This window comes from Streptomyces sp. NBC_00223 (assembly GCF_036199905.1).
Classification (GTDB): domain Bacteria; phylum Actinomycetota; class Actinomycetes; order Streptomycetales; family Streptomycetaceae; genus Actinacidiphila.
This window is the reverse complement of the sequence record NZ_CP108109.1, coordinates 1,891,633-1,949,303: the sequence shown is the minus strand read 5'-3', so window position 1 is coordinate 1,949,303 and position 57,671 is coordinate 1,891,633. Positions and strand designations below refer to the sequence as shown.

Sequence of the window (57,671 nt, the reverse complement as noted above, 5' to 3'; positions counted from 1 at the left end):
CAGGGTCGGACGCTGACCGACGGCCGGATCGGCTTCCTGCTCGATCAGTTCGAGTCGATCGGGCTCCCGTCGATCGCGATCACCGGCGGTGAGCCGTTCACCGCGTGGCGGGCGCTGCTGCGGATGGTGGCCTCGGCGCGGGGCCGGATCGATATCTCGAAGCTCACGACGAACGGGAGCTGGGGCACCGAGAGGCGGTGCGCGCCGGTGTTCGGGCGGCTGGAGCGGGCCGGTTGGCTGGACTCGCGCCTGTTCGTGCCGCTGTTGATGCTGTCGATCGGCGAGCAGACGACACCGCTGGAATACGTGGCTCGGATTCTGCACCACGCGGTGACGCACTACACCGAACACCAACTGAACGTGGCCGTGTCGTCGTTGGCCGATCCGGCGACGCGCGAGCACAGGCTCGACGCCCTGGTCCGTGTCTACGAGGCCGCGTACGGGAACTTCCCACACGACCGGGTGCACTCCACGATGCGGGTCTACCTGGTCAACGAACGCCTCGACGAGCAGGCGCCGGTGCACCGGCCGGGACACACCACGATCGAGCGGTGGATGGACAACTGCTTCGACTGCTTCGCGCCGACCGTCGGTGCGTACGTGTTACCGACGTCGTTGCTCAAGCAGAACGGCGACTGGTACTCCTGCGCCGCGTTCAACGTGCCGGAAAGGTTGGCCTTCGGGAATCTGCTGCGCGAGCCGGCGCGGCGGGTCCTGGAGCGGGTGAACTCCTCGGCGTACGTCAAGCGGGTCCGGGACGGTGGCGGTCTGGCCGGTCTGCACGACATCGTGCCGAGGGACTTCACCTCGGGCACGACGTGCACCAGCTTCTGTGACTCCTGTTCCCTGCTGATCGACCAGCACGACAGGGCCACGGGCGAGACGACCGGGCACCGGGCCGTGCCGGTCGTTCCGGCCGCCGCGCTGTTCGCCCGCCCGGCCGCCGGGCGGGGTGTGCGGTGAGCGAACCGGACGCGGAGCGGGAGGTTCTGCGGGCGCTGGTCGAGGTGACCGGGGAGCCGGTACGGGCCTTCCTGCGAAAGGCGACTCCGCTGGAGGACGCCTGTGTGGACAGCCTCGCGCTGCTGGAGATCGTGAACATCCTCCAAGGCCGGCTCGGGATCGTTGTGCCGGACGAAGTCACTGCGCGTATCCGTACCGTCGCAGACTTGCACCAGGCGGTAGCCGATCTGGTGACCGCCGGCTCCCTGTCGACAAGGACCCGGTCATGACCGTACGCGCGATCACCCCCCGCAGCCGCGGGTTTCTCTTCCTCGACTCGCACCCGGACGGCTGCCGCCGCCTGGTCGAGGACATGTGGGCGGCCGTGCCGCCGTCGCGGCTCTCCCCGGCCCCCGGTCGCCGGCCGGTGGCGTTGGTCATCGGCTCGTCGGCCGGGTACGGCCTGGCGGCCACCGTCGCTGGTCTGGCCCGGCACGGCATCCGTGGCATCGGCGTATGCCTCGAGAAGGGCCCCACCGCGCGGCGGACCGCGACTGCGGGCTGGTACCGCACCGCGGCCACCGCGGAGCTGGCGGCCAAGGCCGGCCGGGACATGGTGTTCCTCAACGGCGATGCCTTCTCCCACGAGATGAAGCGGCAGGTCGCCGATGTCCTCCGGGAACGGTTCGGCGGCAAGCTCGACTACCTCGTCTACTCGGTGGCCGCGCCGCGCCGCACGGACCCCGACACCGACATCACGTACTCGTCGGTCCTGAAGCCCATCGGCGACGCGTACCGGACGAAGACCCTCGTGTTCGACGCGGACGGCGCTCCGGAGGTCAAGGACGTCGAGACGCAGCCGGCGGAGGGCGACGACATCGAGCAGACCGTCGCGGTGATGGGCGGCGCCGACTGGGAAGCGTGGGTGGACCACCTCGGCGGCAGCGGACTGCTCGCCGACGGGTTCGCCACGGCGGCGCTGTCCTACATCGGATCGCCGCTGACGGCGGCGATCTACCGCGAGGGTACGATCGGCGCGGCGAAGGCTCACCTGGAGAGCACCGCGCGCAGGCTGAACGACCGGCTCGGCGACCTGGTTCACGGGCGGGCCGTGACGTCGGTCAACGGTGCGGCCGTCACCCAGTCCTCGACGGCGATCCCCGGCATCGCCCTGTACGTGGGGCTGCTGCGCGGCCATCTCGGCGGCGGCATGGTGCCACCGGTCGGCCAGCTCGTCAGCCTGTGGGACCAGCTCACCGGATCCCAGCCGCTCACCGTGGACGACGCCGGCCGTGTCCGGCTGGACCTGTGGGAGCTGGACGACGACGTCCAGGCCGAGGTCGCCGAGCGGTGGGCGGCTGCCACCACCGACAGCATCGGCGACCTCGCCGACCTGCCGTGGTTCACCGCAGAAGTACGACGGTTGTACGGCTTCGACGTGCCCGGCGTCGACTACAGCGCGCCGGTGGAGACCGACGTGCCTTGGCCCACCCTGACCTGATGGATGGAGAGCGCCATGCCCCGGCTCGATGACGACACCCTCGTCGACTTACAGCAGCTCGTGGAGACGTGCCTCGCCGATTTCGTGGATCGTGATCTCGCGGAGGCGACTGCCCGGATCAGCATCCCGCGGGTCCGCGAGGCGGCCGGGGTGTACGTGACCCGGCCGAGTCGCCGCCTGCTGGGCATGGCGTTCCTCTACGCCGCGCTCGCCCTCGACCGGTCCGGGGACTACGACCTGGGCGACCTGGTGCGGGTCGCGGCGGCGCTGGAGATCCGGCACGGGGCCGTGCTGTTGCACGACGACATCGTGGACGGCGACACGATCCGCGGAGGCCGGCCCACCGCGCACCACGCCCTTGCCGACCCGTTCGGGCCTGTGGAAGGCGTGAGCGCGGCTCTGTTCGCCGGTGACGTCCTGGCGGCTCTGGCGCCACTGCCGATCCTGCGGTCGGGCCTGCCCGACGCGGTGCGGGTGCGGGTGGCCGAGGTGTTCCAGGACCGTACGGCGCTGGTCGCCGCCGGGCAGGTCGAGCAGCTTCACCTGGATGTGCTGCGTGATCCGCTGGAGGTGACCGAGCAGGGCATCCTGGCCGTCCACGCCCGCCAGTTCGTGCCGTACGCGCTGCTGTCGGTGGAGCTGGCCGGGGTGCTGTGCGGCCTGGAGGACGCAGGGCTCGCCGCGGTGCGCGAGGCCGGCACTCCGCTGTGCGGGGCGTTCCAGGTGCAGAACGACCTCCACGGGTACACCGAGCTGGTGCGGGTGATGAGCGAAGGCGCGGACGCGGGCGACGTGCTGACGCTGGCGAACACCTCGGACCTGGCGAGGCGGCGCCGCACAGTGCTGGTGCGGGCCGCGCTCGACCGCCTCGCCCCGGCCGGCCGCGGGACGCTGGCGGCGTATCTGGCGGGTGAGCGGGTGGACCTGCGGACGGTCGTGGAACTGATCGAGTCCACGAACGCCGCCGACCATTGCCGGACGCTGATCGGCGATTTGCAGGCGCAGGCCATCCGGCGGATCACCGCCGCGCAGGCCCTTCCGGCCGTGGCCAGGATCGCCCTCGGTGACACCTTCGAGTACATGCGGGCGCTGTACGACCCGCTGTCCACCACCAGCAGCCTGTACTTGCGTGCCCGGCCTGATCTGGCCGCGTGATCCCGGACTCCCGCTTCCGCGAACGCCCGCCGCGTCTGTCACAGGTCAGGTGCGGCGGTCTCGCAGGGCGCCCCCGGCCCCCGCGACCCCGGCCGCGCAGCCGGACGCCTCCTGACCGTGGCCACACAGTCCATCGCGTGCTCGCCCGGCTCAGCCCGTCTCCTCCAGAAAGTCGGCCACCAGCGGCAGGCGCCGATGACGGCCCAGCTCCGAGTGCAGGCCGGCCAGTGTGCTCGACGCGCGCGGAACTACCCCGCCCATCAGCTCGACGGCCTGTCTGGCGGTCCAAGAGCGGTGGGCCCATGGCCGTGCCTCCCGAGGTGGGGTGCGGGGCTACTTGTCGTCGAGGTCTTCGCCGAAGGTGACGTCCAGCTCCGCCGTGAGAGCTTCGGCCAGCTGGAGCTTCTGGGCCTGGTCGATGACGATCTGCTTGAGGGAGGCCAGGCCGCGGAGCTGGGAGAGGTCGTTGTCCCGAAGGTCGAGACCGCGGTACTTTCCGCCGTCGAACTCGGTCAGCCGCAGGTCACACTGGTTGATCAGGGCGGCGCCCAGGTCGGCGGCGGTGAAGGTGGTCTCGCGCAGCGTGCACTTCGAGAAGATCACAGGGCCGGCGGCCCGGAGCCGAGTGAAGGTGCTGTAGTCGATCTTGCAGTTCTCGAAGAGCACGTTGTCGAGCGTGACGTCCTCAAGCGTGGCGCCCATGAACTTGCAGTCACGGAAGACGGCCCGGGAGATCCTGCTGTCGGTCCACCGCAGGGAGGCCAGGTCGCAGCCGGTGAACTCCACGGAGTCGACACGTAGCTTCTCCAGTCGCGTGCGCTGGGCCTTCAGGCCGGTGATCCGCCCGTCGAGCAGGTGGGTTTCGGCGAGGTCGAGGTCGCGCAGATCGGCGTCGGCGTAGTGGAACTCCGCCAGCCGTCCTCGGCCTCCCTCCAACGAGGTGACGTGGGAAAGGTAGAGGCTGGGCTCGGTCAGGGCGGGGAGGGTGACGCTCGTGCGGCGGATCGTGCGGGTGTCCATCAACAGCCTTTCAGCACGGTGACTCGGTCGCTGGTGCTGCCGGCCCCGAAGCCCGGCAGCACCAGCGGCTACTTCTTGTTCCAGTTGTCCCAGGTCGGGCGGTTGTCGAAGGGGGCCGGGTTCTTCGCCCGGTTGTCCCATGTGGGCCGGTTGTCCCACATCGCTTCAACGATCACCGGGGCCGGGGCGTCGTGCGTGGTGAACGCGTGCCGAAGTCGCCTGATCTGCACAGCAGTTCGGGCGCTGCGCGGTGGGCTGTCGTGGCGGATGTGCCTCGCTCGATTGGACGCTGACCGACGGCCGGATCGGCTTCCTGCTCGATCAGTTCGAGTCGATCGGGCTCCCGTCGATCGCGATCACCGGCGGTGAGCCGTTCACCGCGTGGCGGGCGCTGCTGCGGATGGTGGCCTCGGCGCGGGGCCGGATCGATATCTCGAAGCTCACGACGAACGGGAGCTGGGGCACCGAGAGCGCGAACGCCCGCCGCGTCTGCCACAGGTCTGGTCCGGCGGCCTCGCGTGCGTGGCGTCGGTGGCCCTGCTCGCCGCGGCCCTCCCCAAGCTGCTCGCTTACGACGCGGCCCCCGTCGCCGCGCACCCGGCCCCCGGGGCGCCGGCCGCGCAGCCGGACGCCTCCTGAGCGGCGGGGGCGCGGCGGGTGTCAGTCCTGGGCGTCCCACTCGTCGTTACGGCTGGCCACGCGGTCCATCGCGTGCTCCGCCTCGGCGCGGGTGGCGTAGGGCCCGAAGCGGTTCTTGCCGGGACAGTCGGGGCCCTCCTCGACCTTCTTGTGCTTGAGGCAGTAGTACCACTCACCCGGCTTGCCCGCGGGCTTGCTCGCCTTGAAGAACGGCATGCCGTGCCTCCTCTCGATGTACCCCCAGCCTGCCCGATCCCGCGCCGATACACTCGTCGGCATGTCTGGTCAGTCGCTCCTCGTCCCCGGCACGCTCTCTCCCACCCGCCATGTGCCGCCGTCCATCCCGCGCCCCGAGTACGTGGGCAAGCCGGGCCCGACCCCGTACACCGGGCCGGAGGTGCAGGACGAGGAGACCGTGGAGAAGATGCGGATCGCCTCGCGCATCGCGGCCCGGGCGATGGAGGCCGCGGCCGCGGCCGTCGCGCCCGGGGTGACCACCGACGAACTGGACCGGATCGCCCACGAGTACATGGTCGACCACCGGGCCTACCCCTCCGACCTGGGCTACCGCGGCTTCCCCAAGTCGCTGTGCACCTCGGTCAACGAGGTGATCTGCCACGGCATTCCCGACTCGACCGTGCTGCGCGACGGCGACATCGTGAACCTCGACGTGACCGCGTACATCCACGGTGTGCACGGCGACTGCAACGCCACCTACTTCGTCGGCGAGGTCGCCGAGGAGTCGCGGCTGCTGGTCGAGCGCACCCGGGAGTCGCTGGAGCGGGCGATCAAGGCGGTACGTCCCGGGCGGCAGATCAATGTGATCGGCCGGGTCATCGAGTCGTACGCCAAGCGCTTCGGATACGGCGTGGTACGGGACTTCACCGGGCACGGCATCAACACCTCTTTCCACTCGGGGCTGGTGATCCCGCACTACGACGACCCGCGGGCGACCACGGTGATGCGGCCCGGGATGACCTTCACCATCGAGCCGATGCTGACGCTGGGCACGCACGAGTACGACGTGTGGGACGACGGCTGGACGGTCGTGACCAAGGACCGCAAGCGGACTGCCCAGTTCGAGCACACGCTGGTGGTCACCCCGAACGGCGCCGAGGTCCTCACGCTCCCGTGATCGGCGCCCGGCGGACGGCTCCCGCCCGGTAGGGTTGCGGCGTTTCCACCGGGTACGAAGGCCCGCCGGGCCGGGTACGAAGGAGCCGACGCGCCATGATCCGCCGCGCCATGACCCGCCGCAGGTGGTGCCTCGGGGGCGCCGCTCTCGCGCTGACCGTGCCGCTGGCCGGCTGCGTGACCGTGCACGGCGAGCGCGCGAAGATACCCTCGCTGCGGCCGGCCGAGGCCGCACAGGTGCTGGCGCACTTCGCGAGCGTCAACAACGCGGCCGCCAAGGCGTACGACGAGCAGCTGATCGGCTCGATCGAGGCCGGGCCGCTGGGCGAGATCGACCGGGCCGGGGTGCGCGCGAGGCACGCCAACAACCCCAAGGGGAACCCGTCGTTCAAGCCGCTGGTGCTCTCGGACGCGCGGTTCCTGATTCCCGAGCAGCGCGGTTGGCCGAAGTTCTTCGTGGCGGACACGGCGACCAACCGCGGGGATTCGCGCTGGCTGCTGGTCTTCCGCCGGGGCGCCGCGGGGCAGCCGTGGAAGGCGGACTTCCTGGCGATGGCCCAGCCCGGCCAACTGCCCGACTTCGCGGTGGACAAGGACGGCCACGCGGCGGCCGTACCGCTCGCGGGAACCGAACTGCTCGTGCAGCCGGGGCAGTTGAGCGCCGAGTACATCGCGTATCTGCGGGACGGCAAGGGCTCGGTCTTCGCCCCCGGCGCCGCGACCACGGAGCTGATCGACTCCCGCAAGGACCATATGAAGACCGCCGACTCCGTGACGCAGTACGCCGATCAGCCGGCCGACGGCGACGACTTCACGCCGGTCGCGCTGCGTACGAAGGACGGTGGCGCGGTGGTGTTCTTCAGCACCCGCCACCAGGCCAGGTCCACCTACCGGGAGGGCTACCGGCTGACGATCGACGCCGACACCAAGGCGCTGATGGCCGGCGACCCCAAGACCTCGGTGACGCTGGCCCGGGTGGGGCAGGAGACGGTGACGGTGCCTCCGGCCGGGGGCTCGGCGAAGGTGGCCTTCGTCAGCCGGCTGGTGGGGCTGGTCTCGGCGAAGGGCGAGTAGCCGCCCGTACGGGCGCCGGGGGAGTCGACGCCCCTCGACGCTCCTCGTTGTCCTCGCGACCCCGGCGGCTCCGGAGCCCCCTACGGTCTCAGCGGCTCCAGGCGATCGGCTCGGGCTCCGGCTCGTAGGCGAACTGCGCGCAGGCGTCCGAGAGGATGTCCAGCACCGGCAGCGGGTCGGGCAGCGGCAGGTCGGGGCCGTGGCCGGGCAGCCAGTCGACCGTGAGGCCCGAGGGCAGCCGGGCGGGCGGCAGCAGGATGTAGCTGCCGCGGCAGTGCCAGCGGATGCCGGGGTGCTCGTCGGCGGTCTCGGGGTGGCAGTCCAGTACGCAGGGCCACCACTCCTCCTCGTCCACGGGGGTGCCGCGGGTCTCGGTGAAGAACAGCAGCCGGTCCTCGCGGGCGGCGACCGGGCCGAGGGTGGCGGCGTCGACGGTGAGCCGTTCCAGCGCGAGCCGGCCGGCCTCGGCGGGGACGTCGAGCACGTCGTGGTCCATGCCGGTGGCGGTGACGAAGTTGGCCAGCGGGTGGGTGCGCAGCCAGTGGGCGACCCGCTCGGGGTCGGTGTTGGCCTGGGTCTGCCAGGCGAGCGAGACCGGGTGCACCCCCGGCAGTGGACAGCCGATCCGTTCACAGGAACAGCCGAAGCCCTCGGGGTGGGCGGCGGGCGCCACGGGGAGGCCGGCCGCGATGGCGGCCATGATCATCTCGTCGCGGCGCGGATCGGGCGCGGCGGCCCGGTCGGCGGCGCGCTCGGCCCGGGTGGAGCGCGGGGCCCTGGCGGGGCGGGCAGAACCGGACGCACTGTCCGTACGGCGTCGCAGCCAGCCGGACAACCTGTTCTTGCCTGCCATCGAGCTCCTTCCCTCGCCCCCGGCCCGTTGCCGTACACGGTACGCGGCTGGTGGAGGACATCCTGCCTCTTGGGCGGATTGAACACCCACCCGGGGTGGAAGTGTTCCCCAGGGGATTCCGACAGCTTGTCGGCAAGCTGTTGACTTAGGTATACCTAACTTGCCAGGATCGTTTCGGCGGCACCGAACGGTCCGCCGCCTGACCCGGGAGGTTTCCCTTGACGCAGCCCTTCTCCACCGTGATCCGTACCGCCAGCCACGACCAGCACACCGAGGCGGAGAACTCCACCTTCATGAGCGATCTGCTCGGCGGGCGGCACGGCGTGGAGGCGTACGCCCGCTACACCGAACAACTCTGGTTCGTCTACCGGGCGTTGGAGGACGGCGCGCGCCTGCTGGCCGACGACCCCGTCGCCGGTCCCTTCCTCAGACCTGAACTGATGCGGCTCGCCGCGCTGGAGCGCGACCTCGACCATCTGCTCGGCCCCGGCTGGCAGGACACCGCCACCGCGCTGCCCGCCACCGTCCGCTACGCCGAACGCGTGAGCGAGGTGGCCGCGACCTGGCCGGCCGGCTACGTCGCCCACCACTACACCCGCTACCTCGGCGACCTCTCCGGCGGTCAGGTGATCCGCGGCATCGCCGAGAAGACGTGGGGTTTCTCACGTAAGGGGGACGGGGTGCGGTTCTACGTCTTCGAGGAGATCGGCAATCCGGCGGCCTTCAAGCGGGAGTACCGGGAGCTGCTGGACGGGCTGGCGGTGGACGAGCTGGAGAAGGCGAGGGTGGTGGAGGAGTGCCGGCTCGCTTTCGCTTTGAACACTCGCGTGTTCGGGGCGCTGGGCGAGGTGTTCCCCCTCTCGGCGTAGGCGCCTCCGGCGCGGGGTTGTTTCACCCACCCCGCCCGCCCGTGCGGTTACGACTCCGTCCGCGGGTCTTCTTGTGGGGCCGCGCCACCGTCGGCGTCTGCGGGCCGGTGGTCGGCCCCTCCCCGTGACGGTGAGCCGCCGGCCGGCCTGGCGGCCCACGGCGGCACCCGTAGACAGAGTCGCACCCGCATGGGCGAGCGAAGCGAGATGGGGGTACCCACAGGCGAAGCCCCGGGGGAGGGGCGGGGTAACAAAGCCCCCACGGCACTGGGCGCGCCCCGCGCAGGGGTTAAGGGGGTGGAAGGATCGGGCGTATGACTAAAGACGATGCACAGACGCCGCCGGTCAAGTCCCCCTGGGACCTGGCCGACGTCTCGGGACTGACCGTCGGCGTCCTGGGCGGCACCGGCGACCAGGGCCGGGGCCTCGCCTACCGCCTCGCCCGCTCCGGCCAGAAAGTGATCATCGGCTCGCGCCGCGCGGACCGCGCCCGGGCCGCGGCGGCCGAACTCGGCCTCGGCATCGAAGGCGCCGAGAACCCCGACTGCGCCCGCCGCAGCGACATCGTGATCGTGGCCGTCCCCTGGGAGGGCCACGCCAAGACCCTGGAAGCGCTCCGCGCCGACCTCGCGGGCAAACTCGTCGTCGACTGTGTCAACCCGCTCGGTTTCGACAAGCAGGGCGCGTACGCCCTCACCCCCGACGAGGGCAGCGCCGCCCAGCAGGCCGCCGCCCTGCTGCCGGAGTCCCGGGTCACCGCCGCCTTCCACCATCTGTCCGCCGTGCTGCTGCAGAACCCGGAGATCGACGAGATCGACACGGACGTGATGGTCCTCGGCGACTCCCGCGCGGACACCGACCTGGTCCAGGCGCTCGCCGCCCGTATCCCCGGGATGCGCGGTGTCTTCGCGGGACGGCTGCGCAACGCCCACCAGGTCGAGTCGCTGGTCGCCAATCTGATCTCGGTCAACCGCCGCTACAAGGCGCACGCGGGCCTGCGCGTCACCGACATCTGAGCGCGTACCGGGCGCGGCGGGCGGGCGCGAGCCCGGGGAGCCGCGCCCCCGCCGCGCGCGGGGCATGGGGGACAATGACCGTACGACCCGCCGTACGCGCCCGACAGGAGCCACCCCGCCCATGCCCCGCCTCGCCCGCTACTCCCTCATCGTGTGCCTGCTGGCCGTCGCCGCCGCGGTGGTGTCCTTCGTGTACGGCCACTGGGTGGGCGTGGTCTGGCTGCTGCTGGCCGGTCTGACGAGCAACATGTGGTGGTACTACAGCCGCAAGGCCAGGCTCGACGCTAAGAGCGGGAGCGAGACGGCGGCCGCCGCCGGAAACGGCTCCTGAGCGGCCTCGATCGGTCCCGGACCGCCTCGACCGGTCCCGGACCCGCCCCGATCAGGTCTGCCAGAACCGGAAGAGCGTGTAGCCGAAGTCCGCGTACATGCCCGGGACGTGGAACCAGCCCATCACCCGGTAGATCGCGTCGAAGAACTTCACGTTGACCGAGTGGATCCAGAGCACGCCGTAGACGGCCATCAGACCGAAGGGCGCGATGGGCTCCACCTGGCGCCGCACCCCGTGCGACAGCCAGGGCCCGAGGACGCCGTAGCCGTCCAGGCCCGGCACCGGCAGCAGGTTCAGCACCGCCGCCGTGACCTGGAGCATCGCCAGGAACGCCAGCGCGGACAGGAACTCCGTCGGCCAGGTGTCCGCCGCGCCCAGCGTGAACGGCAGCATCAGCAGGACCGCGAGGACGACATTGGTCAGCGGACCCGCCGCCGAGATCAGACTGTGCCGCAGCCGCCCCTTGATCCGGCCGCGTTCGATGAAGACCGCGCCGCCGGGCAGTCCGATGCCGCCCATGATCAAGAACACCACCGGCAGCACGATGGACAGCAGCGCGTGGGTGTACTTGAGCGGGTTGAGGGTCAGATAGCCCTTGGCGCCGATGCTGATGTCACCGCTGTGCAGGGCGGTACGGGCGTGCGCGTACTCGTGCAGGCACAGCGAGACGACCCAGCCGGACAGGACGAAGAGGAAGACCGCGAAGCCGTGGTCGGAGGCGTACTGCGACCACACCCCCCAGCCGGACACCACCGTCACCGCGGCGATGGCGAGGAAGATCGGGCTGATCCTGCGGTCCCCGCCGCGCACGGCACGGCGGATCGGGGTGACGCTCATGGGACGGGCTCCTGGCGGACGGCGGACGCGGGTGCTGCGGCGGGGCGGGCAGGGTGCTCGGTCAGGCGGATGCCGCCGCCGGGCCGGAACCCCGGTGGTCGACGCGGCCCGATCATGCCATCCCGTCGGCGGCGACGGAACAGACCGTGGCGGCGACGCGACGGTTCGTGCCCCCTCGCGGGCCCCGCGCGCCCGCCGTACGACGGACCGTGCCCCGCACAGCACACTCCGTGCCCGCACAACGCCCGGCCGGCCCCCCGCGTTCCCCCGGCCCGGACCCGGCCCGGACCCGCCCGCACCCGCCCGCGCTCCACGCGCGGAGACCGCGCCGGGAACCCGGGCGCGGCGAGGCCGCCGACTCCGTAACAATGGGGCCGTGCGATACGTGATCCTCGGCACCACCCAGGCCCTGCGCGACGACGGCACGCCCGCTTCGCTGGCGGGTGGACGGCTGCGCGCGCTGCTGACAGCGCTCGCGCTGCGGCCCGGCCGGGTGATCGGCGCCGACGCGCTCATCGACGAGGTGTGGGGCGGCGAGCCGCCGGCCGGGGCGACCGGCGCGCTCCAGGCGCTGGTGGGACGGCTGCGGCGGGCGCTCGGGCACGACGCGGTCGCCTCCGTCGAGGGCGGCTACCGGCTGGAGGCCACCCGCGAGGACATCGACCTCTACCGCTTCGAGCGGCTGGCCGAGGAGGGCGCGCGGGCGCTGGCCGACGGCGACCCGATCAAGGCGTCCGGGCTGCTCGGCGACGCGCTCGCCCTGTGGCGCGGCCCCGCGCTGGCCGACCTGCCCGACCGCGCGACGGCCGCCGTACGCAGCGAGGCCCTGCGCCTGGACGTCCGCCGGCAGCGCCTGACCGCCGAACTCGCCCTCGGCCGGGCCGACCAGATACTTCCCGAGCTGGCCGAACTCGCCGCCGAGAACCCCCTGTACGAGCCGCTGCGGGCCCTGCACATCCGCGCGCTGCGGGCGGCCGGCCGTACCGCGGACGCGCTGGCCGCGTACGAGGAGGTCCGCCGCGATCTCGCCGACCGGCTCGGCGCCGACCCCAGTGGTGAACTGCGCACGCTGCACGCGGAGTTGCTGCACCCCGACCCGCTGCCCGCAGCGCGGGCCGTGACGCCCGCCGAGGCGCCGGCCCCGCGCCCGCCCGCCCCGGCGCCCGTACGGCCGCCGGGCAACGCCCGCGCGCGGCTGACCAGTTTCGTCGGCCGCGAGTCCGATCTCGCCGCCGTGCGGGGGGACTTGGAGCGCGCCCGGCTGGTCACGCTGACCGGCCCCGGCGGCACCGGCAAGACCCGGCTCTCCCAGGAAACGGGCGATCTGCTGGCCGCGCGCTGGCCGGACGGCGTCTGGTACGCCGAACTGGCCCCGGTCAGCGACCCCCGTACGGTCCCGGAGGCCGTGATCAGCTCGCTCGGCCTGCGCGACACCCTGCTGCACTCCGTCGGCGCGGCGGAGGCCGCGATCGCCGCCGAAGCCAAGGCCAGGGACCCGCTGCGGCAGCTCGCCGACTACTGCGCGAGCCGCGATCTGCTGCTCGTACTGGACAACTGCGAGCATGTGATCGACGCGGCGGCCACCCTCGCCGAGCAGTTGCTCGCCGACTGCCCCGGCGTGACCGTCCTGGCCACGAGCCGTGAACCGCTGGGCGTACCGGGGGAGTTGGTCCGGCCATTGGACCCGCTGCCGGACCCGCCCGCGCTGCGGCTGCTCGCCGACCGGGGGGCCGCCGCGCGCCCGGGCTTCTCCGTCGAGGAGGACCCGACCGCCTGCGCCGAGCTGTGCCGCCGGCTGGACGGGCTGCCGCTGGCCATCGAACTCGCTGCCGCGCGGCTGCGCAGCCTGTCCCCGCGCCAGCTCGCCGACCGCCTCGACGACCGCTTCCGGCTGCTGACCGGCGGCAGCCGTACGCTGCTGCCCCGCCAGCAGACCCTGCGGGCCGTCGTGGACTGGTCCTGGGACCTGCTGGAGCTCCCCGAGCGCGTCCTGCTGCGCCGCCTGGCCGTCTTCCGCGGCGGCTGGACCCTGGAGGCCGCCGAGGCCATCTGCGCGGACCCGACCCCGGCGGGAGGCCCGCGGCACGCCGCCGCGGGGGCCGAGCGGATCGATGCGGGCGACACGGCCGCGCTGCTCGCCTCCCTGGTGGACAAGTCGCTCGTGCTGGCCGACCTCACCGAGGACGGCGCCCGTTACCGGATGCTGGAGACCATCTCCGAGTACGCCGCCGAGCGCCTGGACGAGTCCGCCGAACGGCCCGTCGTCGAGCGCCGCCACCTCACGTACTTCCGTGAATACGCCCGCACCGCCGACCCGTTGCTGCGCGGCCGCGGCCAACTCGTCTGGTTCGAGCGGCTGGAGCGCGAGCACGAGAATCTGCGGGCCGCCCTGCGCCGGGCGGTCGAGGCCGGCGACGAACAGGAGGCGCTGATACTCGTACTGGGCTGCGCCTGGTTCTGGGAGGTGCGCAACTACATCTCGGAGCGCCGCCGTTGGCCCGACGCCGTGGCCGCGATGGGCCCCGACCCGTTCGCCGACCCGCCGGCCCTCGTACCGCTGGAGCGCGGCCCGCTGGACGACCCGCCGCCGCTGGAGGGCGAGCGGCTGTTCGAAGCCCGCCGCTACGTCCGGATCGTCGGCATGTCCGCGCGCGAGGGCGAGGTCGAGTGGTGGACCGACCCGGACACCGCCCGGATGGGCCGCGCACTGCTCACGACCTACCCGCCGCACCTGCCGCAGTCGGCCCGTTTCCCCGGCCTGCTGCGCCCGTACGGCGCCTTCTTCTCCGGCGATTTCGAACGGCTCCACGATCTGATGGACGAGACCGTGGGGGTGTGCCGCCAGTACGGCAGGACCTGGGAGCTGGCCTTCGCCCTGCAACTGCGCGCGAAGATCAACAACGATGTGAAGGAGCGGCTGTCCGACTCGCTGCGGGACATCGCCGAGAGCCGCAGGCTGTTCGAACGGCTCGGCGACGAATGGGGCATGGCCGAGACGCTTTCCGGGGAGGCCGAGGCGGCGGGCCACGGCGGTGACTGGCGGCGCGCGGCCGTCTGCTGCCGCGAGGCCATCGAGCTGGCCCGCAAGATCGGCTCGCACCAGCACATCCCCGTGCTCACCGTCCGGCTCGGCGAGGCGCTGTCCAACGCGGGCGAGCCCGAGGAGGGCGAGCGGCTGGTGCGCGAGGGCATCGCGGACGCCGAGCGGTTCGGCGCGGCCAGCGACGGAGCCGCGTTCTTCGGCAAGGTCCTGCTCGCGTCGATGCTCAGCCGCCGCGACGACATCGCCGAGGCCCTGGAGCTGATCGAGTCCACCATCGTCGAGGGCACCCAGTCCGGCGGGGCGCCCGGCTTTGTGATCGGCATGCTCAACGGGGTGAAGGGCCATCTGATCGGCCGCCTGGGCGACCCCGACGCCGGCCTGTCCATGGTGGCCGACGGCATCGACGAGCTGAACCGCCACCCGCTGGCGAACGTCATCACCCCGAGGGTGGGCATCCTGCTCGCCCCGGGCGCGGTGGACCTCCTCACCATGCTCGCCGAGGCGGACGCCGAGCCGCCCGGGTCCGGGCCCGCGACCGGCCTCGGCACCCGCCGTGCCCTCCGTGCGGCCGTGCTGCTCAACGCGCACGACCGGCTGCGCCCCTCCGTGATGCCGCCCGGCGAGGCCGAGCAGCTGGACCGCTCCCGGACCCGGCTGCGCACCCTGCTCGGCGACGAGGACTACGCGGCGGCGTACGCCGAGGGCGACGGCCTCACCGTGGAGGGGGCCATCGCCCTGATGCGCGACGTGGACTGAGCCGCGCGGACCCAAGGACGCGGACCGACTGGACAACGCGGACCCACGGACCGACGGACCGACGCGGACCGGTTGGACAGCGCGGACCGGCTGAACGACGCGGACCGTACGGCACCGGACCGGCATCGCGGTCCGGCACCGTACGGTCCGGGGGTGCGGCGCCCTCTCGGGACCGCGGGGCCGTCAGGTCTTCTTGCGGAAGCGCGCCACCGCCAGCGGCATCGTCACCGCGGTGATGCCGACCGACCAGGCCAGCGTCATCCACACCGAGTGGGCCACCGCGCCGCCGTTGACCAGCGCGCGGGAGGCGTCCGCCAGGTTGGACAGCGGGTTGACCTTCGTGAAGGACTCCAGCCAGCCCGGCATCGTGGTCGGCTTGGCGAAGATCGAGCTGCCGAACTGCAGCGGCATCAGCACGAGCATGGCCACCCCCTGGACGGACTGCGGCGTCTTCATGGTCAGGCCCAGCAGGATGAAGATCCACATCAGCGAGGCGCCGAAGGCCGTGGACAGCACGATGGCCGCGAACAGATGCAGCACATCGGTGTGGATGGTCAGACCGAGCGCGAAGCCCATGCCCAGCAGGATCGCCGTGGCGATCAGCATCCGGCCGACCTCGACGACGATCTTGGCGATCAGAACCGAGGACCGCGCGATCGGCATCGTACGGAACCGGTCCATGACCCCCTTCTTGAAGTCGTCGTTGATCCCGGTACCGACCGCCATGGCGATGTTCATGCCCATCATCGCCATCAGGCCGGGGATCACGTAGTTCACGTACTCCTGCTGGTGGCCCTTGCCGGAGACCGCGCCGCCGAAGACGTACACGAAGAGCAGGGTGAAGATCACCGGCATCAGGACCGCGTCGAACATCGACTCGGGGTCCTGCTTGATCTGGAGCATGTTGCGGCGCGCGAGGGCGCCGATGTGCCGCAGATTGCCCCGCAGACCGATCCTGGTCTCGTCGGACGCGACCGTCTTCCCGGGCGCGAATGCGGTCGTCGTGGCCGCGCTCATACCGAGACCTCCATTTCTCGCTTCTTCTCCATGACAGGGGTGTTGTCGTCGCCCTCGGGGCCGGGCGCGCTCGCCTTCTGGCCGGTGATCGCCAGGAACACCTCGTCCAGACTGGGCAGATGGGTGCCGATGCCCGCGATGCCGAAGCCGCGCGCGCCCAACAAGCCGACCACAGACGTCAGTTGCTCGTCGCTGAGGATCGGCACACTCACCGTGCCCGCCTCCTGGTCCGCCACCGCGCCGGCCACCCCGTCAAGCCCGGCCTCGGTGATCGCGGCGGCCATCGCCGCCACCCGCGCCGGCTCGGACGGCCGGATCTCCAGCGTGCGCCCGCCGACCCTGGCCTTGAGCTCCTCGACCTTGCCGTTGGCGATCACCCGGCCGCGGTCGATGACCGTCAGCTCGCTCGCCAGCTGCTCGGCCTCCTCCATGTACTGGGTGGTGAGCAGCACGGTCGCGCCCTCGGCGACCATCCGCTGCACCTCCTCCCAGACCTCGTTGCGGGTCCGGGGGTCGAGGCCGGTGGTCGGCTCGTCCAGGTAGAGCACCGACGGGTGGCCGATCATGCTCGCCGCCAGGTCGAGGCGGCGGCGCATCCCGCCGGAGTAGTTCATCGCGGGCCGCTTGGCCGCCTCGGTCAGCGAGAAACGTTCCAGCAGCTCGTCGGCCCGGGTCCGGGCGTCCTTGCGGGACAGGTCGAGCAGCCGGCCGATCATGTAGAGGTTCTCCCGGCCGGACAGCTTCTCGTCCACCGAGGCGTACTGCCCGGTCAGTCCGATCACCCGGCGCAGCTGCCGGGGCTGCTTGAGTACGTCGTATCCGGCCACCCGGGCGGTGCCCGCGTCCGGCTGGATCAGGGTGGAGAGCACCCGTACCAGTGTGGTCTTGCCGGCCCCGTTCGGGCCGAGAACGCCGAGCACCGTGCCCTGGCGCACTTCCAGATCCACCCCGTCGAGTGCCTTGGTCTGACCGTAGTGCTTGACCAGACCGCGCACCTCGACGGCGGCGGTCCCACCGTTGTCTGTCAGTCGCGTCGTCATGACCACCACGATGCCGGGCCCCACCGACATCGCGCCGATATCCCGCCGACCGAGGCTGTCGGCGGGATATCGGTGACGGATCGGGGGCGGATCGGCGGGATGTGGGGGGAGGGAGCGGTCCGTACGGCGATCCGGGCCGGGAGGGCGGCGGTCCGGTGGCGGTTCGGGGGGCGGGCCGGCGGAGGATGGCGGGTCCCGCGGGCTGGTCCCGAGCGCTGCTTCACGTCAAGTCGGGACGCTGACCAGGAGCTTTCCATCGTTTGCGCGGACATCGAAGTGGCTGATGGCGTCCTTGTGGAAACCGGACGCCCCCTGCACGGTGAGCGGATGGGGCTGGGCGTCGGTGCCGTACCCGGTGTCGGGTACGGACCAGGTGGCCACCGTCTGCCAGCTGCCGTCCTGGCCGACCGCGATCAGGCTGCAGGTCAGCGGGCCGCGTACGCCCGTGAGCCGCAGGTCCACGACGCTGCCCCACCCTTTGTCGGCGACCCCGACCTCGGCGGAGGCGCCGGTGGCCGGATTGCTGGCCGTGTGCCGGTCGCGGGCGAAGGCGGGCGCCGGCGCGGGGGAGCCGCCGACGAAGTCGTGCACGGCGACGGCCGGCCCGCCGACGACCAGGACGGCGGCCACCGCGGTGAGCAGCAGCCGTCTGCGCCTGCGGGCCTTGCGTTCCCGTCGGACCTGGTCGAGCAGCCGGTCGAGCATCGCCTCGCCGCTGGGCGGCTCCTCGTACCCGATGCCGTCGTCCCGGATCTCGCTCAGGATCGGCAACAGGCCGCTGAGTTCGTCCAGTTCCCTGCCGCACTGCTCGCACTCGGCGAGATGTGCCTCGAACTTGGCCATCTCCGAGTCGTCGAGCACACCGAGCAGATAGACGCCCACGTCCATATGTGGCGTCATGAAGGGGTCACCCCTCTCTCCTCCAGCGCGTTCCGCAGAGCGCGCAGCCCGTAGAACACCCGGGACCGTACGGTGCCGGGTGGCAGCCCGAGTTCGTCCGCCGCCTCGTTGACCGTGCGGCCGCGGAAGTAGGTCTCCACCAGGGCCTCGCGGTGTGCGGCGGACAGGTCCTGAAGGGCGTCCGAGATCGTCATCAGCCGCAGTGAACGCTCCAGTTCGTCCTGGGCGGGCAATTGCTCCAGGGCGGCGGGGGAGGACTCCTGCGGACGCGACAGTCTGCTGCGGTGTCCGTCGATGACTATGCGGCGGGCGACCGTCACCAGCCACGGCCGCAGCGACCTGGCCGCCGGATCGAGCCGCGACGCGCTCTTCCAGGCGCGCAGCAGCGTCTCCTGCACGACGTCCTCGGCCAAGTAGCGGTCGCCGGCGACGAGTCGCAGCACGTAGGCGAAAAGGGCGCCGGAGTGTTCCCGGTACAGCGCCCGCATGAGTTCCTCCTCCGGAACCGAACCGGCCGGTTCTGGAGGTTCCAGGGGGGGTCCATCCACGGCGGCATCCTTCCGTACCCGTCGCCCCTGGTCGAGTCGGTGTATCGCGGGCCGAGACATCTGGTGCGGGGGAACGGGCCATGGGGGGACTTCCACAGGTGAGGGCGGCCGCCGCGAGGGGCGTTCACCCACCTATACGGAGGAGGTGGCCGGATGTCTCAAAACGCCGGTGGGGCCCGGACGGACCGGGCCCCACGGGGTGGTGCGGTGGGTACGGGGTGGTGCGGGTGCGGGTGCGGGTGCGGGGTTGCGGGTTGCGGGGTGCGGGGGTGCGGGCTGGGCGCGTGGGCGCCCAGCCCGCTCGTGCTCAGTGGAAGGTGTGCTCCTCGGCCGGGAACGTGCCGCCGACGACCTCACCGGCGTACGCCTTCGCCGCGTCCCCGAGGGTCTGCCGCAGGTTCGCGTACTGCTTGGTGAAGCGCGGCACCTTCCCGCCGGTCAGCCCGACCATGTCGGTCCACACCAGCACCTGCGCGTCGGTTTCGGGGCCGGCGCCGATGCCGATGGTGGGGATGTGCAGCGAGCGGGTGATCTCGGCGGCGACCTCGGCGGGGATCAGTTCGAGCACCACGGCGAAGGCGCCCGCGTCCTGCGCGGCCTTGGCGTCGTTGATCAGCCGGTGCGACGCTTCGTCGCCGCGGCCCTGCACCCGGTAACCGAGGGTGTTGACGGACTGCGGGGTCAGGCCCAGGTGGGACATGACCGGGATACCGGCCTGCACCAAGGTCTCGGTCTGGGCGAGCGACCGCTCCCCGCCCTCCAGCTTGACCGCCCCGACCCCGGCCTCCTTGATCAGCCGGGTGGCGCTGCGCAGCGCCTGGACCGGGCCCTCCTGGTACGTGCCGAAGGGCAGGTCGCCGACGACCAGCGCCCGGCTGGAGCCCCGGACCACGGCGGCGGAGAGCATCGCCATGTGATCGAGGGTGACGGGGACGGTGGTCTCGAAGCCCAGGTGACAGTTGCCCATCGAGTCGCCGACCAGCAGGACGGGGATGCCGGCCTCGTCGAAGACGGACGCGGTCATCGCGTCGTAGACGGTCAGCATGGGCCACTTCTCGCCGCGCTCCTTGGCGGCGGAGAGGTCGCGGACGGTGATGCGGCGGGTGCCGGTGCCGCCGTAGAGCGCCTTGGGGTGGTCGGCGCCCCGCGGGGCCGCGGCGGGCGGGGCGGTGTGCGGGTCGGCGGGCTGCGGGGCCGGTGCCTGGCCCGAATCGTGGGCAGCCGGAAGTTGCGTCATGGTGACGGCTCCTTCATGTCATCTCGAGGCGCCCTGACGGCGTCCCCGGATCACTTCCATGCTGGCACGGGCGGCCGCGTCCGGAAAGAGGAACCCCCCTGAGACCGCCCTCACGTCCACCGGACCCCGCCGCCGTAGCGCGGGGGCGGCGGGCAGTCCGGTGCGGGAAGCCCCGAGAGTCAAGACGACATCGGGTCGCAGCGTAGGTCCGTGGCCGAATCGGTGAAGGCGAGTCGTCCCCTTTGTATGGTGCTGATTCAGGCCACTCGTTCCGAATCAGGTCGGGATTTCACCGAAAGGTAAAGACTTGGTATTCACAGGAGGCTCATAGGTTCGCTACAGCTTGGATCATCCGTCTTGTCCTCTTTTGGTGATCTCTAGTGTCTGCTCTCGTCGGCTCCATGTGAGGGAGCTGTGGAGATTCTGGAGGGTTCATGGATGGGCGTGGGGGGGTCTGGCGCGGTCGCGCCTGGCCCGGTTCGGGATGGGGTTCGAAGCGGTCGGTGTCGGCGGTGCTGGTGATGGCACTGGCGGTCGGCGCGCTGGGGGGCGCGGAGGCGGCGGTCGCCGCTCCTGACAAGCCGGCGGAGCAGGCCGCGGTTTATGCGAGTTCGGCGGCTGATATTCCGTCGGCGCGGGTCGCTGCGCGGTTGTCGGGTCGGCGGGTGGAGGCGCTCTCGGAGCGGTCGGAGACGTCGACGACGTGGGTGAACGCTGATGGTTCGCTGACGAGTGAGATCAGTGCGGGGCCGGTGCGGTTCGAGGAGGGCGGCTCGTGGCGTCCGGTGGATCTGGACCTGGTGGCGGCCGCTGATGGCAGTGTGGCGCCGAAGGGTCATCCGCGTGGTCTGCGGCTGGCCGGTGGTGGCGGGAGCGTCGTGCGGTCGCTGGCGGCGGAGAGGACCGCCCCCGCGCGGGATCTGGTGACGCTGGGCAGTGGTGAGCGGCAGATCACGTTGCAGTGGAAGGGCGGTCTGCCCGAGCCGGTGCTGGAGGGCACGCGGGCGACGTATCCGGACGCGGTGCCGGGTGCGGATGTGGTCGTGGAGGCGACGCGTACCGGGTTCGAGCAGTTCGTGGACATCAACCGGCGCCCGGCCGCAAACGATTACGTGTATACGCTGCCGTTGAAGGCGCGCGGTCTGACGGCGGCCCTGCAGGCGGACGGCAGTGTGCTGTTCACCGACGCCAAGGGGCGTAAGCAGGCGGTGATGCCGGCGCCGGTGATGTGGGACGCGACCGTTGATCCGGTCTCGGGTCTGCACACCCGTCAGGCGCCGGTGAAGCTGGAGGTGGTGAAGGACAGGGGCGCCCTGGATCTGGTCTTCACCCCGGATGCGGCGTTCCTGGCGGATCCGGCGACGGTGTTCCCGGTGACGGTGGACCCGTCGACGGGGTCGATGTCGAATGTGTTCGACACGTATGTGCAGCAGGGTGTGACGGTGGACGAGTCCACGGACACCGAGCTGGATCTGGGCAACCCGGGCACGACGAACTCGGACGGGACGCCGCGTACCGCGCGGTCGTTCATCACGTGGAACACGGCGCCGTTCTCCAATGCCCTGGTGTCGGCGGCGAAGTTGAGTCTGTGGAACTTCCACTCGGGCAACACGGACTGCAAGGCGTATCCGTGGGAGGTGTGGGCGGCGGGCAAGGCGTCCACGTCCTCGCGGTGGACCGCGCAGCCGGCGTGGAACGAGAAGGAGGCGACCTCGACGGAGACCCGGGGCAATCCGGCGTGCACGTCGGCGCCTGACGGGTGGGTCAACGCCGATGTGACGACGCTGGCGCAGGTGTGGGCGTCGGCGCAGAACGCCACGTCGGGGATGGGTTTGCGGGCGTCGTCGGAGACGGTGGTGGCGCAGTGGAAGCGTTTCAACTCCGCGAACGCGGCCTCGAATCCGCCGAAGCTGGTGGTGACGTACAACTACCGGCCGCGCAACGGTACCGACCCGCAGGCCGGTCCGCCGTTCTTCAAGGACACCGCCGGCACGTGGTTTGTGAACACGACGACGCCGACGCTGCGGGACACGTTCGCCGACCCGAACAATGACAAGGTCCAGTCGACGTTCCAGGTCTACGACAACGCGACGAACACCCAGGTCGGCTCGAACATCGCCTCGGCGTTCGGCCCGGCGGGCAAACCGCTGTCGGTGACCGTACCGAGCGGGCTGCTGACCAACGGCAAGACCTACAAGTTCCGCTCCACGTCGTATGACGGCACGCACTACAGCGTCGGCTGGGGCCCGTGGACGCTGTTCACGGTGGACACTGCCGCGCCCTCGGCGCCCACGTCCGTGACCTCGACGGACTATCCGTCCTCCAGTTGGGTCAAGGGCGCCGGTCAGTCTGGCAAGTTCACCGCGACGCCGCCTTCGGGTGACCAGAACGGTGTCGAGTGGTCGCTGGACGGTACGACGTGGACGAAGGTCGCCACCGGCGGCACGACGACGCCGGTGAACTTCAACGTCACCCCGGCCAAGGCCGGCACCAACACCCTTCAGGTGCGGGCCACGGACAAGGCGGAGAACAAGTCCGAGGCGATCTCGTACACCTTCCACGTCGGCCCGGGCGGGGTCACGCTCCCGGATGACGGGACCCGTACCGCCGCGCGTGTGCCGCTGGCGGCTGAGGCTGATGGGGCGAAGTACAGCGCGGTGACGTTCTCCTGGCGGCGCGGTGACGCCGACACCTGGGCCCCGGTCCCGGCCGGTGATGTCACCAACGCGGGTACACCGCTGGCCTCCTGGCCGGTCGCGCTGACCGCCGGGAAGAGCCCGCAACTGGTCTGGAACGCCACCTCCACGGTCGACCCCGACGGCGCTGTCCAGCTCCGCGCGGACTTCACCGGCACCGGCAGCCCGGTCTCCTCGGATCCGATCAGCGTGACCGTGGACCGCAACGCCGACGGCGCGGCCTCCGAGAGCGCGGGTCCGGGTTCGGTGAACCTGCTCACCGGCGACTTCACCCTGTCCGGCACGGACGCGTCGTTCTATGGCATGACTGTGACGCGTACGGCGTCGTCGCGTTCGCCGCAGGCTGGTACGGGTCTGGACGGGCAGGTGCCGATCTTCGGTAAGGAGTGGCTGTCGGGAACGGTCGCAGACGCCACGGATTCGGACTACACCGAGATCCGCAAGTCTTCCGCCACGTCACTGGACGTGGTCACGGTCGATGGCGACACGGTCAAGTTCACCGCGAAGTCGGCGGGCAGCGCGTGGGTGCCGGAGACCGGTTCGGAGGATCTGACCCTGACCGGTGCGTTCGCCTCCGGTGACTTCACTCTCTCGGACACCGAGGGCACGGTGACGGTCTTCTCCAAGGTCGCCGCCGCGGCCACCACCTGGACGGTGACCAGTTCTCTGCTGGACGGTCTGGCCAACTCGACGACCAAGGTGGTCTCCGAGGCTGTGGTCGTGGGCGGCAAGACGCTGGCCCGCCCGAAGCGGGTCATCGCCGCGACCACGGCCACCACGCTGGCGGCGTGCGACGCGGCCCCGGCGGCCAGGGGCTGCCGGGTTCTGGAGTTCGGCTACGCGACCTCCACCACGGCCACCGCCACGGTCTTCGGCGACTACACCGGCCAGGTCTCCACGATCAAGCTGTGGGCCACCGCCCCCGGCGCGACCGCGTCCACCGCCACCACCGTGGCTCAGTACGCGTATGACAACACGGGCAGGCTGCGCGAGCAGTGGGACCCGCGGATCTCACCCGCGCTCAAGACCGCCTACGCCTATGACACCGCCGGGCACGTCACCACCCTGACCCCGCCCGGCCAGCTGCCCTGGACCTTCACCTACGGTCAGGCCGGCTCCAGCCCCACCGCCGGTGACGGCATGCTCCTCAAGGCGTCCCGCCCGACTCTCACGCCGGGCAGTGCTTCCACGACCAACGGCACCGCGTCCACCACGGTCGTCTACGGCGTGCCGCTGACCGGCAGCGCGGCACCGAACGACCTCGGGCCGACGGCCAGGGCCTCATGGGGCCAGAGCGATCTGCCCACCGACGCCACCGCTGTCTTCCCGCCCGACCAGGTCCCCGCCTCCAGCGACGGCACCACCCTCACCTCGGGCGCCTACACCCGCGCCACCGTCCACTACCTCAACGCCTCCGCGCAGGAGGTCGACACCGCCACCCCGGGCAAGCACATCACGGTCACCGAGTACGACCGGTACGGCAACACCGTCCGTACCCTGACGGCCGCCAACCGCGAACTCGCCCTGGGCACCACGCAGGCGCAGAAGGACGCCCTGACCGACCTGGGCATCAACGCCCTGTCCACCGGTGAGCGCGCCCAACTGCTCTCGTCCGTCTCGGTGTTCAGCGCCGACGGTCAGCGCGAGACCGACACCTACGGGCCGCTGCACCAGATCACCCTGGCGGCGAACCTGGTCAGCGGCTCCACCACCGTCGCGACCGCCGGTACCCAGGTCACGGCCCGCCAGCACAGTGTCAAGGAGTACGACACCGGCCGCCCGACCGACGGCACCGCCACCGTCAAGGACCAAGTCACCAAGGAAACCGTCTCCGCCCAGGTGCGGTCCTTCCCCGACCTGACCGCCGATCCGCGGGTGACCTCGACGGTCTACGACTGGGTCAAGGGCCTGCCCACCTCCGTCACCAAGGACCCCGGCGGCCTGGCGATCACCACCACGACCGCCTACGACGACCAGGGTCGGGTCACGAAGACCACCCTGCCCGCCTCCACCGGCAGCGATGCCGGGGCCACGGTGACCACGTACTACACCGGTGACGGCACCGGCACCTGCGGCGCCAAGCCGGAGTGGGCCGACGCGGTCTGCCAGACCGGCCCGGCGGCCGCCATCACCGGCGGCGGCACCAACCCCACCCAACTGCCCACCACCACGACCGAGTACGGGCTCTTCGGCCAGACCACCAAGGTCACCGAGACCGCCAACTCCGTGACGCGTACGACCACCAACGCGTACGACAGCGCCGGGCGTCCGACCACCGTCACGATCACCGGCGGAGTGGGCACGGCCGTCCCGGCGGTGACCACGTCCTACGACGCCGCCACGGGCCAGGCGTTCAAGCAGACCTCCACCGCCGGCGGCACGATCACCAAGACCTACGACCAGCTCGGCCGGCAGATGTCCTACGCCGACGCCGACGGCGGGACCACCAGCACCCAGTACGACGCCCTGGACCGCCCGGTCACGGTCACCGACAACGTGCCGTCGACCACCACCTACACCTACGACACCGCGCTCGACCCGCGCGGGCTGACCACGAAGGTCACCGACTCGATCGCCGGCGCGGTCACCGCGGCCTACGACGCCGACGGCACGGTGAACAGCCAGGGCCTGCCCGGCGGTTACACCATGACCGAGGACCACGACCCCGCCGGCCAGGCCACCAGCCGGCTGTACACCCGTACCAGCGACGGCACCGTGCTGGTCTCCGACACCGTCACCGAGACCGTCCACGGCCAGGACGCCACCCACACCGGCACTCCCGGTGTCACGGCCTCGCAGAACTACACCTACGACAAGACCGGCCGCCTCACCCAGGTCCAGGACACCAGCACCGACGCGGTCTGCACCACCCGCACCTACACCTTCGACAAGAACACCAACCGCAAGACCCTGGCCACCGCTGTCGCCGCCCCTGACGCCGACTGCACCACCACCGGCGCCACCACAACCACCAGCACCTACGACACCGCCGACCGCCTGGTGACCACCGGCTACACCTACGACGCCTTCGGCCGCACCAGCGCACTGCCCGGCAGCACACTGGCCTACTACGCCAACGACCTCGTCCAGCAGCAGACCGCCGGCACCCAGCGCCAGACCTGGACCCTCGACTCGGCCCTGCGTTTCCGCGCCTTCACCACCGAGGCCAACACCGGCACCTGGACCCAGACCGCGTCCAAGACCAACCACTACGGCAACGACTCCGACAACCCTCGCTGGATCACCGAGAACACCGCCGGAGCGCTGACCCGCAACGTCGACGGCCTCGACGGAAACCTCGCCGCCACCACCACCAAAACCGGCGGCACCGTCCTCCAACTCGCCAACCTCCACGGCGACATCACCCTGCAACTCCCCACCGACACCGGCGTCGCGCCGACCGTCCTCGACTCCGACGAATACGGCAACCCGCGCGCCGACCAGCCGGCCACTCGCTATTCTTGGCTCGGCGGGAAGCAGCGCTCGTCCGAAACCGTCACGGGCGTGATCCTCATGGGAGTCCGCCTCTACAACCCCACCACCGGACGCTTCCTGTCCACCGACCCCGTCACCGGCGGCAACGCCAACGCCTACGAGTACTGCAACGCCGACCCCATCAACTGCTTCGACCTCAATGGCCAATTCGGTTGGCACAAGTTCTTCAAGAGAGCGGCGCGAGTCAGCGTCTGGGTCGCCGCCGGAGTCGGGGCCGCGGCCTTCTGCGGAGCCAGCGCGGGAATCGGCTGCGCCATCGCAGCCGGCGCGGTCTACGGAGCCGCTGGGGGAGCGCTGGACTACGGGATCAAGACGGGATTCTCCCGAAAGAAGTTCCGCAAGCGCGACTTCGCCTCCTCGATCGCGTGGGGCGCGGTGGGCAACGCCGCGTGGAGCGGTGGCGGCTCCGTCGCGATGAAGTACGCCGGACGCGCATCCCTGTTCCGGCTCAGCATGAAACTCCGTGTCATGAAGTGGAAGATGAACTGGAAGTGGCGTCACCTGCGGTAACCGGCTGACGGTCGGTTGATCGCGGCGGTCGGCCCCTGGGTAGGATCACCTTCCCCGGGGTCGGCCGTGTTCTCCATGCGCACAATGTAGAAAAAAGCAGCGCGAATCCTAAGGAATGCCATGTCCAAGTTGCGCCCCGGTGTGGCCTCGCTCGCCACGGCGGCGCTCGTGGTGAGTGTTGCCGCCGCAGTGCTGTTCGGTATGAGTTCGTCGGCTGCCCCATACGTCGCGGCGCTCGCCTGCCTGGCGTGGGGCTTCGCCGGCGGAAAGCAACTGTCGTCGTCCGATGGTTCGGGCTCCCGGAGCTCCGTGGGCTCCGGGGGTTCCGGCCCGGGTGGCGCACCGCTCTTCCGGGTGGAACTCGCCCGGCTCCGAAGTCGCCAGGAGCAGATGCGTGCGCAGGGCTGCCGGAACCTCATCCCCGAAAGCCTGATGCTTCCGGACGCCGACGTGCAGGAATTCGTCTACCTGTCGGCAGGAAAGGCCAAACGGAATGCCGCCGGAGATCACTTCCATACGTGCGTCGGCATGCTCCGTGTCGCCGGAAAACCCGCGTGTATCCGGGTGGATGTTCCCGAGGACTTCCTTCTCCAGGAAGGAACGGCGATCAGCGGGGAGCAGGCCGGTGACGTGGTGAAGGAATTCGCCAAGGCCACAGCGATTGTCGCGTAGGCGTATCACCGCGCGGAACAGATGGACGGGGCGATCTCAAGGAGCGAAGTGATATCCAGGCGGCGGGTGGTGCTGGCGGTCGTGGCAGGGGGAGTTGTGGCCGGTTGCGCGGATCTGATGACCAGGACCAGCGACGGTCCGGCCACGCCCGGCGCGTTGCCCGCCGTGACGCAGAGCCGTACGAAGGGCGCTGCTCCGCGGCGCACCGCGCGTCCTGCGGCGTTGACGGTGACGCGCGCCGAGGTTGTCGCCCGGTACGGCCATCTCACCCCGCACACCTGGGGCTTCGACGGACCCGGGGTGGTGCGCTCCTTGCCGACCACGAAGCGCGTGATCGCGCTGACCTTCGACGCCTGTGGCGGTCCGGGCGGCAGCGGTTACGACCAGGACCTGATCGACTTCCTGCGCCGACGGGAGATACCGGCGACGCTCTTCATCAACTCCCGCTGGATAGACGCCAATCCGGGACTCTTTCGCCGGCTGGCCGCCGAGCCGCTGTTCGAGATCGCCAACCACGGTACGCGCCACCGCCCGCTCTCGGTCTCCGGACGCTCCGCGTACGGGATCGCGGGCACGCGCGATGCCGGTGAGGTGTACGACGAGGTCGCCGGGAACCACGTCAAGCTCACCCGGCTGCTGGGTGCACCGCCCCGCTTCTTCCGGTCCGGCACCGCGTACTGCGACGACATCGCGGCGCGGATCGTCACCGACCTGGGCGAACGCTTCGCCAACTTCTCCGTCAACGGCGACGGCGGCGCCACCTTCACCCCCGAACAGGTCCGCCGTACGGTGGCGGCGGCCGGCAGCGGGTCCGTGGTGATCGGCCACATGAATCAGCCCCAGGGCGGCACCGCCGAGGGTATCGCCGCCGCCGTCCCCCAACTGCTCGCCTCCGGCCACCAGTTCGTCCGCCTCTCCGACGGACTGCGCTGACCGCGACGCTAGTGCTGCGTCGCACAAGTTCGTGGAGGCCGCAATGCCCCGGACCAGGAGGATCATGAGCTACGGAAGGGCGTGGACGCAGCGTGCGGCGGGTGTCATGATCACGGCGGCGTCCGGCGCGGGCCGGACGTAGAGGGAGAGAACATGACGCTCTATGTCGCCGTACCTGTTGGTCTGGTGGCGTTGCTCTTCGCCGCCTCCGGCGTAGCGGGGATCACACGTGGCTGGGTGCTCCCCACGAGCGGGCGTCCGGTCCGCCGCCCTCGCCTCTACGGCTGGGGCCAGTTGCTGGGTGCCGTCGGTCTGTGCTGGCATGTGGTCTTCTGGCTGGTGCTCAGCGACGCCGACACCTTCGAGTCCGGCATCCGGCAGTGGGAGGCCCTGTCCGGCATCGCGCTCGTGCTGACCGGCCTCATCCTGATGATGGTGAGCCGGCGCGCGGGTGGTGATCGAGAGGGCAGCGGCACGCCCTAGCATTCCAAGCGATTTCGTTGCTCTTCATCACCGCCCGCCGCCGTCTCCGAACTGCTCGCCGCCGGACGTCAGGTCGTCCGTCTCTCCGACGGACTGCGCTGACCGCGCAGTCGGTGGGGCAGGAACCGTCAGTGGCGGCGGCGGAAGAGGCCGATGAGGACGAGGGAGATGTAGGCGACGAGCAGCAGTTCGCCCAGTCCTGCGAGCGTGCGCTGCCACCAACTCCAGCCGATGCCCGATATGGCGCAGCCGATCAAAATCGGTGGCGCCAGCAGGTGAAAGAAGAGGTTGATACGGGGTTGGCTCCCCAGGTCCAGTTGGCCGCCAAACGATCCGGAAGTGGTGTGTCGCCTCTCCACTCCGCGAACGGTCGTCTGCGCTCCCCCCGGTGTCCCATGCGAGGAGCGTACGTGCGACCCAGCACGGGAGTTCACCCATGCCCACCTCACCGGCCGAGCCCGACCCCGCGGAACGGGTGGCACTCCGTGCGCCGCCCGTTCCGCGGGCGGCGACGCACGGACCACGCGCCTACAGGTCGAATTCGCCGTCGCGGGCGCCGAGGGTGAAGGCCTCCCACTCGGCGGCGGTGAAGCGGAGCGCCGGGTCCTCGGGGTGGGCGCCGTTGCGCATGGCGACGGCGCCTTCGGGCAGGTACGCGATCTCGACGCGGTCACCGGGCGTCGTACCGGGCGCCCCGATCCACTCCACGCCGCTCAGATCGAGTGCGTACAGGAATTCCTTCTCCTCCGCGCTCCCCATCCGCGCAGCCGCCTCTCACTCTTGTACGGGTGTACGGCTTCCGCGTCACCTGTGCGTGACCGGAGCCTTGGACTGCTGTGACGATAGGGCGGAAACCCGGCGCCGGTCAAAGCGGCCCCCGCACGCCCCCCGCGCGCCCCCGTACCGCCCGGCCGCCGGCTCCGGGCGCAACACCCCGTCGAGGCACGGAAGGTCGTACGGTACGGCCGCGCGCCCGGCGGTCTCAGGGGCGGCGGGCGGCCCAGGTGATACGGGTGGTCCGGACGGTGAGGTCCGTGCGGCGCAGTACGCCGAGGCGGCCTTCGCCGTCGATGACCGTGTCGAGTGCCGCCAGGTCCGTAGTGGACAACTGCCCGTCGAGGTGGGAGCGCAGCCTGCGCAGGCTCGCCTGGGCATAGCGGGGGGCGGCAGCCGGCAGTGGCGCGGGCAGGTCGATGACGAAGGGGCGTTCGGCTTCCAGCACGAAGCCCGCGCGGACCAGGTGATCGGTCCAGTCGACGGCTGGGCCCTTGTTCAGAGCGGCGTGGACGCGGGCCTCCAGGCCGGGCCGGCCCACTCCCACGTCGTCGGGCAGGAAGCGGGGGAAGAAGTCCATCTCGGTGACGGCGAGGAGGCCGCCCGGCCGCAGGGCGTCGAACGCTCGGGCCAGCACCCGGGCGGGGTCGGCCAGGTGATGCAGGGAGGAGGCCGCCCAGATGAGGTCGATGGTGTCGGACGTCGGCCAGTCCTCGTCCAGATCCACCTCGACGCCGTGGACCCGGTCGGCGAGACCGAGCGCGGACGCCTTCTCGGAGAGCCGACGGAGCATGCGCGGGGAGAGATCCGCGGCCGTCACCTCGGCCCGTGCGAAACGCCGTGCCAGGGCGACGGCACCGGTCCCGGTCCCGCTCCCCAGGTCGACGATGCGGCGCGGTTCGCGGTCGGTCAGTCCGCCCAGCCAGGAGGTCAGCTCCGACAGGTAGGTCCGCAGCACCTCGGCGTCCAGGTCAAGGACTTCGGCCATCGGGTCGGCGTCTGCGTCTGCGCCGACCTCGGCCTCGGAGTCGGAGTCGTTCCGGTGCGGATGAAACGCGCTGCTTCCGGTGGTGGTCATATGTCGACCGTAACCCCACCTTGCGTCAAGCGCGTACCCTCTTGCGTATGACGCAAGAAAGCGATCTCGACAGTACGGTCCGCATGCGTATCAGGAGCCTCAGGCAGGCCCGCGGCTGGTCGCTCGACAGTCTCGCCGAGCGCGCCTTTCTGAGCCCTTCCACCCTGAGCCGTATCGAGACCGGTCACCGGCGCATCAGCCTCGACCAGCTCACGGCGCTGGCACGCGCCTTGGGCATCTCGCTGGACCAATTGGTGGAGACCGTCGATGACGACGACGTCGTGATCAGGCCGCAGCGCGACGAACAGCGCGGACTGACCACCTGGCTGCTGAGCCGCGGATCGGGGCCGGCCGGGGTCACCGTCGCCAAGATGCGTATCACCGAGGAAGCGCGCGGCCCGGGTGTCGACCAACTCGGCGTCCACCCCGGCAGGGACTGGTTCACCGTCCTGTCGGGGACTGTCACGCTGCTCCTCGGCGAGCGCGCCATCCGGGTCGAGACGGGCCAGGCGGCCGAGTTCTCCACCATGATCCCCCACGCCTTCAAGGCGCACGGCGGACCGGCCGAGATCCTGTGCGTCCTCGACCACGACGGGAAGCGCACCCACCTCCACGTCCTGGACTGGGCCTGCCGCCGGAAGTCCGCCCCCGAGTCCGCCCGGCCCGCGCGAGCCCCGGCCTGCACGAGCCCCGGCCTGCGCGAGCCCCCGGCCCCGTAAGCCCTCGACCCCCCGTGAGCGCCCGGCGCGCACCGCCGGGCCGCCTCCACACCCCCGAGTGCCACGAGTTTTGCCGGAGCTTTACGATACGAGACGGGTCCGTATCGTAAATCGTCGTACGCTGATCCGCATGGCCGATAAAACGACATACACCGTGCCGGAAGCGGTCCACCGCCGCCGCTGGGCGATACTCACCGTCCTGCTGTTCAGCCTCCTCGTCGTGGTGCTGGACAACTCGATCCTGAACGTGGCGATGAAGACCATCGCCCAACCCGCCCCGACCGGACTGGGCGCCACCCAGAGCCAGTTGGAGTGGGCGATCAACTCCTACACCCTGGTCTTCGCCGGCCTGCTCTTCACCGCCGGCCTGCTCGGCGACCGGCTCGGCCGCAAAAAGGTGCTGCTCTTCGGCATGTTCGTGTTCGGCGCGGGCTCCGCGCTGTCCGCGATGGCCGGCTCCGCGGGCGAACTCATCGCCTGGCGCGGGGTGATGGGCCTGGGCGGCGCCTTCATCATGCCCGCCACCCTCGCCATCATCATGAACGTCTTCGAGCGCGAGGAGCAGCCCCGCGCGATCGGCATCTGGGCCGGCGTCGTGGGCCTGGCCATCGCGGTCGGACCGATCACCGGCGGTCTGCTGCTCCAGCACTTCTGGTGGGGCTCGGTCTTCCTGGTCAACGTGCCCATCGTGATCGCGGGCCTGATCGCCATGTTCCTGATCGTCCCGGACTCCAAGGACCCACGCCCCGGCCGACTCGACCCCGTCGGCGTGCTGCTGTCCATCTCCGGCCTGGTGCTGATGATCTACGGCATCATCAAGGGCGGCCAGTACGGCGACTTCACCAAGCCCGAGGTCTGGGTCACCACGCTGGGCGGCCTGGTCATCCTGGCGGGCTTCGTCTGGTACGAGTCGCGCATCGAGCACCCGGCGCTCGACGTCTCGTACTTCAAGAAGCGGCAGTTCTCCGCCTCCGTCGCCGCCATCGGCCTGGTGTTCTTCGCGCTGATGGGCGTCACCTTCTTCATCATCTTCTACACCCAGTCCGTCCGCGGCTACAGCGCACTCCAGTCCGGCCTGCTGCTGCTCCCGCTGGCCGCCGCGCAGATGGTCTTCGCGCCGCGCGCCCGGCTGCTGGTCGACCGGTTCGGCGCCCGCGCGGTCTGCGCCGGCGGCATGGCACTGACCGGGGTCTCCTTCCTCGGCTTCCTGCTGCTCGGCCAGAGCACTCCGATCTGGGTGCTGGAAGTGCTCTTCTTCCTGATGGGTACGGCGATGGCGCACGTCATGCCGCCCGCCACCGTGATGATCATGTCGTCGCTGCCGCGCGAGAAGGCAGGTTCCGGCTCCGCGGTGAACAACGTCTTCCGGCAGGTCGGCGGCGCGCTCGGGGTCGCGGTGCTCGGCTCGCTGATGTCGACGGTCTACCGCAACGGCATCAAGGACCACCTCGGTTTCCTGCCCGCGGACAAGCGGCACGCGGCGGCCGAGTCCATCGAGGCCACCCTCGGGGTCGCGTCGAGGCAGGGCGTCAAGGGTCAGGCGCTGGTCCAGCCCGCCAACGACGCCTTCATCCACGCCATGCACATCACCGCGGCCGCCTCCGCGGGTGTCGCGCTGCTGGGCGCGCTGATCGTACTGGTCTACCTGCCCGCCAAGGCCCCCGCCAAGGCGGCGCCCGGCGGCTCGGCCGAGCGGGAGATGGTGGGAGCGGAACAGTGAGAACCCCCGACACGGCGGCAACGGAGAGCGCCGCGGACACGGCGGCGCCACGCGGCCGCCCCCGCAACGCGGCCGTCGACCATGTGATCATCGACACCGTGCTGCGGCTGCTCGCCGAGGGCACCACCCTCAGCGACCTGTCCATGGAGGGCATCGCCCGCGAGGCCGGCGTCGGCAAGGCCACCGTCTACCGCCGCTGGCCCGGCAAGGAGGCCCTGCTGCTCGACGTGCTCGCCGCGATCGACGCGCCGCCGCCGGAGAAGAGCAGGACGGGGGTGCTGCGGGACGACCTGATCACGGCGGTCGAGTACATCAGGCGCCGCAGCCTGGCCAAGCGCGAGTCCGCGCTGATGCGTTCGATGTTGACGCAGGCGCAGAGCAACCCCGTGCTGTGGCAGCGCTATCACGACACCGTGGTGGCCGCCCGCCGCCGCATACTGATAGAGCTGCTGGAGTACGGCATCGCCAGCGGGGAGATCCGTCCGGAACTGGGCGAGGACCTGGACCTGCTCTCGGACATGGTGGTCGGCCCGGTGCTGGCCCGGGCCACCCTGCGCCCGGACGCCTCCCTCCCGGAGGACCTGGCCGAACGCGTCGTCGACACCCTGCTCGATGGAATGCGCCCCCGCGCCTGAGCCGACCACGTGCCTGAACGGGACGCGCGTCTGAGCCGGGCGCGCGAGACCGTCATTCGATCCCTTTCCGACAGGGTTGGCGCAGGTCTAAGCGTTCGCGTCCCGTGGGCAGGGGACGCCGGTGCGCATGTTGGATGAGGCACCGTCGATAACGGAGTCGAGCCTGTCCCGGGTATGGGTGAGATCCGCGATGCGCCGGTCGAGGTGGTCGCGTTCCACGGCCAGGCGCTGGAGGAGTTCAGGGGTGGCCTTGCCGTCGATGACGCAGGGCGTCAGCTCGGCGATGGCCTTGCTGCTCAGTCCGGCGGCGTACAGCTGGCGGATGAGGTGGATCCGGTCGACGGCGGTTTCTGCGTAGTGGCGCTGGCCGCTGCCGCTGCGCTCGGCGGTGAGCAGATTCTGTTCCTCGTAGTACCGCAGGGCCCGGGTGGTGACGCCCGTGCGGCGGGCGAGTTCCCCGATCCGCATTCCCGCCCCTTTCCGCGTGTTCCGCGTCACACACACTTGCCTTTCACGTCAACGTCAAGTTTTACCGTAGCCCATGTGCCCACTGACGGGCGAATGATCCGGTTGGCGCCCCCACAACAGGCGATGGTCAAGGGCACCGTGGTCTCGGCGGCGTCGACTCCCGCGGCGCGTTCGGCGGCCAGGGGGCGCCCGCGCCTTCGTCGACCACGCCCCGCTCGACGAGCAAGGCCGGGACAGGCTCGGCCACCTCAACGCCGAACGTATCCTCCGCCTCCGCCGACCCGCCAACCCCTGAAAGGCAGACACACGCATGACCACGCACCACACCACCGGTCTCACCGGCCCCGCCCCCACTGCGACGGTATCCGTCAAGCCGCTCGTGCTGAGCGCACCGCAGCGCGGCGAGGACCTGCACGTCCGTATCACCGCCCCCACCGCCGGCACGAGCCTGCCCGTCGTGCTCTTCGCCCACGGCTTCGGCTCGAACCTGGACGGCTACGCCCCGCTGGTCGATCACTGGGCGTCCGGCGGCTTTGTCGTCATCCAGGCCACCCACCTGGACTCCAAGCGGCTCGACCTCCCGGCCGATGACCCTCGCCGGCCCCGGATGTGGCGCTACCGCGTAGAGGACATGCGGCGCATCCTCGACGAGCTCACCACCTTGGAGGCGGGCGTGCCGGGACTGGAAGGCCGCATCGACCACAGCCGGATCGTCGCAGCCGGGCACTCCTTCGGCGGCCAGACCGCCGGCATCCTGGTGGGCCTGCGCGTCACGGACCCGCAGACCGGTGCCGCCGAGGACCTGTCCGATTCCCGGGTCATGGCCAGCATCCAACTGGCCACCGCGGGCAAGGGCGGCGACGAACTGACCCCCTTCGCCCACAACAACCTTCCCTGGCTGCGCGATCAGGACTTCTCCCATATCGCCGCCCCCGGCCTCGTCGTCGCCGGAGACAAGGACGACCTCCCGCTCTCCACCCGGGGCCCGGCCTGGACGGCCGACCCCTATACCCTCAGCCGCGGCGACAAGAGCCTCCTGACCGTCCGCGGCGGCGAGCACTTCCTCGGCGGCATCTCCGGCTACCAGGCAACGGAAACCACCGACGAGAACCCCGACCGTGTCGCCCTCGTCCAGCAGGTCACCCTCGCCTACCTGCGCCACATCACCGGAATAGACCTCACCGACTGGAAGAACGCCCAGACGGTTCTCGCGGGCGGCCACCCGCTGGGACGCCTCGAATCCAAGTGACCCCGCCACCCGCGGCCGCGTGTCCGGGTCGCGCAACGGGCGCGGGGCGCCGGCAGCCGGGAGGTGATCGAGAACCAGCGCGCAAGCGGAGCCCGCGGCACGGAGCGCATACGCGAAGCACTGAACCGCGCCCCCAGGGCCATCACGTTCTGCTACATGACAGGTGGCGGCAGCTGTACGAGAACAGGGCCGTGTACGGGTCTTGTCACAGCCACCCCCGCCACGCCGCGCCACGGGAACCCGCCGCACCCCGCCGTCCGTCGGTTCACATACCGATCCCCTAAGGTCGGCAGAGCACCGGCAAGGCAGTGAGGAGCCCCATGACCCAGGCGCAGAGCGGCACGGATGCGACCACGGACGGGGACCCCGTGCCGCGACCGACTGCCGCGGCCGGCCCACGCGCCCGTTTCACCGACCGATTCCTGCGCTGGTGGCGGCCCTCGGGCATGTGGCGGCGCGGCATCCTCACCGCCGCGGTCGCCCTCGGGCTGACGCTGCTGCTCTTCTTCCACTCCCGCGTGCCCAACCGGATCGGCAACCTGGGCAGTCTGCTCGAGACGTTCCTGCCCTGGCTGGGGCTGGCGATCCCGGTGCTGCTCGCGGTCGCGGTGGTCCGGCGTTCGGCCACGGCGCTGATCGCGGTGCTGGTGCCGTCGATGCTCTGGCTCAATCTGTTCGGCGGGCTGCTCACCAGCAAGTCCTCGGCCGGCGGGAATCTGACCGTCCTCACCCACAACGTCAACGCCGAGAACGCCAACCCCGACGGCACCGCCAAGGACGTCGTCGCGGCGGGCGCGGACATCGTGGCGCTGGAGGAGTTGGCGGAGAGCCAGCAGTCCCGCTACGCACGCGATCTCGCGGCGGCGTACCCGTACCACTCGGTGCAGGGCACGGTCGGGCTGTGGAGCAAGTACCCGCTGCACGGCGTGCGGACGGTGGACATCAAGATGGGCTGGACCCGGGCGATGCGCGCCGCGGTCACCACCCCGCACGGCCAGGTCGCGGTGTACGTGGCCCATCTGCCGTCCGTACGGGTGAAGTTCAACGCCGGATTCACCGCCGGGCAGCGCGACCACGCGGCCAACGCGCTGGGCGAGGCCATCGCCGCGGAACCGTTGCACAGCGTGGTGCTGCTCGGCGACCTCAACGGGACCATGAACGACCGGGCGCTGGCCTCGGTCACCTCGCAGATGCGCTCCACCCAGGGCGCGGCGGGCGACGGCATGGGCTTCAGCTGGCCGGCTGGCTTCCCGATGGCGAGGATCGACCAGATCATGGTCAAGGGGGTCGAGCCGAAGTCGTCCTGGACCCTGCCGAGGACGGGCAGCGACCATCTGCCGGTCGCCGCCCGCCTCCAACTGCCCTGAACCGTCCGACGTTACGCCCCCTCGCGCCACCGGTTGGTGATCGGCAGCCTGCGGTCCTTGCCGAAGCCCTTCGCCGAGATCTTGGTGCCCGGCGGGTACTGGCGCCGCTTGTACTCGGCGGTGTCGGTGAGTTGGAGGATGCGGTCCACCAACTCCGCCTCGAATCCCGCCGCGACGATCGCCGCACGGCCCTGGTCGCGGTCCACGTAGAGTTCGAGCACCCGGTCGAGCACGTCGTAGTCCGGCAGCGAGTCGGTGTCCATCTGGCCGGGGCGCAGTTCGGCGCTCGGCGGCTTGCTGATGGAGTTCTCCGGGATCGGCGGGGTCTCGCCCTTCTCCTCGGCCGACGCGTTGCGCCAGCGGGCGAGCCGGAAGACCGTCGTCTTGTAGACGTCCTTGATCGGCCCGTACGCGCCCACCGCGTCGCCGTACAGCGTCGAGTAACCCACCGCGAGTTCGCTCTTGTTGCCCGGCGCGAGCACGATGTGGCCCTCCTGGTTGGAGATCCCCATCAGCGTCACCCCGCGCAGCCGCGCCTGGAGGTTCTCCTCCGCGAGCCCGGTCAGCTCCAGCGCCGCCATGTAGGCGTCGAACATGGGCGCGATCGGGACGGTACGCAGCGGCAGCCCGGTCCTGCGGGCCAGTTCGGCGGCGTCGTCCTTGGAGTGCTCCGAGGAGTACGCCGACGGCATCGACACCCCGTACACGTTCGCCGGGCCGATCGCGTCGCAGGCGATGGCCGCGCACAGCGCCGAGTCGATGCCGCCGGACAGGCCGATCAGCACCGAGCGGAAGCCGTTCTTCTCGACGTACGCGCGCAGGCCGGTGACGAGCGCGCCGTAGATCTCGGCCTCGTCGCTCAGCCGCTCGGCCTCGGTGCCGGGGTACTGCGGCGGGTAGGCGGCGACGGGGTCGGCGGAGAGCGTGACGTGCTGGATCTCCAGGCCGTCGGCCACCCGCCCGGAGGGGGTTCCGGCGGGCGCGGCGGGCAGTTCCAGATCGAGCAGCAGGCACTCCTCGCCGAACTGCGGGGACCGCGCGATGACCTCGCCCTGCTCGGAGACGACGATGGAGTCGCCGTCGAAGACCAGCTCGTCCTGGCCGCCGACCATCGCCAGATACGCGAGCGTGCAGCCCGCCTCCTGGGCGCGCTTGCGGACCAGGCCGAGCCGGGTGTCGTCCTTGTCCCGCTCGTACGGCGACGCGTTGACCGAGAGCAGCAGGCCGGCGCCCGCGGCGCGGGCGGCCGGCACCCTGCCGCCGTCCTGCCACAGGTCCTCGCAGATCGCCAGGGCGACATCGACGCCGTGGACCCGGATCACGGGAAGGGTGTCGCCGGGCACGAAGTAGCGGAACTCGTCGAAGACGCCGTAGTTGGGCAGGTGGTGCTTGGCGAAGCGGAGGGCGACCTCGCCGCGGTGCAGGACGGCCGCGCAGTTCTGCGGGGCGCCGGCGGGCTGGCCGTAGCGGGGCTGGGCGTTGTCGGCGCGGCCCAGGTAGCCGACGACCACGGGCAGCTCGCCCAGGCCCTCGTCGGCGAGCTGCCGGGCGAGGCCGACGAGCGCCGTGCGGCTGGCGTCCACGAAGGAGGCGCGCAGGGCGAGGTCTTCGACGGGGTAGCCGGTGAGCATCATCTCGGGGAACGCCACGAGGTGGGCTCCGCGCCCGGCGGCATGGTGGGTCCAGCGCAGGACCGACGCGCAGTTTCCGGCGATGTCGCCGACGCGGGCGTCGATCTGGTTCAGGGCGAGACGTAGTTGAGGCACGCGCCCAGTCTAATCGTCACGTCGACGCAATGCCGCTCCCGCTCCGGGCCCTTCGGGGCGGGCAACCCACCACCGGCCGGTGGCCAGGAATCCGACCGCTTGGGGCAGAGCCCCTTCGGGGGCGCGAGGAACTGCGCGGGCAACCCAGCACCGGCCGGTGGCCAGGAATCCGACCGTTTGGGGCAGAGCCCCTTCAGGGGCGCGAGGAACTGCGCGAGCAACCCAGCACCGGCCGGTGGTCCGGGATCTCGCTGTTGGGGGCACCCCGGCGGCCCGCCGCAGGCGCATCGTGGCTGGTCGCGCAGTTCCTCCCCCAGGCTTCGCCCGGGGGTGCCCCCAGCGCCCCTGACGGGGACGCCCCCGCGGGGCGACTGCGGACGTACGAGGGGGCCGACCCTGACAAGGCGAGTCGGCCCCTACGTACCGGACATACCGATACCGTACACGTTTACGGTACCCCGTATCCGGCCCCCCAAACCGGACCCCGCCTCTCCCACCGGAGCGGGGCCCGGCCGTACTCACAAAAGCCCAGCGGCAAGCGTGCCTCAGCCCCTCAGCCACACCGCCGTGTCCTTGGGCAGCCGCCCGTCCGCGAGTGGCCCGCTCGCGATGAGCACCTCGGAGTGCGCCGGCAACTCCGCCGGGGAGTCCGAGAGATTCACCACACAGATGAACCGGTCGGTCCGCCGGAAGGCCAGCACCTCCGGCTCCGACTCCAGCCAGCTGAACGGCCCGTCGCCGAGCCCCGGCTCGTCCGTGCGCAGCCGCAGCGCCGCCCGGTAGAGCGACAGCATCGACTCGGGGTCGGCGGACTGCGCCTCGGCCGTACGGCCGGCCCAGTCGGCCGGCTGCGGCAGCCACGGCTCCGCGGAGCCCGCCGGGCTGAAGCCGAACGGCGTGGCGCTGCCCGACCAGGGCAGCGGCACCCGGCAGCCGTCGCGGCCCGGGTCCGTACCGCCCGACCGCAGGTACATCGGGTCCTGGAGCTTGTCGGCCGGGATGTCCTCGACCTCGGGCAGCCCCAGCTCCTCGCCCTGGTAGAGGTAGACCGAACCGGGCAGCGCCAGCGTCAGCAGCGCGGCCGCCCGCGCCCGGCGGGTGCCGAGCTCCAGGTCGGTCGGCGTGCCGAACGCCTTGGTGGCGAAGTCGAAACCGGTGTCGGTACGGCCGTAGCGCGTCACCGTACGGGTCACGTCGTGGTTGCACAGCACCCAGGTCGCGGGCGCGCCCACCGGGGCGTGCGCGGACAGCGTGGTGTCGATGGACTTGCGCAGCCGCTCCGGCTCCCAGGGGCAGGCCAGGAAGTCGAAGTTGAACGCGGTGTGCATCTCGTCGGGCCGCAGATAGCGGGCGAACCGCTCGGCGTCCGGCATCCACACCTCGCCGACCAGGATGCGGGCCCCGTCGTAGGAGTCCGCGATCCGCCGCCAGGAGCGGTAGATGTCGTGCAGGTCGTCGCGGTCGACATACGGGTGCGGGGCCGCAGGCGAGCCCGGCTCGGCGGGCTGGTTGGGCAGGTCCGGCAGCTGCGGGTCCTTGGTGACCAGGGCGGCGGAGTCGATCCGCACCCCGCCGGCGCCGCGCTCGAACCAGAACCGCAGGACGTCCTCGTGCTCGGCGCGCACGTCCGGGTGGTTCCAGTTGAGGTCCGGCTGCTCGGAGTCGAACAGATTGAGGAACCAGTCGCCGGGCGTACCGTCCGGGTCGGTGGTCCGGGTCCAGGCCGGGCCGCCGAACTGCGAGGGCCAGTTGTTGGGCGGCAGCTCGCCGTTCTCCCCGCGGCCCGGGCGGAACCAGAAGCGCTCGCGGGCGGCGCTGCCGGGGCCCGCCTCCAGCGCCTCGCGGAACCACGGGTGCGCGGCCGATATGTGGTTCGGGACGATGTCGATGATCGTCCTGATGCCCAGTGCGAGCGCCTCGGAGATCAGCTTCTCGGCCTCGGCGAGCGTGCCGAAGACCGGGTCGATGTCCCGGTAGTCGGCGACGTCGTAGCCGCCGTCCGCCATCGGGGACGGGTACCAGGGGTTGAACCACAGGGCGTTGACGCCCAGCTCGGCCAGGTACGGGAGTCTGGACCGCACCCCGGCGAGGTCACCGGTTCCGTCGCCGTTGCTGTCGGCGAAGCTACGCGGATAGACCTGGTAGATGACAGCGCCGCGCCACCAGTTCTCGTCGGCCTCGGGCTGAGGGGTGTCTGCCACGTCAACGTCCTTTCGGGCAGGTGGGGACTCCGCCGCCGGCCCGGATGGCGGGGATGCTGGCAAAGAGGCCGGCGGCGGAGTGCTGTGGGGTGGTGCGTACGTTGGGCTTGCGGGTGCGAGCGAGCGCCCGGAGCCGCGGATCAGCCCTTGAGGCTGCCGGCGGTCAGACCGGACATGATGTTGCGCTGGAAGAGCAGGAAGATCAGCAGGGTCGGCAGAGCGGAGATGGCCAGTGCCGCGATGAGCACGTTCTCCGGGACGCCCTGGGAGAGCGAGTTGATGCCGATGTTGATCGGCTGGTTCTTCGGGTCGGGCTCCACCAGCATCGGCCAGAGGAAGTCCTTCCAGACGTTGACCACGGCGAAGATCGACACGACACCGAGGATCGGCCGGGACATCGGCAGCACGATGGACCACAGGGTGCGCAGCGGACTGGCCCCGTCGATCGACGCCGCGTGCATCAGGTCCTCGGGGATCGAGTCGAAGAACCGCTTGAGCAGGAAGATGTTGAAGCCGTTGGCCACCGTCGGCAGCCAGATCGCCCACGGGGTGCCGATCAGGTTGAAGTGCAGCACCGGCAGGTCGAGGACCGTCATGTACTGCGGCACGATCAGCACGGCCGACGGGATCATCAGCGTGGCCAGCATGGCGCCGAGGATGATCTTGCCGAGCACCGGGCGGAGCTTGGATATGGAGTACGCGGCGGCCACGTCGAACACCAGCTGGAAGGCCAGCGCGCCGAACGCGTAGTAGAGCGTGTTGAAGAGCAGCCGGGCGATCTTCAGCTCGCTCCACGCCGTGTGGTAGTTCTCCGGCTTCGGGTGCTTCGGGAAGAGCGTCGGCGGATTGGCGACCACTTCCTGGGCGGATTTGAAACCGCCGGTCACCATCCAGTAGAGCGGCCCGAGGAAGACCAGGGTGAACACCACGATCACCAGGGTCCATACGGTCCAGTAGGCGATCTTTCCCTTGCGGCGGCTGAGTGTGGCCGACGAGATCAGAGTCCGGTTCTGCGAGGTAAACGCTGACATGATCCGTATTCCGTCCTAGTCGCTGTTCCGGCTCAGGCGCGTGTACAGGCCCGAGAAGACGGCCAGTACCAGCAGCAGGAAGAGGCCCAGCGCCGCGGCGCTTCCGAAATTGTTGTAGCGGAACGCGTACTGGTAGACCATGTACACGACCGTCATGGTGGAGTTCTCCGGTCCGTTTCCGCCGGTGAGGAGGAAGACGTTGGTGAACTCCTGCATGGTCGCCACGATCTGGAGCAGCAGCATGAGCGAGAGCACCATGCGGGTCTGCGGGATCGTGACGTGCCAGATCTTGCTCAGCAGGCCGGCGCCGTCCAGGTCGGCGGCCTCGTAGAGCTCGCCGGGGATGTTCTGCAACGCGGCCAGATAGATCAGGGTGGCGCCGCCCATGCTCATCCAGGTGGCCGCGATGACCACCGAGATCATCGCCGTGTGGGACGAGTCCAGCCATTGTGACGTCGGCAGATGGAGCGTCTTCAGAATGTGGTTGAAGAGCCCGTAGTCCGGGTTGTAGAAGTACTTGAAGAGCAGCACGCCGGCCACCGGGGGAAGCATGACCGGCAGGTACACCAGAACGCGCAGATACGCCCTCGCGTGCCGCAGCTCGTTCAGCACGATCGCGACGACGAACGGTACCAGGAAGCCGATCACCAGCGCGTAGAGGGTGAATTCGGCGGTGTTCTTCCAGGCGGTCCAGAAGTACGGGTCGTGGTAGACCCGGTTCAGGTTCTTGAAGCCGACCCAGGAGGTCGTGCCGCGCTTTGTCTCCTGGAAGCTCATGATGAATTCGCGGATCATCGGATACCACGAGAACATCAGGAAGCAGAGCAGTGCGCCGATGAGGAACCCATGGGCCTGGAGATTCTGCCGTACCTTGCGGCTCAGGCCGGTGCGGGCGGCACCGCCGCCTGGTCCGGAGGTGCGCCCGGCGTGGCGCTTGGTCGTGTTCTCGGGGACGGTCGTCGCCGCCATGGGTGCTCCTCGACTGAAGGTGGTGCCCGGGGGTCCGGTGCCGCGGAGCGGGGGCCGGTCGCCGACCGGCCCCCGCTGGGCCTGTGCTGTTACTGGCTGGCTGCCAGCAGCGAGTTGACCTGCGTCTCGGCGGTGGAGAGCAGCTTGGAGATGTCAGCACCCTTGTTGGTCAGGACTCCGGACATCACGGTGTCGAGCACGGTGTAGATCTTCTGCGCGTTCGGCGGCTCGGGCAGCACCGGCACCTGCGCGTCGACGTAGGACTTGAAGTTCTCGACCGGGACCGTGGCGTTCGCGGTCTTGGTCTCGGTGTCCTTGGCCTTGGAGGCGCCGGTGAAGAAGAACGGCTGCGGCAGGCCGACGGGCAGGCCGTCCGTCTTGTTGCGCGGGTAGTTGAACTGGCCCTTCTCGAGGGTCAGGTACTTGAAGTTGATCCAGGCGATGCCGGCCTTGATCTGGTCCGGGCTGGCCGACTTCTTGAACATGTAGTCGTTGCCGCCGAACAGCGAGGTCTTGCCGCCGGGGATCGGCGCCATGCCGAGGTCCTCGAACTTCGCCTTGTACTGCTGGACGACCAGCGGGATGTCGTCGGGAGCGCCGACGTACATGCCGATCTTGCCGGTGCCCATGGCCTTCTGGACGTCGCCCCACTGCAGACCCGGGGTGGCGGGCAGGCTCTTGTCCGTCCAGCGCATGTCGTGCAGCGTGGAGAGGACCGACTTGGTCTCGTCGTTGTTGAAGGCGGCCTTCTGGCCGTCGTCGCTCACGGCCTTGCTGCCCACGCCGTACATCTCGGAGACCAGGTGCCAGCCGCCCTGGTTGCCGCCCGAGTTGTCCATGTAGCCGTTGATGCCCTTGCTGCCCAGCTTGTCCTGGATCACCTTGGCGTCCTGGCGGACCTCGTCCCAGGTGGTCGGCGGCTGGTCGGGGTTGAGACCGGCGTCCTTGAAGATCTTGCGGTTGTAGATCAGACCCATCTGGTAGTTCGAGGTCGGCAGGCCGTAGAGCTTCCCGCCGTCCTTGAGCACGTTCAGCACGCCGGGGTCGATGTCGGCGAGGTTCGGGACGGTCTTCTCGTTCACGTAGTCCGTGATGTCCGCCGCCTGGCCGGCGTCCAGCACCTGCTGGAGGTCGGTCATGTACGAGTAGAAGGCGTCCGTCTCACTGCCGGCCTGGAGCTGGGCGGTGAACTTGGCCGGGTCCTCGCAGGGGAACGCGTCCTTGCTGTTGATCGTGACGTTCGGATACGTCTTGTTGAACTCCGCGACGTCGTCGACCCACTGCTGACGCTCGGCCTTCTTCGTCGTCGGCGGCTCGCAGTCGACGCTGATGGTCACCTTGGTCTTCGGGTCCAAGGGGGTACCCACGCTGGAGGTGCTGCTGGTGGCCTTGCTCCCCGTGTCGTCCTTCTTGTCGCTGGAGCTGGAACACGCGGCGCCGGTCAACCCGATGCCCGCGACCAGAGCGACTGCCACCAGTCTGCGGTAGCCGATTCTGCTCATGATCAAACCCTTTCCCCTGAACCACTGCGCGTCTTTGGACTGCGATCTGGGACCCCCGCGGCACATGATGCACATGATGTCCGGCGCAGTTGTGCGCCGCCGTCCCGGGTTGGCTCAACGTACTTAACCCGATAGATGTCCGCAAGATGTCGCGCGAATTTCGCAAAGACACGACTTGGTTACGACGCTCAGCGCCGTAGGGCTGACAGCGCGCCGACGGGCGCCACATGCCTGTTGCGGGGCTTGCAAGGGCCGCTGTGGACCCGGAGACGACGACGCCGGGACGGGGAACTGGGTCCCGGTCCCGGCGTGCGTGGTGCCGCGTGAAGCGTGCCGCCGCGCCACGCGCGGTGGCGTGGCGGGCGGGGTGGCGCGTGAGCGAGGTGACGCTGTGTGCGGGGTTACGCGTTGGTCCGGGCATCGGGATGAGGGATTCGGGCGGCGTCGCGGACGGGTCCTGTGGAGCCGCGCACCACCAGTTCGGGTTCGAAGAAGAGTTCGTCGTGGTCGACCGAGGCCCCGCTGATCTCACCGGCCAGCAGGTCCACGGCGGCCCGGCCCATCGCCTCGATCGGCTGGCGCACGGTGGTCAGCGGCGGCTCGGTGCAGTTCATCAGCGACGAGTCGTCGTAGCCGATCACCGAGACGTCCTCGGGCACCGAGAGCCGGCGCCTGCGGGCGGCCCTGATCGTACCGAGAGCCAGCAGGTCGGAGGCGCAGATGAACGCGGTGATGCCGCGCGAGAGCAGTCGGCTGGCGGCCGCCTGCCCGCCCTCCAGCGTGAACAGCGCGTGCTCCACCACGACCGACGGATCGACCCGCCGGGCCGCGGACAGCTTGCGGCGCGACGGCACGTGGTCGGGCGGTCCGAGCACCAGGGCGATGCGCTGATGGCCGAGCGAGATGAGATGGTTCATCGCCTGCTCGACCGCCACCGCGTCGTCGCAGGAGACGCGTGGGAAGTCCAGATGGTCGATGGCCGCGTTCATCAGCACGGTCGGCAGGTTGCGCTCGGCCAGTCGCGCATAGTGATCGTGCGGGGACTCGGCCTGCGCGTAGAGCCCGCCGAAGAAGACCACCCCGGAGACGTGCTGCTGGAGCAGCAGCTCCACGTAGTCCGCCTCCGAGACCCCTCCCGCGGTCTGTGTGCACAGCACCGGTGTGAAACCTTGCTGTGCCAGCGCGCCGCCGACCACTTCCGCGAAAGCGGGGAAAATGGGGTTCTGCAGCTCGGGCATGACCATGCCGACCAGGCGGGCGCGTTCCCCGCGCAGCTGGGTGGGCCGTTCGTATCCGAGCACGTCAAGGGCGGTGAGGACCGCGGCCCGGGTCGCGTCGGAGACTCCCGGCTTCCCGTTCAGCACTCGGCTGACGGTGGCCTCGCTCACCCCGACCTTCTTTGCCACCTCGGCAAGTCGTCGTGTCATGGCGTCGATTCTAGTACAGGTGGCGCAAGATTCTTGCGGTCTATTTGCGGGATCTCTGCAAGCCATCCAATTTTTGCGAAATCTGATCGAGATATTGCTGTGTCCCGTTCGTCATCCCTAGGGTGTGCGTCACCTCCAGCCAGAAGGGACACCCCCCACCCCATGGACACCAGACGCCGATCATCGGTCTGGCTCGCCACGGCCACCGCCGCCGCCGTGGCCGCCGGCGGTCTCGCGCTTGCGACGACCGCCCAGACCGCCAGTGCCGCCCCCGCCGTATCGACCGTCTCGCCCTTCGACGTCAGCGGTGGCGCCTCCGTACCCTTCACCGAGTACGAGGCCGAGGCCGCCGCGACCAACGGCTCCACCATCGGTCCCGACTACACCCAGGGAACGGTCGCCTCCGAGGCGTCCGGCCGCCGCGCGGTCACCCTCAGCGGCCAGGGCAAGTACGTCGAGTTCACCCTCACCAAGCCGGCCAACGCCGTCGACGTCGCATACAACCTGCCGCGCGGCGCCTCCGGCACGGTCTCCGTCTACGTCAACGGGACGAAGATCGGGCAGAAGCTCGCCGTCACCGCGCAGTACTCGTATGTGGACACCGGGTGGATCGCGGGCGCCAAGACGCATCACTTCTTCGACGACTCACGGATCAGACTGGGCCAGGACCTGGCCGCGGGCGCCAAGGTCAAGCTCCAGCTCGACTCGGGCGACACCGGCACCGCGACCGTCGACGTGGCCGACTTCGAGCAGGTCGGCGCGGCCGGCGGCCAGCCCGCCAACTCCGTCTCGATCACCAGCACCGGCGCCGACCCCACCGGCGCCAACGACTCCACGGGCGCCTTCAACCAGGCCATCTCCACCGCCAAGTCGCAGGGCAAGGAGGTCTGGATCCCCTCCGGTGACTTCAAGCTGGGCTCCACCATCCAGGCCAGCGGCGTCACCATCCGCGGCGCGGGCAACTGGTACTCGGTGCTGCACAGCTCGCACCTGATCGACCAGACCGGCGCGGCAGGCAACACCAAGCTCTACGACTTCGCGGTCTTCGGCGAGGTCAGCGTCCGCAACGACAACTCGCCCGACAGCTTCATCACCGGCAGCCTCGGCCCGAACTCCGTGGTCTCCGGCATCTGGGTGCAGCGCGAGAAGTGCGGTCTGTGGCTGACCGGGAACAACGACAACCTGGTCGTCCAGAACAACCGGATCATCGGCACCACCGCCGACGGCCTCAACCTCGACGGCAGCGCCTCCGGCGTCACGGTGAAGAACAACTTCCTGCGCAACCAGGGCGACGACTCGCTCGCCATGTGGTCGCTGGGCTCGCCCGACACCGGTAACTCCTTCACCGGCAACACCATCGTGCAGCCCAACCTGGCCAACGGCATCGCGATCTACGGCGGCACCAACAACACCGTCTCCAACAACGTGATCGCCGACACCAACGCGCTCGGCAGCGGCATCGCCATCTCCAACCAGGCGTTCCTACAGCCGTTCAACCCGCTGTCCGGCGCCGTCACCGTCTCCGGCAACACCCTGATCCGCACCGGCGCGATCAACCCCAACTGGGGCCACCCGATGGGCGCGCTGCGGGTCGACTCGTACGACTCCGCGATCAGCTCGGTGAACGTCCAGATCACCAACACCAGGATCGTCGACAGCCCGTACAGCGCCTTCGAGTTCGTCTCCGGCGGCGGTCACGGCTACCCGGTCAGCGGCGTGACGGTCAGCGGCGCGACGATCTCCAACACCGGTACGGTCGTGGTCCAGGCCGAGACCCCGGGCTCCGCGTCCTTCTCCAACGTGGTCGCCACCGGCACCGGTGTGGCCGGCGTCTACTCCTGCCCGTACCCGGCCAACTCGGGGGCCTTCACGGTCAACCGCGGCTCGGGCAACAGCGGTTGGGACGGCAACTGGAACGACTGCAACTCCTGGCCGCAGCCCGGTCAGGGCGGCACCACCGGCGGCGGTACGACGGGCGGCGGCACAACCCCCCCGACAACGCCTCCGACGACCCCGGCCAGTGGCAACCTCGCGCAGGGCCGGCCGGCTTCGGCGTCCTCGTCGGTCCAGAACTACGCGGCGGGCAACACGGTGGACGGCAACGCCTCCACCTACTGGGAGTCCAACAGCAACGCCTTCCCGCAGACCCTGACCGTCGACCTCGGCGCGAACAAGTCCCTGGGCAAGGTCACCCTCAAGCTCCCGCCCTCCGCCGACTGGGCCACCCGCACCGAAACCCTCGCCGTCCTCGGCTCCACCGACAACAACACCTGGGCGACCCTGAAGGCCTCCAGCGGTGTGGTGTTCAACCCGTCCTCGGGCAACACCGCCACCCTGACCTTCAACGCGGCCACCGCCCGCTACCTGCGGCTGAGCATCACCGGCAACACCGGCTGGCCCGCAGGCCAGATCTCCGAGATCGAGGCCTACGCCGCCGACGGCACCACCACACCGCCGACCACCCCGCCCACCACGCCCCCGACCACACCGCCCACGACCCCGCCGACCACACCCCCGACCACACCGGCCGGCAACCCCAACCTCGCCCAGGGCCACTCCGCCACCGACACCGGCCACAACGACGTCTACACCGCGGGCAACGCCGTCGACGGCAACCAGGGCACCTACTGGGAAAGCACCAACAACGCCTTCCCCCAGTCTCTGACCGTCGACCTCGGCGCCACCAGGGCCGTCGGCCGCCTCGTCCTCAAACTCCCCACCGGCTGGGGCGCCCGCACCCAGAACCTCACCGTCCTGGGCTCCACCGACAACAACACCTGGACCACCGCCAAATCCGGCGCCGCCTACACCTTCGACCCCAACACCGGCGACACCGTCACTATCAACCTCCCCACCACCAACACCCGCTACCTCCGCCTCACCTTCACCGCCAACACCGGCTGGCCCGCAGCCCAACTCTCCGAACTCGAGGCCTACGCCTCGTAACGAGCGGCGGTACGTGACGGGCGGCGGCCTTCTGCCAGAGGGCCGCCGTCCCGCGTTTCGCCGTGTTCGCGCAGGTGCAGCGCGCGCAGCGCGATCTCGGTGCCGAACCGGTCGTCGGGCCGGGCCAGCCGGTCGCCGAACGCCCGGTCGAGGATGCGGATCCGGTAGCGGACCGTCTGCGGATGGACGCCCAGCAGATCGGCGACCTGGGCCGCGGTGCCGCGGGTGGTGAGCCAGATCCGCAGGGTGTCGATCAGCCGGGTGCGCTGGGTGGCGGTCAGTCCGACCAGCGGGCCGAGGAATCTCCTGGCCATCTGGTCGACGAGCGCCGGGTCGCCCAGCAGCCACAGCGGCAGCAGATGGTCCTCGCTCATCGCCAGCGGGCCGTCGTCGATCACCCCGGAGTCGGCGAGCGCAAGGGTGTGCCGGGCCCAGCGCAGCGAGTCCGCGGCCTCCCCGAGCGCGGTGGTCAGCCCGACCGCGGCCCGGCAGCCGGTCAGCGCGGCGGCCAGCGACGCCCGCCGCTGTTCGGTGAAGGGCCCCGGCACCAGCAGATGCGGCTCGGGGTCGGCGACGTCCTGGAGGATGTCCCGGTCGAGCGCGGCCTGCGCGGACCGGTCGGGCCGGGTGCCGGGCGCGATCGCGACCAGTGTGACCTCCTCGGGCAGCGGCCACCCGGAGTGCTCGGCGAGTTCGGCGAGGGCGCTGCGGGCCACCGCGGTGCCGCCCAGGATCCGGCGCAGCAGCCGCCGGCGCCGGTTGTCCGGCTCCTCGCCCAGCTCCGCGAGCGCCTGGGTGTAGCCCTCACGGGAGAGTTCGGCCAGATCGCCCATGTACGCGAAGAGGGCGTCGGCGAAGGTGAGCATGAAGGACGCGGAGAGGTTGTAGCGGCGTCCCACGGTACGGACCCGGCGCAGCGCCACCTGACAGCCGATGCGGTAGGCGGCCTGGAGGCTGTCCAGGCTGCGGCCCTCGTACGCCTCGAAGCGGCCGAATCTGCGGCACAGGTCGTCACGCAGCGAGGTGGTGGCGGTGGGCGCGGCCACCCGGTCCACGAAAGTGGCGATGTTCTGCTCGATGCCGATTTTGATCACCCGGGCGTTGGGGCCTTCGAGCAGATGCCCGTATTCGGGGATCGCGGTGACGATTTCAGTGGCCATCTCTTTTAATAAGCTGGGCAGTTCCGGGCGCATGATCGCGGCGAACTCCCGTGGAATCACACCCGGGGGCTCCGCCTGTTCCGGTGTCTGCCGCATGACGGTCATGCCCGGCCCCTTCCCAGACGCTTCGTCGCGTCCCGACCTCGCTGCAACATAGACCAAACGTGCACGGAGCGCAGCCCCGCGGACACGGAAACGTGCCCAACTCCCGGTACGGGCGGCCCTCCTGGGGTCGACCCGGCCCCGCACGGCGATCGCGCGGGGCCGGCGGGCGGGTCGTGCCCGAGTGCTCACTCGCTTATAAAAAATCCCGGTCCGATGTTGCCCGGGTGACAGAAAAATACCCGCCGGTAAGGTCGTCCCGAGAATCTTGTCCGGAATCGTTGCGCGTCCGGTTACCCGTGCGTAACGTCCTCCAGCGCAAGGGCAACCGGAACCGATTCGGTGCCCCGCGTCCCCGGTATTCCACTTGTCACCGAATTCCCGCCGACCGGCGCGGACTGCGGTTTATCAGGTACGTCGAACTCCCAGAAGGGATTCAGCCCATGCGCAAGTTCTCCAGGACGGCCGCGGGCGGCGTGGTCACGGGTGCGGCGTTCATCGCCGCGATCGGCCTCGCCGCCAGTCCGGCCTCCGCCGCGGTCAGCACGGCGACGGTCAGCGGCAGCGGCAGCGGCGGCGCCATCACGGCGACCGCGGCAAGCCCGACCCTCACCGACAGCAGCACCGGCACCAAGCTGACGTGTACGTCGGCCGCCGCCACCGGCGTCATCGCCAACGGCACCACCACCGGAGGGCCGAGCATCAAGGTCGGCACGATCACCGGGGCCACCTGGAACACCTGCAAGCTCAACAGCATCACGTTCACGGTCACCGCCAACTCGCTGCCGTGGAGCCTCAACGCGGTCGACCCGACCGACGCGAGCGGCAACACCGACGGATCGCTGACCGGTGTCGTGGCCAAGCTCTCCGGCCTGTGCACCGCGACGATCTCGGGCTCGGTGACCGGCCACTACTCCAACTCCACCCACACCCTGGTGCTCGACAGCGGCACCCTCACGGTGTCCGGCGTGGGCGGCCTGTGCCTCGGCCTGATCAACAACGGCGACTCGGTCGTCTACAAGGCGAACTACGTCGTCAGCCCGTCCACGCTGGCGCTCAACGCCTCCTGACGCCTCCTCACCCGGAGGGCGAACGGCCGTGAGAAGGGCCCCGGTGGGCACCTCGCACCCACCGGGGCCCCGGCCCGCCCGGCCACCCGGGCTCGCGCCGCCCTGCCCGCGCCCGTGCCGCCGCGCGCCGCGCCCGTGCCGCCGGGTGCCGGCCCGGCCCGGCCCGGCGACGCGCACGGGAGGACAAAATTCCGGATGGCTTTTGTCGTCCGATGACAAGAAATCGGGCCCGGCGAGGCCCCCGCGAACTTCCCCGGTTCGATCACTTGTCCGGGCTTATTACCCGACCGTAATGTCCAGCGTCGCCGCCGCCTGCCGAGGAGCTCCGCCATGAGGGGTGCCGTGATTCCGCGCCGCACGGTGCGGTTCGCCGCCGTCGCGGCGGCCGCGCTCGTGGCGGGACTGCTGCCCGGTACGGACTCGGCGGCCGGCGTCCCGGACGGCACGGTGAGCCTCGGCTATGTGTGCGCCTTCCCCTCGGGCGAGCAGGAGATCACCGTCGGCCTCCGTCAGGACTACCCGTCCACCGGGGCGGTCGGCACACCGGTCCAGCCGGGCCCGCTCACCGCGACCGTGACCGTGCCGAAGGAGGCCGCCGCCGCGCTGCTGCCCGCCGGAGCCGCCGCCGTCGGCGCCACCGCGACCCTCACCGCGCACATCACACAGGGGGAGTCGGCGGCCGACGCGTCGTGGCCGGGGCTGACCGCGCCCGAGGCCCCGGCCGACGGCGACCTCGTACTGACCCTCGGCGGCGACGTGCCGCCGCTCACGGTCACGGCGCCCGGCGCCGTACGGTTCGCGGCGGGGGAGTTGAGCCTCACCCTGCACCCGCGGACGGCCCCGCCCGACGCCGCCGACCCGCCGTCGCCCTCGGGGGACCCGGCGTCCGGGGCCGCGTCCGAGAGTGCCCCTGACCCCACCGACCCCGCCGGGGACACCGCGAGCGCCCATGTCACCGTCGCGCCGAAGTCCGACCTCGCCGACGTCACGACCATCTGCACCCCGAAGGACGGGCAGTCGACCGTACTCGGCAGCGTGCCCGTCACCGCCGCCGCCGACGGCACCGCGACGCCCTCGGCCCCGGCGACCCCGACCCCCGCGGGCACCGCCACCGGGTCCGCGACCCCGACCGTCCCGCCGACGGCCGGTGGAACCGCCACCCCCGCGGCCGGGCGGCCGGGCGGCCGCAACACCATCAAGCTCGCCACGCCCCCGCACTCCGGGGTGCACGACTGCGAGGACCCGCCGGAGGGCGACCCCGACCCGGCCGTGCTCGCCGCCGTTCCCCGCCCGCCCGGCGCGGTGGTCTACCCGGGCCCCGACGACCCGCCCTTCCCGCCGTACTCGCAGTGCGGCTACATCACCGGATACGCCAACGTCGGCAAGCTCAACGGCGCTTCGGTGGTCAACGACCTGCGCGGGCACCCGAGCCTGGCGACCATCGTGCAGAAGAGCACGGTCAGCGACTTCTCCTCGGACGACCCGTTGCAGTGGTACTTCGAGATCGACTCGGTCGCCGACCTCGCCCTCCCGCCCGCCGACTCGACCTTCCTCACCTACGGGTTCATGCCGACCAGCGCCAAGATGGCGCTCGTGCCGCGCGGCCTGATGACGGTCATCACGGTCGGCTCCGGCACCGAGGGCACGGTCAGCACCACCACGATCTACGGCAAGGAAGACCTGCGGCTGTACGACGTGAAGCTCAACGGCACGACGCTCGACGTGGGCCCCGACTGCCTTACCCGGGCGCCGCTGGACATCCGACTCATCGGCTACGACCGCAGTTCGCTCACCGGTGTGCCCACCCGGCCGCAGGACTACAGCGTCCAGACCGGCGGGCCGCTGGCCCAGGACGACCTCGTCATCCCGCCCTTCACCGGCTGCCGTTCGCACGGCGAGGACCTCGACGCGCTCTTCACCTCGGCCATCTCCGGCCACGGCAACTCGCTCAACCTCATCCAGGGCCCGCTGTGCGTCCCGATCGCGGAGTCCGGCTGCGACCCCGAGATCGGCTTCCCCGACCCTCCGCACCACTGACTCCCGGCACCACCGCACCCCCGCACCCCCTGTTCCGCCGCACCCCCGCCCCACCGACTCGTACGACCGACCGCAGCATCACCGGCCCGGGAGGTGCCATGGGAATCGAAGTGACCATCGAGGGCCTGACCAAGTCCTTCGGCACGCAGACCGTCTGGCAGGACGTGACGCTCACCCTGCCGCCCGGTGAGGTCAGCGTGATGCTCGGCCCCTCGGGCACCGGCAAGACCGTCTTCCTCAAGTCGGTGATCGGCCTGCTCAAGCCCGAGCGGGGCCGGGTGCTGGTCGACGGCGTCGACATGGTGGGCAGCCCGGAGCGCGACATCTACGAGGCCCGCAAGCTCTTCGGCCTGATGTTCCAGGACGGCGCCCTGTTCGGCTCGATGAACCTCTTCGACAACATCGCCTTCCCGCTGCGCGAGCACACCCGCAAGAAGGAGTCCGAGATCCGCCGGATCGTGATGGAGCGGATCGACATGGTCGGGCTGCTCGGCTCCGAGGGCAAGCTGCCCGGCGAGATCTCCGGCGGTATGCGCAAACGTGCCGGCCTCGCCCGCGCCCTCGTCCTGGACCCGCAGATCATCCTGTGCGACGAGCCCGACTCGGGCCTCGACCCGGTCCGCACCTCGTATCTGTCCCAACTGCTCATCGACCTCAACGCGCAGATCGACGCCACGATGCTGATCGTCACCCACAACCTCGACATCGCGGCCACCGTCCCGGACAACCTCGGCATGCTCTTCCGCCGCGAACTGGTCGCCTTCGGGCCGCGCGAGCTGCTGCTGACCAGCGAGGAGCCGGTCGTACGGCAGTTCCTCAGCGGGCGGCGGGCCGGACCCATCGGCATGTCGGAGGAGAAGGACGAGGCCACCCTCGCCCGGGAGCAACTGCACTCCGCCGACGTACGCGGCGCCCCGGCCCGGGTCTCCCCGCAGCTCGAACCGAGCCCCGGCCTGCCGCCGCGCCAGGCCGTGCAGCGGCGCCGGGCCCGGGTACTGGGGATGTGGGACCAACTGCCCGCCGCCACCCGCGAGGCCATGAAGGCCGGACTCGCGCCCGTGCAGGGGGAGCCCGCATGACCGCGCCGGTACGCGTCCCCGCGCCGCGCCGCGCGGTCCCCGGCACCGGGGCGCTGCGCCAGACCGGGCAGTTGATGGCGCTGGCCGCCACCACCGTGCGCGACACCTTCCGGCGGCCGTTCCAAATGCGGGAGCTGATCGAGCAGTTCTGGTTCGTGGCGAGCGTGACGATCCTGCCCGCGGCGCTGGTGTCGATCCCGTTCGGCGCCGTCATCGCGCTGCAAGTCGGTTCGCTCACCCAGCAGTTGGGCGCCCAGTCGTTCACCGGTGGGGCCAGTGTGCTGGCCGTGATCCAGCAGGCCAGTCCGCTGATCGTGGCGCTGCTGATCGCGGGCGCGGGCGGCAGCGCGATCTGCGCGGACCTCGGCTCGCGCAAGATCCGCGAGGAGCTGGACGCCATGGAGGTGATGGGCGTCTCCCCGGTGCAACGGCTGGTCGTACCGCGGGTGTTGGCGACCATGCTCGTGGCCGTCTTCCTCAACGGCCTGGTCTCGGTGGTCGGCACCCTCGGCGGCTACTTCTTCAACGTGGTCGTGCAGCACGGCACCCCGGGCGCGTATCTGTCCAGCTTCTCCGCCCTCGCCCAGCTGCCCGACCTCTACATCAGCGAGATCAAGGCGGTGATCTTCGGATTCATCGCCGGGATCGTCGCCGCCTACCGCGGTCTGCACCCCAAGGGCGGCCCCAAGGGCGTGGGCGACGCGGTCAACCAGTCCGTCGTCATCACCTTCCTGCTGCTCTTCGTGGTGAACGTCGTGCTCACCGCGGTCTATCTGCAACTCGTCCCGCGGAAGGGAGCCTGATGGCCCTCCTCGACAAGGACGCGCCCCGGTCCGAACCCCCGCCGCCCCCGCCCAAGTCTCGCCGCGGCGGCGGCCGTTGGCTGCGATGGCTCGACGAGGCAGGTGACCACTTCCTCTTCCACGTCACCGCCGTGCTGTGGATCCCGCGCACCCTGCGCCGCTACCTCAAGGAGGTACAACGCCTGCTGGCCGAGGTCGCGTTCGGCAGCGGCGGCCTCGGCGTCATCGGCGGCACGGTCGGCGTGATGATCGGCATGACACTGGCCACCGGCACGGTCGTCGGCCTCCAGGGCTACGCGGCCATGAACGAACTCGGCACCACCGCCTTCACCGGCTTCATCTCCGCCTACTTCAACACCCGGGAGATCGCCCCCCTGGTGGCGGGCCTCGCCCTGTCCGCGACCGTCGGCGCCGGCTTCACCGCCCAGCTCGGCGCGATGCGGATCAACGAGGAGGTCGACGCGCTCGAAGGCATGGGCATCCGCAGCATGCCGTACCTGGTCACCACCCGGATCATCGCGGGCGTCGTGGCGATCGTCCCGCTCTACGGCATCGGCCTGATCAGCAGTTACGCCGCCTCCCGGCTGGTCACCGTCACGTTCAACGGCCAGTCCGCCGGGACCTACGACCACTACTTCTCGCTCTTCCTCTCCCCGGCCGACGTCCTGCTGTCCACCCTGAAGGTACTGATCTTCAGCGTCGTGGTGATCCTCGCGCACTGCTACTACGGCTACACCGCCAAGGGCGGCCCGGCCGGCGTCGGCATCGCGGTGGGCCGCTCGGTGCGCAACGCCATCGTGATCATCTCGGTCACCGACTTCTTCCTCAGCCTGGCCATCTGGGGCGCCACCACGACCGTACGGGTGGCGGGATGACCACCACCGACACCCGCGCCCCCGCCGCGCCGTCCGCGCTCCGCCGCTCCGGGCGCGCCGCCACCGCCCGCCGCAGGACCGCGGGCCTGGTCTTCCTGCTGGTGCCCTGTCTGCTGGCCTGGCTCGCGGTCGCCGTCTACGACAAGGCGTTCACCGACGAGGCGACCGTCACCGTGGAGACCGGCAGCGTCGGCAACGAGATGCGTCCGGGCGCCGATGTGAAGGTGCGCGGAGTCGTCGTCGGCCGGGTGAAGGCCATCCACGCCGACGGCGCGGGCGCCCGTCTGGTGCTGGCCATCACCCCCGGAAAGCTCCGGCAGATCCCGGCCGGGGTCACCGCCCAGATGCTGCCCACCACCCTCTTCGGCGAACGCTTCGTGGCCCTCGTACCGCCGCCCGGTACGCCCGCCGGCGGTCCGACGCTCGCCGCGCACACCACCATCGCGCAGGACAGGTCCAGCGACGCCGTCGAACTCCAGCAGGTGCTCGGCCATGTGCTGCCGCTGCTCACCGCGGTCCAGCCGGAGAAGCTCTCCGCCACCCTCAACGCCGTCGCCACCGCCCTCGACGGCCGCGGCGCCCAGCTCGGCGCCACCCTCGTGCGACTCGACGCCTATCTGACCCGGCTCAACCCCCAACTGCCCGTGCTCAACGACGACATCAAGCAACTCGTCACCGTCAGCCGGGTCTACTCCGCCGCCGCGCCCGACATCGTCCAGGCGCTCACCGACTTCACGAGGACCAGCGGCACCATCGCCGAGGAGCGGGCCAACCTCAGCACCCTGTACGGCGCCACGACCACCACCGCCCAGGACCTCACCACCTATCTGCGGCAGAACAAGGACAACCTCATCCGGCTGTCCGCCGACAGCCGCGGCACCCTCGGCCTGCTCGCCGAGTACGCCCCCTCCTTCCCGTGCACCCTGCGCACCCTCGCCGACTTCGCGCCCGTGATGGACAAGGCGCTCGGCAAGGGCACCAAGGAGCCCGGGCTGCACATCGACGTCACCACCGTCGCCTCCCGCGGCGCCTACCGGCCCGGCAAGGACACCCCGGTGTACGGCGCGAGCGGCGGCCCGCGGTGCTACCCGGTCCCGTACACCGGGCGCGGCACCACACCCGCGGCCGAGTCCCCGTCGGCCGACGTCCCGGCGGCCGCGTCCCCCGCGTCCGGCGCGGCCGACTCCGTACCGTCCGGCACCGCCCCGGCCAACTCCCCGCAGGAGAACGAACTGGTCAACGAACTGCTCGCGCCTGCCACCGGCACCCCGGCGGCCGCCCTGCCCGACTGGAGCAGCGTGCTCGCCGGACCGGTCTTCCGCGGGGCGGAGGTGACCGTCGGGTGAAACGCCGCAGCCTGGCCGGACCGGTCGTCAAGTCGCTGGTCTTCATCCTGGTCACCGCGCTGGCCACCACCGTGCTCGCGCTGAGCATCACCGGCACCGGGGTGGGCGACACGTCCGGCTACTACGCCCGGTTCACCGACACCACGGGCCTCACCTCGGGCGACAGCGTAAGGATCGCGGGGGTCGTGGTCGGCCGGGTCGACTCCGTCAAGGTGGTCGACCACCGCCTCGCCCAGGTGCGCTTCTCCGTCCGGCGCGGCCGTACGCTGCCCGCCTCGGTGACCGCGACCATCAAGTACCTCAACATGGTCGGCCAGCGCTATGTCGACCTGGAGCAGGGCGCGGGCCCGGTCGGCGGTGTGCTCAGGCCCGGCGGCACGATCCCGGTCGGGCGCACCACCCCGGCGCTCGACCTCACCCAGCTCTTCAACGGCTTCCAGCCGCTCTTCGAGGGCCTGTCCCCGAAGGACGTCAACCAGCTCGCCGGGGAGATCGTCCAGGTGCTCCAGGGCGAGGGCGGCACCGTGGACGGTCTGATCGGCAACATCGGCTCGCTCACCACCACCCTCGCCGCCAAGGACCAGGTGATCGGCCAGGTCGTCGACAACCTCAACGACGTGCTCAGCACCGTCAACACCCGCGAGTC

General features: G+C 70.6%; 49 protein-coding genes (2 of these 49 only partly in view). 27 read left to right on the top strand and 22 right to left on the bottom strand.

All coding sequences use genetic code 11. The features are described from left to right. The 4 genes in view from OHA30_RS08170 to OHA30_RS08155 are tightly spaced (at most 15 nt apart) and all read left to right on the top strand, a layout consistent with a single transcriptional unit that may run on beyond the window. On the top strand, positions 1–963 hold the 3' portion of the coding sequence (locus OHA30_RS08170; protein ID WP_328913141.1) for a hypothetical protein. The gene continues 228 nt to the left of window position 1, outside the view; the window shows 963 of its 1,191 coding nt (coding positions 229–1,191); its start codon lies off the left edge, out of view; its stop codon occupies positions 961–963. Beyond that, entirely contained in the window at positions 960–1,232 is a 273-nt protein-coding gene (locus tag OHA30_RS08165) for an acyl carrier protein (RefSeq protein WP_328913140.1), read from the top strand. Before OHA30_RS08170 ends, OHA30_RS08165 begins: the two co-directional genes overlap by 4 nt. After that, positions 1,229–2,443 carry an enoyl-[acyl-carrier-protein] reductase FabV gene (fabV, locus tag OHA30_RS08160; protein WP_328913139.1) on the top strand — a complete coding sequence of 405 codons (1,215 nt, stop codon included), beginning with the start codon at positions 1,229–1,231 and terminating at the stop codon, positions 2,441–2,443. The genes OHA30_RS08165 and fabV overlap by 4 nt, the downstream gene beginning before the upstream one ends. Before the next feature lie 15 nt (positions 2,444–2,458). Next, on the top strand, positions 2,459–3,598 hold the full coding sequence (locus OHA30_RS08155; RefSeq protein ID WP_328913138.1) for a polyprenyl synthetase family protein: 1,140 nt from the start codon (positions 2,459–2,461) through the stop codon (positions 3,596–3,598). A 333-nt stretch (positions 3,599–3,931) separates the two neighbouring features. Here OHA30_RS08155 and OHA30_RS08150 read toward each other — a convergent pair whose 3' ends face one another. The 4 genes from OHA30_RS08150 to OHA30_RS08135 all read right to left on the bottom strand — a co-directional run bounded on the left by OHA30_RS08150 (position 3,932) and on the right by OHA30_RS08135 (position 5,473). Further along, entirely contained in the window at positions 3,932–4,618 is a 687-nt protein-coding gene (locus OHA30_RS08150) for a pentapeptide repeat-containing protein (RefSeq protein WP_328913137.1), read from the bottom strand. 68 nt (positions 4,619–4,686) lie between these two features. Then, complete coding sequence (gene amcA / locus OHA30_RS08145; RefSeq protein ID WP_328913136.1) at positions 4,687–4,848, bottom strand: multiple cyclophane-containing RiPP AmcA; 162 nt, start codon at positions 4,846–4,848, stop codon at positions 4,687–4,689. Between the two features lie 91 nt (positions 4,849–4,939). Continuing rightward, positions 4,940–5,083, bottom strand: a complete 144-nt coding sequence (locus OHA30_RS08140; protein ID WP_328913135.1) for a hypothetical protein — start codon at positions 5,081–5,083, stop codon at positions 4,940–4,942. Positions 5,084–5,278: 195 nt separating this feature from the next. After that, on the bottom strand, positions 5,279–5,473 hold the full coding sequence (locus OHA30_RS08135; RefSeq protein ID WP_328913134.1) for a hypothetical protein: 195 nt from the start codon (positions 5,471–5,473) through the stop codon (positions 5,279–5,281). Between the two features lie 61 nt (positions 5,474–5,534). On the opposite strand from OHA30_RS08135, the gene map reads away from it, so the two are divergent. Together map and OHA30_RS08125 are read left to right on the top strand one after the other, a co-directional pair. Continuing rightward, positions 5,535–6,392 carry a type I methionyl aminopeptidase gene (gene map / locus OHA30_RS08130; protein WP_328913133.1) on the top strand — a complete coding sequence of 286 codons (858 nt, stop codon included), beginning with the start codon at positions 5,535–5,537 and terminating at the stop codon, positions 6,390–6,392. Between the two features lie 95 nt (positions 6,393–6,487). Continuing rightward, positions 6,488–7,465: a hypothetical protein gene (locus OHA30_RS08125; RefSeq protein WP_328913132.1), complete on the top strand. Its 978-nt coding sequence runs from the start codon at positions 6,488–6,490 to the stop codon at positions 7,463–7,465. An 88-nt stretch (positions 7,466–7,553) separates the two neighbouring features. On the opposite strand, the gene OHA30_RS08120 is transcribed toward OHA30_RS08125, so the two are convergent. Then, a complete protein-coding gene (locus tag OHA30_RS08120) occupies positions 7,554–8,318 on the bottom strand; it encodes a bifunctional DNA primase/polymerase (RefSeq protein WP_328913131.1) in 765 nt (254 codons plus the stop codon). 218 nt (positions 8,319–8,536) lie between these two features. Here OHA30_RS08120 and OHA30_RS08115 point away from each other — a divergent pair, with 218 nt between their 5' ends. The 3 genes from OHA30_RS08115 to OHA30_RS08105 all read left to right on the top strand — a co-directional run bounded on the left by OHA30_RS08115 (position 8,537) and on the right by OHA30_RS08105 (position 10,534). Further along, positions 8,537–9,187 (top strand): biliverdin-producing heme oxygenase, encoded by a 651-nt coding sequence (locus OHA30_RS08115; protein ID WP_328913130.1) that lies wholly within the window; start codon positions 8,537–8,539, stop codon positions 9,185–9,187. Positions 9,188–9,501: 314 nt separating this feature from the next. Next, a complete protein-coding gene (gene npdG, locus OHA30_RS08110; protein ID WP_328913129.1) occupies positions 9,502–10,203 on the top strand; it encodes an NADPH-dependent F420 reductase in 702 nt (233 codons plus the stop codon). A 121-nt stretch (positions 10,204–10,324) separates the two neighbouring features. Next, positions 10,325–10,534: a hypothetical protein gene (locus OHA30_RS08105; RefSeq protein WP_328913128.1), complete on the top strand. Its 210-nt coding sequence runs from the start codon at positions 10,325–10,327 to the stop codon at positions 10,532–10,534. A gap of 51 nt (positions 10,535–10,585) precedes the next feature. Here the strand turns inward: OHA30_RS08105 and OHA30_RS08100 are convergent, their stop codons facing one another. After that, the gene (locus tag OHA30_RS08100; RefSeq protein WP_328913127.1) at positions 10,586–11,371 is read right to left on the bottom strand and encodes a site-2 protease family protein; all 786 of its coding nucleotides are present in this window, start codon (positions 11,369–11,371) and stop codon (positions 10,586–10,588) included. A gap of 376 nt (positions 11,372–11,747) precedes the next feature. On the opposite strand from OHA30_RS08100, the gene OHA30_RS08095 reads away from it, so the two are divergent. Continuing rightward, positions 11,748–15,170 (top strand): BTAD domain-containing putative transcriptional regulator, encoded by a 3,423-nt coding sequence (locus OHA30_RS08095; RefSeq protein ID WP_328913126.1) that lies wholly within the window; start codon positions 11,748–11,750, stop codon positions 15,168–15,170. Between the two features lie 183 nt (positions 15,171–15,353). Here OHA30_RS08095 and OHA30_RS08090 read toward each other — a convergent pair whose 3' ends face one another. The 5 genes from OHA30_RS08090 to panB form a co-directional block, all read right to left on the bottom strand. Continuing rightward, positions 15,354–16,187, bottom strand: a complete 834-nt coding sequence (locus OHA30_RS08090; protein WP_328913125.1) for an ABC transporter permease — start codon at positions 16,185–16,187, stop codon at positions 15,354–15,356. After that, entirely contained in the window at positions 16,184–17,227 is a 1,044-nt protein-coding gene (locus OHA30_RS08085; RefSeq protein ID WP_328913124.1) for an ATP-binding cassette domain-containing protein, read from the bottom strand. Before OHA30_RS08085 ends, OHA30_RS08090 begins: the two co-directional genes overlap by 4 nt. Before the next feature lie 225 nt (positions 17,228–17,452). Next, positions 17,453–18,127, bottom strand: a complete 675-nt coding sequence (locus OHA30_RS08080) for an anti-sigma factor family protein (RefSeq protein WP_328913123.1) — start codon at positions 18,125–18,127, stop codon at positions 17,453–17,455. Beyond that, positions 18,124–18,735, bottom strand: coding sequence for a sigma-70 family RNA polymerase sigma factor (locus OHA30_RS08075; protein WP_405785653.1), 612 nt, complete (start codon positions 18,733–18,735; stop codon positions 18,124–18,126). Before OHA30_RS08075 ends, OHA30_RS08080 begins: the two co-directional genes overlap by 4 nt. Before the next feature lie 247 nt (positions 18,736–18,982). Then, entirely contained in the window at positions 18,983–19,912 is a 930-nt protein-coding gene (gene panB / locus OHA30_RS08070) for a 3-methyl-2-oxobutanoate hydroxymethyltransferase (protein ID WP_328913121.1), read from the bottom strand. A 521-nt stretch (positions 19,913–20,433) separates the two neighbouring features. On the opposite strand from panB, the gene OHA30_RS08065 reads away from it, so the two are divergent. From OHA30_RS08065 to OHA30_RS08050, 4 genes are all read left to right on the top strand, one after another. Further along, positions 20,434–26,613, top strand: coding sequence for a DNRLRE domain-containing protein (locus OHA30_RS08065; protein ID WP_328913120.1), 6,180 nt, complete (start codon positions 20,434–20,436; stop codon positions 26,611–26,613). Positions 26,614–26,733: 120 nt separating this feature from the next. Further along, entirely contained in the window at positions 26,734–27,285 is a 552-nt protein-coding gene (locus OHA30_RS08060) for a hypothetical protein (RefSeq protein WP_328913119.1), read from the top strand. Positions 27,286–27,333: 48 nt separating this feature from the next. Further along, positions 27,334–28,218 (top strand): polysaccharide deacetylase family protein, encoded by an 885-nt coding sequence (locus OHA30_RS08055; protein WP_328913118.1) that lies wholly within the window; start codon positions 27,334–27,336, stop codon positions 28,216–28,218. Between the two features lie 153 nt (positions 28,219–28,371). Further along, positions 28,372–28,701 carry a hypothetical protein gene (locus tag OHA30_RS08050; RefSeq protein ID WP_328913117.1) on the top strand — a complete coding sequence of 110 codons (330 nt, stop codon included), beginning with the start codon at positions 28,372–28,374 and terminating at the stop codon, positions 28,699–28,701. A gap of 128 nt (positions 28,702–28,829) precedes the next feature. On the opposite strand, the gene OHA30_RS08045 is transcribed toward OHA30_RS08050, so the two are convergent. The 3 genes from OHA30_RS08045 to OHA30_RS08035 all read right to left on the bottom strand — a co-directional run bounded on the left by OHA30_RS08045 (position 28,830) and on the right by OHA30_RS08035 (position 30,553). Then, positions 28,830–29,060, bottom strand: coding sequence for a hypothetical protein (locus tag OHA30_RS08045; protein ID WP_328913116.1), 231 nt, complete (start codon positions 29,058–29,060; stop codon positions 28,830–28,832). A 169-nt stretch (positions 29,061–29,229) separates the two neighbouring features. Beyond that, entirely contained in the window at positions 29,230–29,460 is a 231-nt protein-coding gene (locus tag OHA30_RS08040; RefSeq protein ID WP_328913115.1) for a DUF397 domain-containing protein, read from the bottom strand. Positions 29,461–29,683: 223 nt separating this feature from the next. Further along, positions 29,684–30,553, bottom strand: coding sequence for a class I SAM-dependent methyltransferase (locus tag OHA30_RS08035; RefSeq protein WP_328913114.1), 870 nt, complete (start codon positions 30,551–30,553; stop codon positions 29,684–29,686). Positions 30,554–30,600: 47 nt separating this feature from the next. Here OHA30_RS08035 and OHA30_RS08030 point away from each other — a divergent pair, with 47 nt between their 5' ends. From OHA30_RS08030 to OHA30_RS08020, 3 genes are all read left to right on the top strand, one after another. Then, positions 30,601–31,272 (top strand): helix-turn-helix domain-containing protein, encoded by a 672-nt coding sequence (locus OHA30_RS08030; protein WP_328913113.1) that lies wholly within the window; start codon positions 30,601–30,603, stop codon positions 31,270–31,272. A 130-nt stretch (positions 31,273–31,402) separates the two neighbouring features. Then, positions 31,403–32,992 (top strand): MFS transporter, encoded by a 1,590-nt coding sequence (locus tag OHA30_RS08025; RefSeq protein WP_328913112.1) that lies wholly within the window; start codon positions 31,403–31,405, stop codon positions 32,990–32,992. Beyond that, on the top strand, positions 32,989–33,627 hold the full coding sequence (locus OHA30_RS08020) for a TetR/AcrR family transcriptional regulator (RefSeq protein ID WP_328913111.1): 639 nt from the start codon (positions 32,989–32,991) through the stop codon (positions 33,625–33,627). The genes OHA30_RS08025 and OHA30_RS08020 overlap by 4 nt, the downstream gene beginning before the upstream one ends. Before the next feature lie 87 nt (positions 33,628–33,714). Here OHA30_RS08020 and OHA30_RS08015 read toward each other — a convergent pair whose 3' ends face one another. Then, a complete protein-coding gene (locus OHA30_RS08015) occupies positions 33,715–34,095 on the bottom strand; it encodes a MerR family transcriptional regulator (protein WP_328913110.1) in 381 nt (126 codons plus the stop codon). A 310-nt stretch (positions 34,096–34,405) separates the two neighbouring features. Here OHA30_RS08015 and OHA30_RS08010 point away from each other — a divergent pair, with 310 nt between their 5' ends. Together OHA30_RS08010 and OHA30_RS08005 are read left to right on the top strand one after the other, a co-directional pair. Then, the gene (locus OHA30_RS08010) at positions 34,406–35,344 is read left to right on the top strand and encodes an alpha/beta hydrolase family protein (protein ID WP_328913109.1); all 939 of its coding nucleotides are present in this window, start codon (positions 34,406–34,408) and stop codon (positions 35,342–35,344) included. A gap of 446 nt (positions 35,345–35,790) precedes the next feature. Next, the gene (locus OHA30_RS08005; RefSeq protein WP_405786140.1) at positions 35,791–36,711 is read left to right on the top strand and encodes an endonuclease/exonuclease/phosphatase family protein; all 921 of its coding nucleotides are present in this window, start codon (positions 35,791–35,793) and stop codon (positions 36,709–36,711) included. A gap of 11 nt (positions 36,712–36,722) precedes the next feature. Here OHA30_RS08005 and OHA30_RS08000 read toward each other — a convergent pair whose 3' ends face one another. The 6 genes from OHA30_RS08000 to OHA30_RS07975 all read right to left on the bottom strand — a co-directional run bounded on the left by OHA30_RS08000 (position 36,723) and on the right by OHA30_RS07975 (position 45,607). Further along, positions 36,723–38,477 (bottom strand): NAD+ synthase, encoded by a 1,755-nt coding sequence (locus tag OHA30_RS08000; RefSeq protein WP_328913107.1) that lies wholly within the window; start codon positions 38,475–38,477, stop codon positions 36,723–36,725. Between the two features lie 545 nt (positions 38,478–39,022). Beyond that, positions 39,023–40,678 carry a glycoside hydrolase family 13 protein gene (locus OHA30_RS07995; RefSeq protein WP_328913106.1) on the bottom strand — a complete coding sequence of 552 codons (1,656 nt, stop codon included), beginning with the start codon at positions 40,676–40,678 and terminating at the stop codon, positions 39,023–39,025. Between the two features lie 140 nt (positions 40,679–40,818). Next, positions 40,819–41,709: a carbohydrate ABC transporter permease gene (locus tag OHA30_RS07990; RefSeq protein WP_328913105.1), complete on the bottom strand. Its 891-nt coding sequence runs from the start codon at positions 41,707–41,709 to the stop codon at positions 40,819–40,821. Positions 41,710–41,724: 15 nt separating this feature from the next. Further along, positions 41,725–42,678: a carbohydrate ABC transporter permease gene (locus tag OHA30_RS07985; protein ID WP_328913104.1), complete on the bottom strand. Its 954-nt coding sequence runs from the start codon at positions 42,676–42,678 to the stop codon at positions 41,725–41,727. Positions 42,679–42,767: 89 nt separating this feature from the next. After that, positions 42,768–44,180 (bottom strand): ABC transporter substrate-binding protein, encoded by a 1,413-nt coding sequence (locus OHA30_RS07980; RefSeq protein WP_328913103.1) that lies wholly within the window; start codon positions 44,178–44,180, stop codon positions 42,768–42,770. Between the two features lie 401 nt (positions 44,181–44,581). Continuing rightward, entirely contained in the window at positions 44,582–45,607 is a 1,026-nt protein-coding gene (locus OHA30_RS07975) for a LacI family DNA-binding transcriptional regulator (protein WP_328913102.1), read from the bottom strand. Between the two features lie 162 nt (positions 45,608–45,769). Here OHA30_RS07975 and OHA30_RS07970 point away from each other — a divergent pair, with 162 nt between their 5' ends. After that, complete coding sequence (locus OHA30_RS07970; protein ID WP_328913101.1) at positions 45,770–48,553, top strand: discoidin domain-containing protein; 2,784 nt, start codon at positions 45,770–45,772, stop codon at positions 48,551–48,553. Here OHA30_RS07970 and OHA30_RS07965 read toward each other — a convergent pair. Continuing rightward, positions 48,541–49,818, bottom strand: a complete 1,278-nt coding sequence (locus OHA30_RS07965) for a helix-turn-helix domain-containing protein (protein ID WP_328913100.1) — start codon at positions 49,816–49,818, stop codon at positions 48,541–48,543. The two genes, OHA30_RS07970 and OHA30_RS07965, sit on opposite strands and share 13 nt — an antisense overlap. A 440-nt stretch (positions 49,819–50,258) precedes the next feature. Here OHA30_RS07965 and OHA30_RS07960 point away from each other — a divergent pair, with 440 nt between their 5' ends. From OHA30_RS07960 to OHA30_RS07930, 7 genes are all read left to right on the top strand, one after another. Beyond that, positions 50,259–50,885, top strand: coding sequence for a hypothetical protein (locus OHA30_RS07960; protein WP_328913099.1), 627 nt, complete (start codon positions 50,259–50,261; stop codon positions 50,883–50,885). 330 nt (positions 50,886–51,215) lie between these two features. After that, the gene (locus OHA30_RS07955; RefSeq protein ID WP_328913098.1) at positions 51,216–52,922 is read left to right on the top strand and encodes a DUF6801 domain-containing protein; all 1,707 of its coding nucleotides are present in this window, start codon (positions 51,216–51,218) and stop codon (positions 52,920–52,922) included. Positions 52,923–53,020: 98 nt separating this feature from the next. Next, positions 53,021–54,001 carry an ABC transporter ATP-binding protein gene (locus tag OHA30_RS07950; protein ID WP_328913097.1) on the top strand — a complete coding sequence of 327 codons (981 nt, stop codon included), beginning with the start codon at positions 53,021–53,023 and terminating at the stop codon, positions 53,999–54,001. Next, complete coding sequence (locus tag OHA30_RS07945) at positions 53,998–54,804, top strand: MlaE family ABC transporter permease (RefSeq protein WP_328913096.1); 807 nt, start codon at positions 53,998–54,000, stop codon at positions 54,802–54,804. Before OHA30_RS07950 ends, OHA30_RS07945 begins: the two co-directional genes overlap by 4 nt. Beyond that, positions 54,804–55,679, top strand: a complete 876-nt coding sequence (locus tag OHA30_RS07940) for an MlaE family ABC transporter permease (RefSeq protein WP_328913095.1) — start codon at positions 54,804–54,806, stop codon at positions 55,677–55,679. The genes OHA30_RS07945 and OHA30_RS07940 overlap by 1 nt, the downstream gene beginning before the upstream one ends. Then, entirely contained in the window at positions 55,676–57,025 is a 1,350-nt protein-coding gene (locus OHA30_RS07935) for an MCE family protein (RefSeq protein ID WP_328913094.1), read from the top strand. The genes OHA30_RS07940 and OHA30_RS07935 overlap by 4 nt, the downstream gene beginning before the upstream one ends. Beyond that, a protein-coding gene (locus OHA30_RS07930) for an MCE family protein (RefSeq protein WP_328913093.1) crosses the window boundary here: on the top strand, positions 57,022–57,671 show its 5' portion. Its footprint extends 382 nt past the window's final position; 650 of the gene's 1,032 nt are visible here — the first part of the coding sequence; it begins with the start codon at positions 57,022–57,024; the stop codon falls past the right edge of the window. The genes OHA30_RS07935 and OHA30_RS07930 overlap by 4 nt, the downstream gene beginning before the upstream one ends.

Coding starts and splice junctions, on each gene's coding strand:
- fabV (WP_328913139.1), top strand. CDS start 1,229: ATGACCGTACGCGCGATCACCCCCCGCAGCCGCGGGTTTCTCTTCCTC.
- OHA30_RS08155 (WP_328913138.1), top strand. CDS start 2,459: ATGCCCCGGCTCGATGACGACACCCTCGTCGACTTACAGCAGCTCGTG.
- OHA30_RS08150 (WP_328913137.1), bottom strand. CDS start 4,618: ATGGACACCCGCACGATCCGCCGCACGAGCGTCACCCTCCCCGCCCTG.
- OHA30_RS08135 (WP_328913134.1), bottom strand. CDS start 5,473: ATGCCGTTCTTCAAGGCGAGCAAGCCCGCGGGCAAGCCGGGTGAGTGG.
- map (WP_328913133.1), top strand. CDS start 5,535: ATGTCTGGTCAGTCGCTCCTCGTCCCCGGCACGCTCTCTCCCACCCGC.
- OHA30_RS08125 (WP_328913132.1), top strand. CDS start 6,488: ATGATCCGCCGCGCCATGACCCGCCGCAGGTGGTGCCTCGGGGGCGCC.
- OHA30_RS08120 (WP_328913131.1), bottom strand. CDS start 8,318: ATGGCAGGCAAGAACAGGTTGTCCGGCTGGCTGCGACGCCGTACGGAC.
- npdG (WP_328913129.1), top strand. CDS start 9,502: ATGACTAAAGACGATGCACAGACGCCGCCGGTCAAGTCCCCCTGGGAC.
- OHA30_RS08105 (WP_328913128.1), top strand. CDS start 10,325: ATGCCCCGCCTCGCCCGCTACTCCCTCATCGTGTGCCTGCTGGCCGTC.
- OHA30_RS08100 (WP_328913127.1), bottom strand. CDS start 11,371: ATGAGCGTCACCCCGATCCGCCGTGCCGTGCGCGGCGGGGACCGCAGG.
- OHA30_RS08090 (WP_328913125.1), bottom strand. CDS start 16,187: ATGAGCGCGGCCACGACGACCGCATTCGCGCCCGGGAAGACGGTCGCG.
- OHA30_RS08085 (WP_328913124.1), bottom strand. CDS start 17,227: ATGACGACGCGACTGACAGACAACGGTGGGACCGCCGCCGTCGAGGTG.
- OHA30_RS08080 (WP_328913123.1), bottom strand. CDS start 18,127: ATGACGCCACATATGGACGTGGGCGTCTATCTGCTCGGTGTGCTCGAC.
- OHA30_RS08075 (WP_405785653.1), bottom strand. CDS start 18,735: ATGTCTCGGCCCGCGATACACCGACTCGACCAGGGGCGACGGGTACGG.
- panB (WP_328913121.1), bottom strand. CDS start 19,912: ATGACGCAACTTCCGGCTGCCCACGATTCGGGCCAGGCACCGGCCCCG.
- OHA30_RS08065 (WP_328913120.1), top strand. CDS start 20,434: ATGGCACTGGCGGTCGGCGCGCTGGGGGGCGCGGAGGCGGCGGTCGCC.
- OHA30_RS08060 (WP_328913119.1), top strand. CDS start 26,734: ATGTCCAAGTTGCGCCCCGGTGTGGCCTCGCTCGCCACGGCGGCGCTC.
- OHA30_RS08050 (WP_328913117.1), top strand. CDS start 28,372: ATGACGCTCTATGTCGCCGTACCTGTTGGTCTGGTGGCGTTGCTCTTC.
- OHA30_RS08040 (WP_328913115.1), bottom strand. CDS start 29,460: ATGGGGAGCGCGGAGGAGAAGGAATTCCTGTACGCACTCGATCTGAGC.
- OHA30_RS08035 (WP_328913114.1), bottom strand. CDS start 30,553: ATGACCACCACCGGAAGCAGCGCGTTTCATCCGCACCGGAACGACTCC.
- OHA30_RS08030 (WP_328913113.1), top strand. CDS start 30,601: ATGACGCAAGAAAGCGATCTCGACAGTACGGTCCGCATGCGTATCAGG.
- OHA30_RS08025 (WP_328913112.1), top strand. CDS start 31,403: ATGGCCGATAAAACGACATACACCGTGCCGGAAGCGGTCCACCGCCGC.
- OHA30_RS08015 (WP_328913110.1), bottom strand. CDS start 34,095: ATGCGGATCGGGGAACTCGCCCGCCGCACGGGCGTCACCACCCGGGCC.
- OHA30_RS08010 (WP_328913109.1), top strand. CDS start 34,406: ATGACCACGCACCACACCACCGGTCTCACCGGCCCCGCCCCCACTGCG.
- OHA30_RS08005 (WP_405786140.1), top strand. CDS start 35,791: ATGTGGCGGCGCGGCATCCTCACCGCCGCGGTCGCCCTCGGGCTGACG.
- OHA30_RS07990 (WP_328913105.1), bottom strand. CDS start 41,709: ATGTCAGCGTTTACCTCGCAGAACCGGACTCTGATCTCGTCGGCCACA.
- OHA30_RS07985 (WP_328913104.1), bottom strand. CDS start 42,678: ATGGCGGCGACGACCGTCCCCGAGAACACGACCAAGCGCCACGCCGGG.
- OHA30_RS07980 (WP_328913103.1), bottom strand. CDS start 44,180: ATGAGCAGAATCGGCTACCGCAGACTGGTGGCAGTCGCTCTGGTCGCG.
- OHA30_RS07975 (WP_328913102.1), bottom strand. CDS start 45,607: ATGACACGACGACTTGCCGAGGTGGCAAAGAAGGTCGGGGTGAGCGAG.
- OHA30_RS07970 (WP_328913101.1), top strand. CDS start 45,770: ATGGACACCAGACGCCGATCATCGGTCTGGCTCGCCACGGCCACCGCC.
- OHA30_RS07965 (WP_328913100.1), bottom strand. CDS start 49,818: ATGACCGTCATGCGGCAGACACCGGAACAGGCGGAGCCCCCGGGTGTG.
- OHA30_RS07960 (WP_328913099.1), top strand. CDS start 50,259: ATGCGCAAGTTCTCCAGGACGGCCGCGGGCGGCGTGGTCACGGGTGCG.
- OHA30_RS07955 (WP_328913098.1), top strand. CDS start 51,216: ATGAGGGGTGCCGTGATTCCGCGCCGCACGGTGCGGTTCGCCGCCGTC.
- OHA30_RS07950 (WP_328913097.1), top strand. CDS start 53,021: ATGGGAATCGAAGTGACCATCGAGGGCCTGACCAAGTCCTTCGGCACG.
- OHA30_RS07945 (WP_328913096.1), top strand. CDS start 53,998: ATGACCGCGCCGGTACGCGTCCCCGCGCCGCGCCGCGCGGTCCCCGGC.
- OHA30_RS07940 (WP_328913095.1), top strand. CDS start 54,804: ATGGCCCTCCTCGACAAGGACGCGCCCCGGTCCGAACCCCCGCCGCCC.
- OHA30_RS07935 (WP_328913094.1), top strand. CDS start 55,676: ATGACCACCACCGACACCCGCGCCCCCGCCGCGCCGTCCGCGCTCCGC.